General features: G+C 46.0%; 59 protein-coding genes (2 of these 59 only partly in view). 46 read left to right on the top strand and 13 right to left on the bottom strand.

Features of this window, described 5'->3' with window-relative positions:
- Positions 1-1,470, bottom strand: partial view of an ABC transporter ATP-binding protein gene (locus tag FLM48_RS13430; RefSeq protein WP_179024972.1) — the 5' portion only. It extends 360 nt beyond the left edge of the window; only the first 1,470 of its 1,830 coding nucleotides appear in the window; its start codon is at positions 1,468-1,470; the stop codon falls past the left edge of the window.
- A gap of 178 nt (positions 1,471-1,648) precedes the next feature.
- On the opposite strand from FLM48_RS13430, the gene FLM48_RS13425 reads away from it, so the two are divergent.
- The 6 genes from FLM48_RS13425 to sstT all read left to right on the top strand — a co-directional run bounded on the left by FLM48_RS13425 (position 1,649) and on the right by sstT (position 8,067).
- Positions 1,649-2,131, top strand: a complete 483-nt coding sequence (locus FLM48_RS13425) for a methylated-DNA--[protein]-cysteine S-methyltransferase (protein ID WP_179024971.1) — start codon at positions 1,649-1,651, stop codon at positions 2,129-2,131.
- A 97-nt stretch (positions 2,132-2,228) separates the two neighbouring features.
- The gene (locus FLM48_RS13420) at positions 2,229-3,536 is read left to right on the top strand and encodes a DEAD/DEAH box helicase (protein ID WP_179026372.1); all 1,308 of its coding nucleotides are present in this window, start codon (positions 2,229-2,231) and stop codon (positions 3,534-3,536) included.
- A gap of 38 nt (positions 3,537-3,574) precedes the next feature.
- Complete coding sequence (locus FLM48_RS13415; protein ID WP_179024970.1) at positions 3,575-4,045, top strand: dual specificity protein phosphatase family protein; 471 nt, start codon at positions 3,575-3,577, stop codon at positions 4,043-4,045.
- Between the two features lie 48 nt (positions 4,046-4,093).
- Positions 4,094-5,599, top strand: a complete 1,506-nt coding sequence (locus tag FLM48_RS13410; protein ID WP_256870938.1) for a phospholipase D family protein — start codon at positions 4,094-4,096, stop codon at positions 5,597-5,599.
- 82 nt (positions 5,600-5,681) lie between these two features.
- Positions 5,682-6,569 (top strand): chemotaxis protein CheV, encoded by an 888-nt coding sequence (locus FLM48_RS13405; protein WP_028773085.1) that lies wholly within the window; start codon positions 5,682-5,684, stop codon positions 6,567-6,569.
- Positions 6,570-6,849: 280 nt separating this feature from the next.
- The gene (gene sstT, locus FLM48_RS13400; RefSeq protein ID WP_028773084.1) at positions 6,850-8,067 is read left to right on the top strand and encodes a serine/threonine transporter SstT; all 1,218 of its coding nucleotides are present in this window, start codon (positions 6,850-6,852) and stop codon (positions 8,065-8,067) included.
- 54 nt (positions 8,068-8,121) lie between these two features.
- Here sstT and FLM48_RS13395 read toward each other — a convergent pair whose 3' ends face one another.
- A complete protein-coding gene (locus FLM48_RS13395; RefSeq protein WP_179024968.1) occupies positions 8,122-9,489 on the bottom strand; it encodes a Gfo/Idh/MocA family protein in 1,368 nt (455 codons plus the stop codon).
- Between the two features lie 311 nt (positions 9,490-9,800).
- On the opposite strand from FLM48_RS13395, the gene FLM48_RS13390 reads away from it, so the two are divergent.
- A complete protein-coding gene (locus FLM48_RS13390; protein WP_051484547.1) occupies positions 9,801-10,208 on the top strand; it encodes a hypothetical protein in 408 nt (135 codons plus the stop codon).
- A gap of 27 nt (positions 10,209-10,235) precedes the next feature.
- Here FLM48_RS13390 and FLM48_RS13385 read toward each other — a convergent pair whose 3' ends face one another.
- Positions 10,236-10,889 carry an RluA family pseudouridine synthase gene (locus FLM48_RS13385; RefSeq protein ID WP_179024967.1) on the bottom strand — a complete coding sequence of 218 codons (654 nt, stop codon included), beginning with the start codon at positions 10,887-10,889 and terminating at the stop codon, positions 10,236-10,238.
- Between the two features lie 78 nt (positions 10,890-10,967).
- Positions 10,968-11,561: an ACP phosphodiesterase gene (locus FLM48_RS13380; protein ID WP_179024966.1), complete on the bottom strand. Its 594-nt coding sequence runs from the start codon at positions 11,559-11,561 to the stop codon at positions 10,968-10,970.
- Positions 11,562-11,704: 143 nt separating this feature from the next.
- Here FLM48_RS13380 and FLM48_RS13375 point away from each other — a divergent pair, with 143 nt between their 5' ends.
- From FLM48_RS13375 to FLM48_RS13330, 10 genes are all read left to right on the top strand, one after another.
- A complete protein-coding gene (locus FLM48_RS13375; RefSeq protein ID WP_169732698.1) occupies positions 11,705-11,869 on the top strand; it encodes a hypothetical protein in 165 nt (54 codons plus the stop codon).
- A 193-nt stretch (positions 11,870-12,062) separates the two neighbouring features.
- Positions 12,063-13,100, top strand: coding sequence for a tRNA preQ1(34) S-adenosylmethionine ribosyltransferase-isomerase QueA (gene queA / locus FLM48_RS13370; RefSeq protein WP_179024965.1), 1,038 nt, complete (start codon positions 12,063-12,065; stop codon positions 13,098-13,100).
- A gap of 173 nt (positions 13,101-13,273) precedes the next feature.
- Complete coding sequence (gene tgt / locus FLM48_RS13365; RefSeq protein WP_028773078.1) at positions 13,274-14,398, top strand: tRNA guanosine(34) transglycosylase Tgt; 1,125 nt, start codon at positions 13,274-13,276, stop codon at positions 14,396-14,398.
- A 27-nt stretch (positions 14,399-14,425) separates the two neighbouring features.
- Complete coding sequence (yajC, locus tag FLM48_RS13360) at positions 14,426-14,758, top strand: preprotein translocase subunit YajC (RefSeq protein ID WP_028773077.1); 333 nt, start codon at positions 14,426-14,428, stop codon at positions 14,756-14,758.
- Positions 14,759-14,775: 17 nt separating this feature from the next.
- A complete protein-coding gene (gene secD, locus FLM48_RS13355; RefSeq protein ID WP_028773076.1) occupies positions 14,776-16,626 on the top strand; it encodes a protein translocase subunit SecD in 1,851 nt (616 codons plus the stop codon).
- Between the two features lie 13 nt (positions 16,627-16,639).
- Positions 16,640-17,587 carry a protein translocase subunit SecF gene (gene secF, locus FLM48_RS13350; RefSeq protein ID WP_179024964.1) on the top strand — a complete coding sequence of 316 codons (948 nt, stop codon included), beginning with the start codon at positions 16,640-16,642 and terminating at the stop codon, positions 17,585-17,587.
- A 194-nt stretch (positions 17,588-17,781) separates the two neighbouring features.
- Positions 17,782-18,099 (top strand): DUF2007 domain-containing protein, encoded by a 318-nt coding sequence (locus FLM48_RS13345; protein ID WP_179024963.1) that lies wholly within the window; start codon positions 17,782-17,784, stop codon positions 18,097-18,099.
- A 159-nt stretch (positions 18,100-18,258) separates the two neighbouring features.
- Positions 18,259-19,173 (top strand): bifunctional precorrin-2 dehydrogenase/sirohydrochlorin ferrochelatase, encoded by a 915-nt coding sequence (locus FLM48_RS13340; protein ID WP_179024962.1) that lies wholly within the window; start codon positions 18,259-18,261, stop codon positions 19,171-19,173.
- 80 nt (positions 19,174-19,253) lie between these two features.
- Positions 19,254-19,790, top strand: coding sequence for a YaeQ family protein (locus tag FLM48_RS13335; RefSeq protein ID WP_179024961.1), 537 nt, complete (start codon positions 19,254-19,256; stop codon positions 19,788-19,790).
- Between the two features lie 146 nt (positions 19,791-19,936).
- Complete coding sequence (locus FLM48_RS13330; RefSeq protein ID WP_179024960.1) at positions 19,937-20,179, top strand: YecH family metal-binding protein; 243 nt, start codon at positions 19,937-19,939, stop codon at positions 20,177-20,179.
- 43 nt (positions 20,180-20,222) lie between these two features.
- On the opposite strand, the gene FLM48_RS13325 is transcribed toward FLM48_RS13330, so the two are convergent.
- The 5 genes from FLM48_RS13325 to suhB form a co-directional block, all read right to left on the bottom strand.
- Positions 20,223-20,570, bottom strand: a complete 348-nt coding sequence (locus tag FLM48_RS13325) for a hypothetical protein (RefSeq protein ID WP_028773070.1) — start codon at positions 20,568-20,570, stop codon at positions 20,223-20,225.
- Positions 20,557-21,225: an AAA family ATPase gene (locus FLM48_RS13320; RefSeq protein WP_028773069.1), complete on the bottom strand. Its 669-nt coding sequence runs from the start codon at positions 21,223-21,225 to the stop codon at positions 20,557-20,559. Before FLM48_RS13320 ends, FLM48_RS13325 begins: the two co-directional genes overlap by 14 nt.
- 102 nt (positions 21,226-21,327) lie before the next feature.
- Complete coding sequence (locus tag FLM48_RS13315; protein ID WP_028773068.1) at positions 21,328-21,630, bottom strand: PilZ domain-containing protein; 303 nt, start codon at positions 21,628-21,630, stop codon at positions 21,328-21,330.
- Positions 21,631-21,772: 142 nt separating this feature from the next.
- The gene (locus FLM48_RS13310) at positions 21,773-22,171 is read right to left on the bottom strand and encodes a phosphate-starvation-inducible protein PsiE (RefSeq protein WP_179024959.1); all 399 of its coding nucleotides are present in this window, start codon (positions 22,169-22,171) and stop codon (positions 21,773-21,775) included.
- Between the two features lie 261 nt (positions 22,172-22,432).
- Positions 22,433-23,236: an inositol-1-monophosphatase gene (suhB, locus tag FLM48_RS13305; protein WP_028773066.1), complete on the bottom strand. Its 804-nt coding sequence runs from the start codon at positions 23,234-23,236 to the stop codon at positions 22,433-22,435.
- A gap of 155 nt (positions 23,237-23,391) precedes the next feature.
- On the opposite strand from suhB, the gene trmJ reads away from it, so the two are divergent.
- From trmJ to purF, 19 genes are all read left to right on the top strand, one after another.
- On the top strand, positions 23,392-24,138 hold the full coding sequence (gene trmJ, locus FLM48_RS13300) for a tRNA (cytosine(32)/uridine(32)-2'-O)-methyltransferase TrmJ (RefSeq protein ID WP_179024958.1): 747 nt from the start codon (positions 23,392-23,394) through the stop codon (positions 24,136-24,138).
- A 27-nt stretch (positions 24,139-24,165) separates the two neighbouring features.
- On the top strand, positions 24,166-24,987 hold the full coding sequence (cysE, locus tag FLM48_RS13295; protein ID WP_179024957.1) for a serine O-acetyltransferase: 822 nt from the start codon (positions 24,166-24,168) through the stop codon (positions 24,985-24,987).
- 220 nt (positions 24,988-25,207) lie between these two features.
- Positions 25,208-25,669, top strand: a complete 462-nt coding sequence (gene iscR, locus FLM48_RS13290) for a Fe-S cluster assembly transcriptional regulator IscR (RefSeq protein WP_028773063.1) — start codon at positions 25,208-25,210, stop codon at positions 25,667-25,669.
- 80 nt (positions 25,670-25,749) lie between these two features.
- Positions 25,750-26,964 (top strand): IscS subfamily cysteine desulfurase, encoded by a 1,215-nt coding sequence (locus FLM48_RS13285; RefSeq protein WP_028773062.1) that lies wholly within the window; start codon positions 25,750-25,752, stop codon positions 26,962-26,964.
- Positions 26,965-27,003: 39 nt separating this feature from the next.
- The gene (gene iscU / locus FLM48_RS13280) at positions 27,004-27,387 is read left to right on the top strand and encodes a Fe-S cluster assembly scaffold IscU (protein ID WP_028773061.1); all 384 of its coding nucleotides are present in this window, start codon (positions 27,004-27,006) and stop codon (positions 27,385-27,387) included.
- Positions 27,388-27,400: 13 nt separating this feature from the next.
- Positions 27,401-27,724, top strand: coding sequence for an iron-sulfur cluster assembly protein IscA (gene iscA / locus FLM48_RS13275; RefSeq protein ID WP_028773060.1), 324 nt, complete (start codon positions 27,401-27,403; stop codon positions 27,722-27,724).
- 18 nt (positions 27,725-27,742) lie between these two features.
- On the top strand, positions 27,743-28,264 hold the full coding sequence (gene hscB / locus FLM48_RS13270) for a co-chaperone HscB (protein WP_179024956.1): 522 nt from the start codon (positions 27,743-27,745) through the stop codon (positions 28,262-28,264).
- Positions 28,265-28,328: 64 nt separating this feature from the next.
- Positions 28,329-30,191: a Fe-S protein assembly chaperone HscA gene (gene hscA, locus FLM48_RS13265; protein WP_179024955.1), complete on the top strand. Its 1,863-nt coding sequence runs from the start codon at positions 28,329-28,331 to the stop codon at positions 30,189-30,191.
- A gap of 8 nt (positions 30,192-30,199) precedes the next feature.
- Positions 30,200-30,541 (top strand): ISC system 2Fe-2S type ferredoxin, encoded by a 342-nt coding sequence (gene fdx / locus FLM48_RS13260; protein WP_028773057.1) that lies wholly within the window; start codon positions 30,200-30,202, stop codon positions 30,539-30,541.
- Between the two features lie 130 nt (positions 30,542-30,671).
- Positions 30,672-30,872 (top strand): Fe-S cluster assembly protein IscX, encoded by a 201-nt coding sequence (gene iscX / locus FLM48_RS13255; protein WP_028773056.1) that lies wholly within the window; start codon positions 30,672-30,674, stop codon positions 30,870-30,872.
- 175 nt (positions 30,873-31,047) lie between these two features.
- Positions 31,048-31,479 carry a nucleoside-diphosphate kinase gene (ndk, locus tag FLM48_RS13250; RefSeq protein ID WP_028773055.1) on the top strand — a complete coding sequence of 144 codons (432 nt, stop codon included), beginning with the start codon at positions 31,048-31,050 and terminating at the stop codon, positions 31,477-31,479.
- Positions 31,480-31,589: 110 nt separating this feature from the next.
- Positions 31,590-32,720, top strand: a complete 1,131-nt coding sequence (locus FLM48_RS13245) for a 4-phosphoerythronate dehydrogenase (RefSeq protein WP_179024954.1) — start codon at positions 31,590-31,592, stop codon at positions 32,718-32,720.
- 2 nt (positions 32,721-32,722) lie between these two features.
- Positions 32,723-33,739 (top strand): aspartate-semialdehyde dehydrogenase, encoded by a 1,017-nt coding sequence (locus FLM48_RS13240; RefSeq protein WP_028773053.1) that lies wholly within the window; start codon positions 32,723-32,725, stop codon positions 33,737-33,739.
- 192 nt (positions 33,740-33,931) lie between these two features.
- On the top strand, positions 33,932-36,955 hold the full coding sequence (locus tag FLM48_RS13235; RefSeq protein ID WP_179024953.1) for a FimV/HubP family polar landmark protein: 3,024 nt from the start codon (positions 33,932-33,934) through the stop codon (positions 36,953-36,955).
- Between the two features lie 163 nt (positions 36,956-37,118).
- Entirely contained in the window at positions 37,119-37,904 is a 786-nt protein-coding gene (gene truA, locus FLM48_RS13230; protein ID WP_179024952.1) for a tRNA pseudouridine(38-40) synthase TruA, read from the top strand.
- A 54-nt stretch (positions 37,905-37,958) separates the two neighbouring features.
- Positions 37,959-39,218, top strand: a complete 1,260-nt coding sequence (gene folC / locus FLM48_RS13225) for a bifunctional tetrahydrofolate synthase/dihydrofolate synthase (protein WP_179024951.1) — start codon at positions 37,959-37,961, stop codon at positions 39,216-39,218.
- Between the two features lie 11 nt (positions 39,219-39,229).
- Positions 39,230-39,883: a cell division protein DedD gene (gene dedD / locus FLM48_RS13220; protein WP_179024950.1), complete on the top strand. Its 654-nt coding sequence runs from the start codon at positions 39,230-39,232 to the stop codon at positions 39,881-39,883.
- Between the two features lie 217 nt (positions 39,884-40,100).
- Positions 40,101-40,589, top strand: a complete 489-nt coding sequence (locus tag FLM48_RS13215; protein WP_179024949.1) for a CvpA family protein — start codon at positions 40,101-40,103, stop codon at positions 40,587-40,589.
- Between the two features lie 102 nt (positions 40,590-40,691).
- Entirely contained in the window at positions 40,692-42,206 is a 1,515-nt protein-coding gene (gene purF / locus FLM48_RS13210) for an amidophosphoribosyltransferase (RefSeq protein WP_179024948.1), read from the top strand.
- Between the two features lie 89 nt (positions 42,207-42,295).
- On the opposite strand, the gene FLM48_RS13205 is transcribed toward purF, so the two are convergent.
- Entirely contained in the window at positions 42,296-42,562 is a 267-nt protein-coding gene (locus FLM48_RS13205; RefSeq protein ID WP_179024947.1) for a hypothetical protein, read from the bottom strand.
- 215 nt (positions 42,563-42,777) lie between these two features.
- On the opposite strand from FLM48_RS13205, the gene FLM48_RS13200 reads away from it, so the two are divergent.
- From FLM48_RS13200 to FLM48_RS13190, 3 genes are all read left to right on the top strand, one after another.
- Entirely contained in the window at positions 42,778-44,778 is a 2,001-nt protein-coding gene (locus FLM48_RS13200) for a DNA topoisomerase III (protein ID WP_179024946.1), read from the top strand.
- Between the two features lie 156 nt (positions 44,779-44,934).
- Positions 44,935-45,669: a hypothetical protein gene (locus FLM48_RS13195; RefSeq protein WP_179024945.1), complete on the top strand. Its 735-nt coding sequence runs from the start codon at positions 44,935-44,937 to the stop codon at positions 45,667-45,669.
- Positions 45,666-46,409, top strand: a complete 744-nt coding sequence (locus FLM48_RS13190) for a type 1 glutamine amidotransferase (protein WP_179024944.1) — start codon at positions 45,666-45,668, stop codon at positions 46,407-46,409. Before FLM48_RS13195 ends, FLM48_RS13190 begins: the two co-directional genes overlap by 4 nt.
- On the opposite strand, the gene FLM48_RS13185 is transcribed toward FLM48_RS13190, so the two are convergent.
- Positions 46,378-47,661 (bottom strand): alpha/beta fold hydrolase, encoded by a 1,284-nt coding sequence (locus tag FLM48_RS13185; protein WP_179024943.1) that lies wholly within the window; start codon positions 47,659-47,661, stop codon positions 46,378-46,380. The genes FLM48_RS13190 and FLM48_RS13185 overlap by 32 nt on opposite strands.
- A gap of 162 nt (positions 47,662-47,823) precedes the next feature.
- Here FLM48_RS13185 and FLM48_RS13180 point away from each other — a divergent pair, with 162 nt between their 5' ends.
- The 7 genes from FLM48_RS13180 (at position 47,824) to FLM48_RS13150 (ending at position 55,426) form a co-directional block, all read left to right on the top strand.
- Positions 47,824-48,468 (top strand): MBL fold metallo-hydrolase, encoded by a 645-nt coding sequence (locus tag FLM48_RS13180; RefSeq protein ID WP_179024942.1) that lies wholly within the window; start codon positions 47,824-47,826, stop codon positions 48,466-48,468.
- Between the two features lie 123 nt (positions 48,469-48,591).
- Positions 48,592-49,641, top strand: coding sequence for an XdhC family protein (locus FLM48_RS13175; RefSeq protein WP_179024941.1), 1,050 nt, complete (start codon positions 48,592-48,594; stop codon positions 49,639-49,641).
- 13 nt (positions 49,642-49,654) lie between these two features.
- Positions 49,655-50,275, top strand: coding sequence for an NTP transferase domain-containing protein (locus FLM48_RS13170; protein WP_179024940.1), 621 nt, complete (start codon positions 49,655-49,657; stop codon positions 50,273-50,275).
- A 69-nt stretch (positions 50,276-50,344) separates the two neighbouring features.
- Complete coding sequence (locus FLM48_RS13165; RefSeq protein WP_051484545.1) at positions 50,345-50,842, top strand: (2Fe-2S)-binding protein; 498 nt, start codon at positions 50,345-50,347, stop codon at positions 50,840-50,842.
- Positions 50,839-53,082 (top strand): xanthine dehydrogenase family protein molybdopterin-binding subunit, encoded by a 2,244-nt coding sequence (locus FLM48_RS13160; RefSeq protein WP_179024939.1) that lies wholly within the window; start codon positions 50,839-50,841, stop codon positions 53,080-53,082. The genes FLM48_RS13165 and FLM48_RS13160 overlap by 4 nt, the downstream gene beginning before the upstream one ends.
- A gap of 325 nt (positions 53,083-53,407) precedes the next feature.
- Positions 53,408-53,905 (top strand): DUF1097 domain-containing protein, encoded by a 498-nt coding sequence (locus tag FLM48_RS13155; protein WP_179024938.1) that lies wholly within the window; start codon positions 53,408-53,410, stop codon positions 53,903-53,905.
- 63 nt (positions 53,906-53,968) lie between these two features.
- A complete protein-coding gene (locus tag FLM48_RS13150; protein WP_179024937.1) occupies positions 53,969-55,426 on the top strand; it encodes a methyl-accepting chemotaxis protein in 1,458 nt (485 codons plus the stop codon).
- 77 nt (positions 55,427-55,503) lie between these two features.
- On the opposite strand, the gene xthA is transcribed toward FLM48_RS13150, so the two are convergent.
- Positions 55,504-56,310 (bottom strand): exodeoxyribonuclease III, encoded by an 807-nt coding sequence (xthA, locus tag FLM48_RS13145; RefSeq protein ID WP_179024936.1) that lies wholly within the window; start codon positions 56,308-56,310, stop codon positions 55,504-55,506.
- Between the two features lie 30 nt (positions 56,311-56,340).
- Positions 56,341-56,563, bottom strand: the 3' portion of a protein-coding gene (locus tag FLM48_RS13140; protein ID WP_179024935.1) for a YciI family protein. 77 nt of this gene lie beyond the right edge of the window; the window shows 223 of its 300 coding nt (coding positions 78-300); its start codon lies beyond the right edge, outside the window; the stop codon is at positions 56,341-56,343.

Here is a 56,563-nt window from a genome sequence, read left to right as displayed (position 1 = left end):
CTGGTTACCATCAGGATCGCTAAGCTGCTCAATAAAGTCATACGCTTGCGCTTTTTTCATCGCGTTGATCAACTCTTCATCTGTGGCATCGGGTTTGCCGTAGCGAATGTTTTCTCTAATTGAGCGATGCAACAAGGAAGTATCTTGGGTAACCATACCAATTTGGGCGCGCAATGACTCTTGGGTCACCTTGGTTATAGGCTGACCATCAATGACAATTTCGCCTGATTCTACATCATGAAAGCGCATCAATAAGTTGACTAGTGTGGATTTACCGGCGCCCGAACGACCGACTAAACCGACTTTCTCACCCGCTTTAATCGCCAGTTGTAGCTGTTCAATTACGCCGGACTTTTCACCGTAGTGAAAGGTAATGTGATTAAAATCGATTTGACCATGGCTAACCGTTAACGCCGGCGCATTGGGTTGGTCATTGATGTTGGTAGGCTTAGCAATGGTGGACATACCATCAGCCACCGTACCAATGTTTTCAAATAAAGAACTAATCTCCCACATTATCCATTGTGACATGCCGTTAAGGCGCAGCGATAAGCTAATGGCGACTGCAATGGCACCAATAGTGATAGCGTTTGCTTGCCATAACCATATCGCGATGGCTGCAATGCTAAAAGCGAGGACATAGTTAATCACTTGCACGCTGACGTTAACCCCGGTTACTAGGCGCATTTGTTTATGCACAGTATCGAGGAACAACTGCATGCTGTTTTTAGCGTAGCTGGCTTCCTGGCTGGTATGTGAGAACAACTTCACTGTGGTGATATTGGTGTAACTGTCCACAATTCGGCCTGTCATTAATGAGCGAGCATCGGCTTGTTCAGTGGAGATTTTTTTCAACTTGGGAATAAAGTGCAGTTGCAAACCCACGTATGCCGCGAGCCAAACTAGCATAGGTAACATTAGCCGCAGGTCTGCATCGGCAATGATGACTAACATCGATGTGAAGTAAACGAGAATGTATACCATAACATCAAGCAGCTTAGTGACCGTCTCACGCACTGCAAGCGAGGTCTGCATTACTTTAGTGGCAATACGTCCTGCGAAATCGTTTTGATAAAATGAGACACTTTGTTTAAGTAAGTAGCGGTGGGCTAACCAACGTATCGACATAGGGTAATTACCCAATAATCCTTGATAAACCACAAGCGCGTGCAACAACACGACAATGGGGATAACAACCAGAGTCAGTACCGTCATTGTAAGGAGTTCGGTGCTATGCTGCTCAAACAAGTTTTGTGGTGTACTATTGGCCAGCAGATCCACAAGATCGCCCATGAATGCAAATAGGTATACTTCTAAAATGGCTAGCGTTGCAGTTAACACTGACATGATTATCAGTGGCACTTCAAATCCACGGGTGTAGTGGCGACAAAAAGCTAATAGCCCGGTAGGAGGCTGACTGGGATCACTGTCAGGTAACGGTTGTACCCATGACTCAAATAACTTAAACATCCAATTCCTTATGCGTTTTTAAAGATATTATTGGCTCAGTAGTCACTCTACTATAGCTAGTATGATTTAACCGCACACAACGGGTAAATTTTGCAATTTTACTATTGTGTCTAACCGAGCTTGTTTCACGTTACCGACTGCGATATAAAAGTGCGACTGTCTAATTGTAAGGAATCCTATGCAGCGCGTAATTTCAAGTCCGATTGGGCCTATTGGTATCCAGGCCAGCAAAAGCGGATTGACACATTTATGGTTTATTGACCAAGATAATCAGCAGCGTGAATCTAGCTTGGGTCCTTGTTCACAATCAGCAAAAATCTTAGATCAAACAGAGCAGCAACTCAGTGCTTTTTTCGCCGGTAAGCTCGCACAATTTTCACTGCCATTAGCACCCAAGGGCACAGAGTTTCAGTGTCAGGTGTGGCAGGCGTTAACCGAGATTCCATTTAGCCAGACGGTAAGTTATAGCGATATTGCCAACGCAATCGCGCGCCCAAAGTCGGTGAGGGCGGTTGGTGCTGCTAATGGCGCTAACCCGATTCCAATCATCATTCCTTGTCATCGAGTGATTGGTAAAAACGGTAAATTGACTGGTTATGCTTATGGTTTGGCGTTGAAACAAACCTTACTTGATATTGAAGCACGATCGAGCTCGGAATAATTAGATATTTTGTCCTGCATCTGTGACTTGTTTGAGCAATTGTGCTTGAGGTGCGGTACAATTAGCTTCTGATTTTTAGGTTATCACCGTGGCTTCTATGTCTACCTCGTTAAATAGTAATTCCGCACAAAGTGAAGGTTTTGAGCAACTTCAACTGTTGCCGTCGATCACCGAGCGCTTGTCTGAGCTAGGTTATCAAAAACCCACTGCGATTCAATCGCAGGCCATCCCATCTGTTTTAGCGGGTAAAGATGTGTTAGCCGGTGCGAATACCGGCTCAGGGAAAACTGCAGCGTTTGCATTACCGCTACTGCAGGTTTTATCGCAGGGAACAGCCGCACCGAAAGGGGCTAACTACATTCGCACACTTGTATTGGTGCCAACTCGAGAACTCGCTGCTCAGGTCGCCGATGCGTTTCAGTCTTATGCGAGCCTTGTTAAACCAAAGCCGAAAATTATGGCGGTGTTTGGTGGTGTATCGATTAACAGTCAAATGTTAAGCCTGCGTGGTGGTGCCGACGTGTTAGTTGCAACGCCTGGCCGCTTACTTGACCTACAGCAAAGTAATGCCGTTAATCTATCGAAAGTGACTAGCTTGGTATTGGATGAAGCTGACAGAATGCTTAGTTTGGGCTTTGCAGAGGAGTTATCCGCCTTACTGAACTTGGTGCCCAAACAACGTCAAACTTTGATGTTTTCAGCGACCTTTCCTGACGAAGTAAAAGCGATTACCGCGCAACATTTACAACATCCTGTTGAGATTGAGATCCAAAGTGTTGCGACTAATACTGTTCAACAGCAGGTCTATACGGTAAATAAAAACCGCAAAACAGCCTTATTGAGCGAGTTGATCAAGCAAAATAATTGGCAACAAGTATTGGTTTTTGCCAGCGCCAAAAATAGCTGCAATCGCGTGGCACAAAAACTTGAAAAAGCAGGTATTGCTGCCCAAGTATTTCATAGTGATAAAGCCCAAGGCGCAAGAAGCCGGGTGCTAGAGGGATTTAAACAAGGTGATATTTCAGTATTAGTTGCCACCGACATTGCAGCGCGGGGTATTGATATTGCTAAGCTGCCGGTGGTAATCAACTATGAATTGCCCCGTAGTCCGAGTGATTATATGCACCGCATTGGCCGTAGTGGACGCGCAGGTGAGCTAGGATTAGCGATAAGCCTTATTTCCCATGATGAATATCATCACTTTAAAGTGATAGAGAAGCGTAACAAAATACGCTTGCCGCGCGAGCAATATCAAGGCTTTGAGGCCGATGAAGAAGCACCGTTGGATTGCCCTTCGAGACAGGAAAAGCCACAAGCTAAACCTGCAGGAACGGGTAAAAAGCAGCGTAAGAAAGCGCAACAAGCAAATCAAGCTGTTTGGCAACAGTTAAAACCCAAATCATAGCTCGACATGTAGTAGTGAAGCAGTAACAAAGGTGAACTATGCAAGAAGTTTTTTGGCTTGAAGAAGGGGCATTAGCAGGACGCTGTGGGCCTAACAAAGTGGATTGGGATTTAGCGCAGTTAAAACAAGCTGGCATTGGTGCTATTTTGTCGGTCAATGGTGGAGAAGCCGTTGATGTTGATGAACTTAGTACGATGGGCATTGACTATGCCTGTTATCCATTTTCAGCCAATATTCCCCCACAACTAGGCGATTTAGAAATTTGTGTTGCGCAAGTGCCGAAAGCGCTGGCTTTTATTCATGCTTGTCAGCAACAGGGCAAAGCGGTGTTGGTTCATTGCCGCTCAGGAAAGGACAGAACCGGCTTGTTAATGGCATACTATTTGATGGAGCGTGGCGCAGCGCCAGTCCATGCCGTTAGTCAGGTGAGAGTGGCCCGTGAGATAGCATTTAGTGCTGATGGCTGGGATCAATTTGCATTTGATGTGCTTTATGCGTTACAAGAGTAGACTTAGTTAATAAAATCAAGGGATAGCATGTTCGCAAAAGGACATTGTATGCGACTGTTAATATTGCTTTGCTGCTTGTGCATCGGTGCTTGCAGCAGTGTCCCTGTATTACCAGAAAAAACTCCTAGTTATAAAGTTAGTCCACCCCACGATACTAATTTGGGCGAGTTTATCGCCTCGAGTTTGCAACAGCATGCCGGTGAAACTGGGGTCCTTCCTTTGATGTCAGGAGTCGATGCTTACATAGCACGCTTAGCCATTGTCAAAGGTGCCACTAAAAGCATTGATATGCAGTATTACATTTATCGTAATGATGATACTGGCAAGTTGCTGTTATGGCAGCTTATCGATGCGGCAGATCGTGGTGTCAGGGTGCGCATTCTGCTCGATGATCTAACTACGAAAAACCAAGATGAAAACCTGCTTTTACTCGCAAGGCATCCTAACATCGACGTAAGGTTGTTCAATCCCGCATTTGAACGACGTTTTCGTGGCTGGGCGATGATTGCCGATTTCGGTCGCCTAAATAACCGCATGCACAACAAGTCGCTGACAGTTGATAATCAAATCTCCATTGTTGGGGGCCGCAATATAGGCAATGAGTATTTTTCTAATAATGATGATGTCGATTTTGGTGATTTTGACTTACTCAGTGTTGGTAAAGCCGTTGATGAGATATCAGAACAGTTTGATCAATACTGGAATGCGCCCATTGCAGTCGAGATTGCAGAGTTAAGTGACCCTAAGTTTGATCAACTTGCCATTACCAGTGCGACAGAAGCTGTTGAATTACAAAAAGAAGCGTTTAAAAACAACCCATATCTTGAAAAGTTAAAAATGAGTGAATTGCTAGCGGCCATTCAAAACCAGTCTTTGGGGTGGTATTGGGGGGATGCACAAGTGATTTACGACCCGCCAGAAAAAGTACTTGGCGAGCAGCAAGAGCATTGGTTGTTATCTGATCTGTCATCGTTTTTATCACAAGCCAAGCAGCAGGTGGTTATCGTGTCACCCTATTTTGTGCCGACCAGCAGCGGAACGGATGAATTGGTCCGCGCGGCACGTTCGGGGATCGATATCACAGTGATCACTAATAGTTTAGCTGCCACTGACGTGTTAGCAGTGCATTCAGGATACCAACGCTACAGAGAGCGTCTGCTGCGTGGCGGGGTAAAAATCTTTGAAGTAAAAGCTGATGCCGAAGATAAACCCAGCGGTTGGAAGGGCAGCTCTAAAACCAGCTTACATGCTAAAACTTTTATCATAGATAGCCAATCCATCTTTGTTGGATCGTTTAATTTTGATCCGCGTTCAGCCTATATAAACACCGAAATGGGCGTCATTTTTGATGCCCAGGATCTTGCCAGCGAATTGCAACAAGGGGTGATGGCTTCGCTAAACAAAACGGCCTATGAAGTAAAGTTGGTTGATGATGAATTGGTTTGGCTAGATAAGGCAACAGGGCAGTATAAATATGCTGAACCGAGCGCCGGATTTTGGCGAAAATTTATGGCGGATTTGTTGTCGCTGTTGCCGATTGAGTCACAACTATAATCGACACAAGTTTGATTGTCGTCATCACCCTCACGCTATGATAGGTTTAAGCTGATAGCGAATAATAATGATAGAGGTGCCCATGAAAAGTAAAGCGAGCCAGTCCCAAGGACTGTTGCTATTTAAGTTGTCGCAAACACAGCTCTTTGCTCTTGGCACACTAAAAATTCGCGAGTTGGTACCTTATACGCCGTTAAGTGCGATACCTCAGTCCCATCCAACTATTATTGGCGCAGCAACCGTTCGAGGCCATACCATTCCGGTAATTGATATGGCTGCTGCGGTGGGTTATCAGCCAATATCCAAGCAAGAATACAGTAAGAGCTACATTATCATCACCGATTGTCAGCGAATGGTGATTGGTTTTCTTGTGCGGGCGATAGATAAGATTATCGAGTGTAACTGGCGAGATATTGAATCTCCACCAAACAACTTGGGAAAGAATGCCTATTTGACCGGTGTGACACGGTTTAATGAGCAATTGGTACAACTATTAGATGTAGAGCTGCTAATGGCTAAGGTTTTTCCTACTAGTCCAGAGATGGCCAGAGCGATTTTAACCGACGTACAGCGTGAGAAGCTCAAACCACTGCATATTTTACTGGTTGATGACTCTAAGGTTGCACGCAAGCAGTTATCCGATGCGCTCGACAGTATTAATATTCCGTATCAAGTGACTGCCGATGGTCGAGAGGCTCTGGCAATTATGGAGAATGCGGTCAGTGACGGCCGGCCAGTTGATCTACTCGTGAGTGATATTGAGATGCCGGGGCTTGATGGTTATGAGTTGGCTTTTGAAGTGAAAAACTCGCCCAGTTTAGCAAGTGCTTACATTATCTTGCATACCTCATTATCAAGCGAAATTAGCGTTAGCCAAGCTCATCAGGTTGGGGCAAACGAAGCGTTAACCAAATTCGATGCCCATGAGTTGATTGATGCCATGTTACGCGGCGCCGACCAAAATGCCTGATTGGTCAGTCCTCTTGACCAGATGATTTGACGCTAGGCAGCATGGTAAGGGGCTTTTACGACCAAGCTCATAGTTTTTACCCCAATATTTAGCACGATGTTATGTTTATGCTGCTATGGGGTAATATCCTCCCTTAATTTGCTGTTAAAGCTAGACATTGCCTATACATTTCTATACAAAAACAAATGAAGGAAGTTTAATCTTATGAATGTACATTCCAATAAGAGAATGACAGTGCCATAAGACTGCTTATCATAATTATATAAAAACAGGTCAATCAATGAACCAAAGCAAATCTCTATTTGCAAAGCTTGCAAATGGCAGCCTAGTGCTGCAAATTCTCGTCGGTATTATCGCCGGTATTCTCTTAGCCTCGTTGTCGCCATCATCTGCACAAAGTGTGTCGTTTTTAGGTGGTTTATTTGTCGGGGCGTTACAAGCCATTGCCCCCATTTTGGTGTTCATCTTGGTTGCATCATCAATTGCAAACCAAAAGAAAAACACCCATACCAATATGCGCCCCATTGTCGTGCTTTATCTCATTGGTACCTTTATGGCTGCGCTGACCGCCGTGACCATGAGCTTCCTGTTTCCAACAACCTTAGTATTGGTGACAGGCGCTGAAGGTGCTACGCCGCCAGAGGGGATTGGTGAAGTATTACATACCTTGCTATTCAAACTTGTTGATAACCCAGTAAACGCGCTAATGACGGGTAACTACATCGGTATTTTGGCCTGGGGTGTGGGTTTAGGTATTGCGCTGCACCATGCAAGTGAGTCAACCAAGCAAGTATTTGCTGATGTAAGCCAAGGCGTCTCGACTATGGTTCGCTTTGTTATTCGTCTTGCACCTATCGGTATCTTCGGCCTAGTGGCGGTCACCTTTGCAGAAACGGGTTTCACTGCGATTGCTGGCTATGCACAGTTGCTGGCTGTGTTACTCGGTGCGATGCTATTTATCGCCTTGGTGGTTAATCCTATTATTGTTTGGATTAAAATTCGTCGTAACCCATACCCGCTAGTATTAACTTGCCTGCGTGAAAGCGGTGTCACGGCGTTCTTTACTCGTTCAAGTGCGGCGAACATTCCAGTAAATATGGCATTGTGTGACAAGCTCAATCTGCATAAAGATACCTATTCTGTGTCTATCCCATTGGGGGCGACCATTAACATGGGCGGAGCAGCAATCACGATTACAGTACTGACATTGGCTGCAGTGAATACCTTAGGTATTCAAGTTGATATCTTAACGGCTATCTTACTGAGTGTTGTGGCGGCAGTTTCTGCTTGTGGCGCTTCGGGTGTGGCCGGTGGTTCATTACTGTTGATTCCGTTGGCATGTAGCTTATTTGGTATCTCCAATGACGTTGCTATGCAAGTGGTGGCAGTGGGCTTTATCATTGGTGTGATTCAAGACTCGGCGGAAACCGGTCTAAATAGTTCTACCGATGTGGTGTTTACTGCGGCGGCTTGTGAAGCGGCGGAGCGCAAAGGCTAGGCAATCACTGATAAAAAAGGGAGCCTTATGGCTCCCTTTTTTATTTATCAGCTATCAAGCACCAACAATGCCAAGGGGTTTAGCATTGGCCCACATGCCGCGGGTAAAATCGGGTACATCTACTGAGTTGCTGCGATTTTGCAGTGATTGCTCACTTAAAATATTGATGACAGACCACGCTGCGCCGTCATAAACATCTTGATCAAGTGCCTCTCCGTTACGTAAGCAGTAAACCATGCGCCATAACATCAGAAAATCCATGCCGCCATGGCCACCATTGCGTTCAGCTTCCTTACCCATGCGTTGCCATAGTGGATGGTCATATTTGGCGTACCATGTAGTCATGTCGGTATCCCACTTATGGAAATCGCCGCTGCCACCTTGCTCCAGGGCAATACGATTTGGAAAGCCGGCAAAGACACCATTAGTGCCTTGGATTAAGTTATGACGGCTATATGGACGTGGCGTTGTTGTATCATGTTGTACCATGATGGTTCGGCCGAGTTTGGTTTTGATTAAGGTGGTGTTGATGTCGCCATTAATGTAGTTCAACTGATTACGAGGGTGGTCTGCTGCAAACTCTCGTTGTGCATACAGCTGTCGGCCTAATGCTGGCGAGCTCATCGAGGTTAAGTAGTCGAAACGATCACCGCGATTGATATTCATGTACTGAGATACGGGACCGAGGCCATGGGTGGGGTATAAGTTACCATTGCGCTTGGTATGCCAATGGGTGCGCCATGAGCCTGTTTTCGACTCGAGCTCTTTCATTTGCCAGCGTAGTTCATGGATATAAGCGGCTTCACCGTGCAGTAATTCACCAAATACACCTTGGCGTACCATGTTGAGAACCATTAGCTCGTCACGGCCGTAATTGACGTTCTCCATCATCATGCAGTTCTTTTGAGTACGTTCAGCCGTGTCGACAATCTGCCAACACTCTTCGACACTGAGTGCCAACGGCACTTCAACAAAAGCATGTTTGCCACTTTCCATGGTGTCAATTGCCATGGGTGCATGCCATTTCCACGGAGTAGAGATGATAACGATGTCTATATCGTCACGCGCTAACATGTCTCGGTAGGCGTAATCGCTGCCTGTATAGGTTTCAGGCACAGGTAAATTTGCCTCTTTCACTGCAGAGACCGCGCGATTAAGCACTTTATCATCGGTATCGCATATGGCTGTGATTGCCACACCATCAAGGTGACAAAAATGCTTAACATGGCCAATACCCCGCTGGCCGACACCAATAAAACCAACCCGAACAATATCCATTTTAGGTGTGACCAGGCCAATAACGCTAGCGCCTTGGCTAGGTGATACGGGGGCTGCGCTGTGAGCGAGAACATTACCTGATAGTGCGCTGGCGGTTGCGATTCCTGCGGTTTTAAGAAATTTACGTCGGTTAAAATCTGTCATTGAAATCCCTGCTTTGCTGCTTATTTTTATTGGTGCTGACTGATGCCAGTTTTGTAAAAGCTTAGTGACTCATTTTTATATTAAAAGCGTTGGGAAAGATAGTGGATTAACGCTGATCGGATGGGTTGAGGAAATTTCATTAGAATTTGCTACACTAATGAATGAATAGTGACTTAGATCGCGTTTTTATTTGCTTTATCTAATACAATTATATACAAAGGGTAAAGATAAGATCTTTAACTATTAAATGCTTACACTACCTTAAGGTAACATTTTATTAACATTGTTGTGGTTTTAGGGGTTAACTAAATATGAAGTCTGAGTTTAAAGTTATGTTGGATAAGGTACCACAAGACCAGCAAGAATCTTTACTTCAGTTAATAGAATTATCCGTTGTTGAAAAACGCAAACGCCTCAGTTGGCAGAGGGCTGATATGTCAGAAAAACATGTTTTAGGCCGATGGGTAGATGAACGTCCATCTTTAGGCGACAAAATTACTTTGTATCGTCAGGGCGACAAGCTATTTCTAGAAACTTGGTACAACGACGGCTGCCACAGTTTAGATGAGATGGAAGTCACCGAAGTTGAAGGCGGCGTGAAACTGGAAGACAAAGGTGGCAACTTGTTTGGTGAGTACTTTATGCTCAGCGAAGGCAACAAATTACAGTTCTGCAATTCTGAGGAATGCTACTACACAGCTAAACAGCAAGCTGCGTAGTCAACAAATCGGCAGACAGCCAACAGACTAAAACGGATGTTGGCTGGTAAAGGTCAATGGTTTGTTACTGTAAGGGTGAGTAAAACTGAGGCTCTGTGCGTGTAAATTTAGCCGAGGTGATGCCGCGATAACGGTGTCATTACCGTAGAAGTCATCACCGATAATAGTATGACCTAAGGCCTTCATATGTAATCGCAGTTGGTGAGTTCTACCGGTGATCGGTTTTAGCTTCACTAAGGTTGTGTTGACTCGTCTTTCCAGTACTTGGTAATAGGTTTTAGCTGCTTTACCAGACTCATCGAGTCGCTGTAGCGGTGGGTTGGCTTTGTCGGCCATCATGCCCAATTCAATCACCCCTTCATCTTGGCTAACTTGGCCAATGACTTCCGCAACATAATATTTTTCGGTGAGTCGATTTTGAAACTGAGTCTTAATATTTGATTCTGCTTTTTTATTGAGTGCAAATACCATAATGCCTGATGTTGCGCAGTCTAGTCTGTGTACCAAAATCGCATCTGGTGCATAGTTCAATAATCGATTGATTGCACAGTCGTAGGTGTTTTCAGCGCGGCCTGGATTGCTCAATAGCCCTGATGGCTTATTGAGGACAACAATATCACGGTCTTGATAGCGAATATCTAACCATGGGATTTGTGGGGGCTGATAAGTAAACAATTTCATTGCATCTCCTTTCAGCCGCGGATCCTATCAGAAATTTCCCTGCGACCAAAAGCGATATCAATAAAATTACCGCTGCGTTTATAGATATTGGGCAGGGGTCTTACGGCTCCATATTTTGCTATAAGCCATCAGTTGTGGGTAGAAAGTACGAAAGGCGGTTTCAATTTCAATATCTAGCTTTTTAACTGTGGCGGTGGCGCCATTAAATATTTCTGGTTTTGAGACCCGTCGACTGACCGACTCAATGGCTTGGTTTAGCCCTTTGCGATGTTGGTAGGCGATAAGCCAGTTTTCTCGCTGCATACGTTTACTGACATCCACCAAGGCTTCAGGTAGCGTCTCGCATTGCTCTAGTGCTTGGTAAGCCTTTTGGGCAAACTCTTCTAATGGTTGGTGATGGTACTCGTCCCAATATTTAGCTAAGTAATAATCAAAGCTTAAATCGATCAAAATGGGCGCAGCACGCTGTAGTGCCGATGGAAACAGGCTCTTAAGTTCACGGATGAGCTCATGGCTGTCGGTAAGTTTGTCTATTTCTCGATGTAACCATATCCCTTGTTGTAACGCTTTCGGGTGGTTATCAATACTGCCTTTGGCAAAATCGCCCGCTAGATTAGCGGCCAAGCTAGTGCGACTGATATCGGCAAGGTGAAGATGAGCAAGAAAATTCATTAGATTGGGTATTTTTTGTTTATTCGCGAATTTCACGGTATCATGTGCGCTAGCGCTAAGAAACCATTAATTCAAATAAAAACGATTTCTTAAGGATGTGCGCTAAAAATCATCATAATATATCGGTTTAAGGGTCATGGACGATGTGGAACTGGTTCTCCAAGCTTGTTAATAAAAAAACGCAGCCTCAGCGTAAGCGGGTCGACGTAGAAATTCCTTTTGAGCAGCATAGCTACCGCAAAGAAGACTTTGAAGTCGAGCAGTCGCGCGCTGAATTAGAAGAAGATAAATCATCGACACCGTTTTAAATTTTTTATCCCCGCTTAATTGATTATTTCTGCCTAGTACCGATTAAGGACTGCAGGGTGCCGTGTTACGTCTTGGCTGCACTTCAATGCCGGTTTTAGCGTTTTTCGTTACCTCAAATACGACTCTTTCTTGATCTTCTGTTAACGGGGCAATAGACTAGCCGCCGATTTTATCTTTAGTTGAGACGGTGTCATGCGCGTAGCAGATTTTACTTTTGATTTACCCGATGAGCTGATTGCTCGTTATCCTACCGCTGAGCGTACAGCGTCCAGACTGCTGACCCTCGATGGTGAGACAGGAAAGACAGCAGACCAGCAGTTTACTGACATACTTGATCTCGTTAAACCTGGTGATTTGATGGTGTTTAATAACACTCGGGTTATTCCTGCACGTTTGTTTGGTCAAAAGCAGACAGGTGGCAAGCTAGAGATATTGGTTGAGCGCATGCTAGATGATAAACGCATATTAGCCCACGTGCGCAGCTCTAAGTCACCTAAGGCAGATGCAATTATCTGTCTTGATGGTGGTTATCAAATGACGATGATAGGCCGCCATGATGCGTTATTTGAGCTTGAACTTAACGATGACAAAACCATACTTGAAGTGCTAGAGGAAGTTGGCCACATGCCGCTGCCTCCGTACATCGACCGTCCAGATGAAGACGCAGATAAAGAGCGTTATCAAACGGTATATAATCAAACTCCGGGTGCAGTTGCTGCGCCAACCGCAGGTCTGCATTTTGACGATAAGATTTTGGCTGCGTTAGCAGATAAAGGTGTCGAAACGACCTTTGTTACTCTGCATGTAGGTGCAGGAACCTTTCAGCCTGTAAGAGTTGATAATATTTTAGAGCACAAGATGCATTCTGAATGGGCGCAGGTGCCCGCAGATGTGGTTGAAAAAATTAAAGCAACCAAGGCCGCAGGCGGTCGAGTGATAGCTGTTGGTACCACCTCGGTGCGTTCACTGGAAAGTGCAGCGACCGCCAACCAAGGTGAAATTGCCCCATTTAGCTCCGATACCGATATTTTCATTTATCCTGGATATGAGTTTAAAGTGGTGGATGCCATGGTGACCAACTTTCATCTACCGGAATCAACATTGATCATGTTAATTAGCGCTTTTGCGGGATTTGATGAGGTTAAAAATGCCTATCAACATGCGATTGAGCAAAAATACCGCTTCTTTAGCTATGGCGATGCCATGTTTGTGACTAAAAAGTCGAACTAAAGTCTATTTTTGTTTTAAAATACCCACCCCATCTAGGCGGTGGGTATTTTTTTTGTGCAATTGGTAGGGTTAAGGGTTGATACTGAATAGTTTGGCCTTATCTCTACAGATAACCTGGCGTAGCGTAAGTGAACGCCCCAGTCTGTCAGACTGTTTCTCTGGCGAGGTGGAAAATGAAATTTGAATTAGATACAACCGATGGCCGCGCACGTCGTGGCCGATTGGTTTTTGAGCGCGGTACAGTAGAAACTCCAGCATTTATGCCTGTGGGTACCTATGGCACCGTAAAAGGCATGACACCCGAAGAGGTGCGTGCAACGGGTGCCGATATCCTGCTAGGCAACACGTTTCATTTGTGGTTACGCCCAGGTGAAGAGATCATGCGCAAGCATGGTGACCTTCACGATTTTATGAATTGGCAGCGTCCTATTTTGACCGATTCGGGTGGGTTCCAAGTGTTCAGCTTAGGGGATATCCGTAAAATCACTGAAGAAGGCGTACATTTCCGTTCACCCATTAACGGTGAGAAAATCTTTTTAGATCCGGAAAAGTCGATGCAGATCCAGGATTCACTAGGCAGTGACGTGGTGATGATTTTTGACGAGTGCACGCCTTATCCTGCGACAGAAGATGAAGCGCGCAAGTCAATGCAAATGTCTTTGCGTTGGGCGCAGCGTTCACGTGACGAGTTCGATCGCCTTGAAAACCCGAATGCGTTGTTCGGTATTATCCAAGGTGGTGTATACGAAGACTTACGTGACGAGAGTTTAAATGGCTTAGTTGATATAGGTTTTGATGGCTATGCTGTGGGTGGTTTGGCTGTGGGTGAACCTAAGGAAGATATGCACCGCATTTTGGAGCATGTATGTCCTCAAATTCCAGCAGACAAGCCGCGCTATTTGATGGGGGTCGGTAAACCAGAAGATCTTGTTGAAGGTGTGCGCCGTGGTGTCGACATGTTTGATTGTGTGATGCCTACACGTAATGCTCGCAACGGTCATCTATTTACCAGTGAAGGCGTCATTAAGATACGTAATGCACGTCATCGTGATGATACTTCACCGCTTGATGCTAAGTGTGATTGCTACACCTGTAAGAATTATTCTCGGGCGTATCTTTACCATTTAGATCGTTGTAATGAAATTTTGGGAGCGCGTTTAAACACCATTCACAACTTGAGGTATTACCAAATGTTGATGGAAGGTTTGCGCGGCGCGATTGAGACAGGTACATTAGACGCCTTTGTTGAGGAATTCTATACCAGTCAAGGGCGCGAAGTTCCTGAGTTATCCAATTAAATTTACTGCTAATAAAAAGAGAGAACTATGTTCATTTCAAACGCATATGCAAATGCAGCTGGCGCACCAGCAGGTGGCGGCACCATGGAATTAATCTTCATGTTGGTCATTTTCGGCCTGATTTTTTACTTCATGATTTTCCGTCCACAATCAAAGCGCGTTAAAGAGCATAAAAACTTAATGAGCTCGTTGAGCAAAGGTGACGAAGTACTCACCAGTGGCGGTATCTTAGGTAAAATCGCCAAGATTAGTGATGAGAATGACTATGTTTTGCTAACTATTAACGAAACATCTGAAATCACAATCAAGAAGGATTACATAGCGGCTGTATTGCCTAAAGGCTCTATTAAGTCACTTTAAGCCAAGAGGGCGATGGTGTGTTAAATAAATACCCAATGTGGAAAAATATCATGGTGGCGTTAATCATCACCGTTGGTACTTTCTACGCAATTCCCAACCTGTTTGGTGAAGACCATGCGGTTCAGGTTGTAGCAACACGTGGTGCTGAGATCACAACCTCAACACAAACCCGTGTTAACGATATTTTAGCGAGCAATGATATTGCCGTTAAACGCTCAGAGCTTGAAGGCGGTCAATTGCTGGTTCGTGTGAATAATGCAGAACAGCAATTAGCGGCTAAAGAAGCCATTTCTGAAGCGCTTGGCAACAAGTATATCGTGGCGTTAAATTTAGCGCCGGCTACACCAAAATGGCTAGAAGCATTAGGCGGAAGCCCAATGAAGCTGGGTCTAGATTTACGTGGTGGTGTGCACTTCTTGATGGAAGTGGATATGAGCGAAGCCATCCGTAAAATGACCGAAGGTAAAATTTCTGACTTCAGAACTGACCTACGTGGCGAGAAAATTCGTTATGCAGGGATTCGTAACACGCCAAGTGGAATCGAAATTAAGTTCCGAGATGCTGAAAACCTTGCCAAAGCGGAGCGATTCCTAAAAACACGCGGTAACGATATGGTTTTCAACGATATCTCATCAGGTGGAAACTACTTCCTGCGTGCAACTATGAGTGAAAACTACCTGCGACAAATTCGTGAAGAAGCGTTGCAGCAAAACATCACTACGCTACGAAATCGTGTTAACGAGTTGGGTGTTGCTGAGCCAGTAGTACAGCGTCAAGGCGCTGAACGCATCATCGTCGAATTACCTGGTGTACAAGATACTGCACGTGCTAAAGACATTCTAGGCGCGACAGCGTCGATTGAGTTTCGCATGGTTGACCAGAAAGCTGATGCCTCGGCGATTGCGAGTGGCCGTATCTCTGCCAGTTCAGAAATTTTTGAGCGTCGCGGCGGTGGTCAGGTTGCACTAGAGAAGCAGGTGATGCTAACCGGTGATCATATCCAAGGTGCGCAACCTAGCTTTGATGAATATAGTCGTCCGCAAGTGTCTATTAACTTAGATGCAAAAGGCGGCACGATATTCTCTAATGTGACTAAAGACAATATCGGCAACCCGATGGCGACACTGTTTATCGAATATAAAGATAATGGTGCTAAAAACCCTGACGGTAGCGTCAAGATGGACAAGATTGAAGAAGTTATTTCAGTTGCGACCATTCAAGCGCGTTTAGGCCGAAACTTTGTTATCACAGGCTTAGAGCATGCTGAAGCTCAAAACCTCGCGTTACTACTTCGTGCTGGTGCCTTGATTGCGCCTGTATCGATTGTGGAAGAGCGCACTATTGGTCCAAGCCTAGGTCAAGAGAACATTGATAACGGTTTGCAGGCAATGATATGGGGCATGGCGGTTGTATTGATCTTTATGCTGGTTTATTACCGCTCATTTGGATTGATTGCTAACTTAGCACTATCGGCGAACCTAATCATGGTTGTCGGCGTTATGTCGATGATTCCGGGCGCTGTTTTAACCCTACCAGGTATTGCCGGAATGGTATTGACCGTCGGTATGGCGGTTGATGGCAACGTGCTTATTTATGAGCGTATTCGTGAAGAGCTTCGTAACGGTCGTAGTGTCCAGCAAGCGATTCATGAAGGCTATGGCAATGCGTTTTCAACCATTGCTGATGCGAACATTACTACCTTTATGACAGCATTGATTTTGTTTGCCGTAGGTACGGGCGCAGTGAAAGGTTTCGCTGTGACGTTAATGATCGGTATTGCAACGTCAATGTTCACTTCTATCGTGGGTACCCGCTCAATTGTGAATGCAGTTTGGGGTGGTAAGCGCGTGAAGAAGCTGTCTATTTAAGGAGAAGTTGACTATGTTCCAGATTTTATCAATTAAAGGCACCATCGACTTCTTAAAGCATGCGGTTCCGGTTAGCATCTTGTCGCTAATACTCGTGATTGGTTCAATTACGTCATTAGCGACCAAAGGCATTAACTGGGGTTTGGATTTCACTGGTGGTACAGTTGTTGAGTTAGAATTTACTAACCCAGTTGATTTAAACGGGTTACGTGAAAAACTGACCTCGGAAGAGACGGCCGGTGCCGTGGTGCAGAACTTTGGTTCTACTCGCGATGTACTTATCCGTCTACCAGTTAAAGAAGATGTCAAAAGTGACGTACAAGTTTCGCATGTAATGCAAGCAGTACAAGTGATTGATGACAGCGCGATTCAAAAGCGTGTTGAGTTTATTGGTCCACAGGTAGGTAAAGAGCTCGCTGAGCAGGGCGGCTTGGCCGTACTTGTTGCACTTATCTGTATTCTTATTTACGTTTCTTTCCGTTTTGAGTGGCGTTTAGCGCTCGGTTCAGTTGCGGCTCTTGGGCACGATGTGATTATCACCTTAGGTGTGTTCTCTATCTTGCAACTTGAATTCGACCTAACGGTGTTAGCCGGTTTGCTCACGGTTGTCGGTTACTCACTTAACGATACCATTGTGGTGTTTGACCGTATTCGTGAAAACTTCCTTAAGATCCGTAAAGGCACGCCAGTTGAGATTGTTAATACCTCAATCACCCAAACCATGAGCCGTACCATTATCACAACCGGTACCACGTTGGTGGTTGTGGTTGCTTTGTTCCTTAAGGGCGGCACCATGATCCATGGTTTTGCTACTGCACTACTGATGGGTATTTTTGTCGGTACATTCTCTTCTATCTATGTGGCAAGTTTCTTAGCGATTAAACTTGGTATTAATCGTGAGCATATGATGCCAGTAGAGATTGAAAAAGAAGGTGCTGATCAAGACGCGTTAATGCCATAAGGCTAGCTTGATACTTAAAAAGCCACATTTATGTGGCTTTTTTTATGGATAATTATTGCCTTTTACTGAATAAACTCGACATTAACCTCGATTTAACAGTAGGATGTTGGTCGGTTATTAAGTCACCAATGGTTTAATTAGTCGCAACATCCTAATAATTTGCCAGAAGAGCAAGAGCAGTAGGGGAATAATAGATGGAACAACGCAATCGTATGGTCGCAGGTGGTAACTTGTTACAAGCCCATACTTGGAAAGGCCTTTTGGAATCGAGTGGCATATCAGTAGAACTCAAAGGTGAAGCCTTATTGGGCGGAATTGGTGAGTTACCAGTGGATTTACAAAACGTTGAGCTCTGGGTACCTGAAGAGCAATATGAACAAGCTAAAACGAATTTAGCGGCTTTAGATACCGACAGTCCCAAATGGCAATGTGTACAGTGCCATGAAACCAACGAAGGTAGTTTTGAGCTATGTTGGCATTGCAGTAGCGAGCGTAGCGAAAGTCATAACTAGCAGTGATCACTCATCGATAAGTGATGTGACGATCTTGCACAAAAAAACTGCCATTGACTCACGTCTCGCTTTAGCATGTAAAGCATCAATCGACTTGTCGTCATCTTAGCCATACAATAGCGCTAAGATGCACTTCTCATTTTTATATCTCAGGTAGTTATGCAATATTTCCCGTTGTTTGTTGATACGCAGTCGCTAAAAGTCGTTATTGTCGGCGCGGGTGACGTCGCCAGCCGTAAGCTGGATTTGTTATGCCGCACTGAAGCGGTTATTACTGTGGTGGCTCCTGAGGTCAGTGATGAAGTGTTAGCCTATGCCAAGCAAGGCAGGATAGCGTTAGAACAACGTCCAGTTGAAGCTGAGGATATTGAAGGCATTAGTCTGTTATACATGGCAACGGCTGATGAACAACTTAATCAACACTATGCCGAGGTTGCGAGCAGTAAAGGCGTGTGGGTAAACGTGGTTGATTCGCCAGAGCTGTGCCGCTTTATCACGCCATCCATTGTTGACCGTGGCCGGTTAATCGTGGCTATCAGTACCGCAGGTGCGGCGCCGGTGTTCGCTCGTGATCTACGCGCTAAGCTTGAGAGCTTGCTATCACCCAGTATTGCGCCGCTGTTTGACTTTATCGCCAGTAAACGTGCTGAAGTCCAGTCTCGTTTACCGGTATTTAAACAAAGAAAACTGTTCTGGGAGCGCTTTTTCACCGTCAATGGTGAGCAGTTCGATACACAAACTAGCGCACTATATGAGCAATGCTTCAGTGAATTGGATGCTGCTGGAGAACTGTTGTTGCTTGATGAGCAAGCCGATGCACAACTGTTGCCCATCGCTATTTTACCGGTACTACAGAAAATTGATGCGATATACAGTACTCAAGCACTCAAGCCATCATTACTGGAATTACTGCGCCGAGATGCGCAGCGATGTAAGTATCAAAGCATAGATGAGTTAACCCCATTACTTGATACGGGCGAAAAGATATTGGTTGTGGCGCCAAATGCGACACTGACTAACTTGAAAACCGTGTATCAGCAAGCCAAACAGATCCAGGTTGGCCATATTGCTTAAACCTATGTCTGCAGCAACTGAGGTATACTTGCACGCTGCTAGTTAACTTCCCCACTAAATATAGATAAAGACAAAAACCTATGGCACCTAAGGCAACCGTTTATAAAGTCAATTTGCAAATCGCCGACATGGACCGCGGCTATTATCAAGATCATGCGCTGACACTGGCGCAGCACCCATCAGAAACCGACGCGCGGATGATGGTTCGATTGTTAGCATTTGTGCTAAATGCCAGCGACACTCTCACATTTAGCAAAGGACTTTGCGTCGATGACGAGCCAGAGTTATGGCAAAAATCGTTGGCAGACGAGATTGAGCTTTGGGTCGAGTTTGGTCAAAGTGATGAGAAATGGCTACGTAAAGCCTGTGGCCGTGCAAAACAAGTGAAGCTTTATGCTTATGGCGGCCGTGCGGTACCTATTTGGTGGCAGCAAAATCAACAGGCTTTTGAGCGCTATCAAAATTTGCAAGTGTGGAACATTGCAGAGCAAGCAGTACAAGAGATGGCAGAGCTTGTGAGCCGAAACATGACCTTACAGTACAACATCAGTGATGGTGAAGTGTGGTTGTCTGGTGACTTGGGCAGTGTCCAAATCGTGCCAGAGCAATTGAAGTAGCCATAGAGTCATTTGTGGATATGGTTAACTTGATTATTCACTTAGTCGGTAAATAACTTGTACTGGGTGCGAGCTAGATCAAAGTAACTTCAGCCGATTGCGGTTATAACATACATATTATTTAAATGTTATTTGGAGCTTTTATCATGTCAGATTCAATTCACGGTCATCAAGTGATGCAACTCATGTTATCGCTGGGTAAAGCGGTCACTAAAACTGAGCTGAAAAGTTTAATGGCGGAAAATTTTGGCGAGGATGCGCGTTTTCATACATGCTCGGCCAGTGAGATGGATGCTGAACAGTTAATTGCATTTTTGGATGCTAAAGGTAAATTCATCGCTTCTAATGAAGGCATAGAAACCGCCGCTGACCGTATTTGTAATCACTAATTAGTTTCGAATGGTCCCTTATTTGTATTGACGCTTTAAGGGACTACTCTTCACTTTGCTGCATAATAGCTTCAAGCTCTTTAGCAGACTTTTGACTAAATTCTGCTATCATAATTCTGATCAGCTTTGATTTGGCTAGTGTGGTATGACTGGCTAAGGCATTGAGCTGGGTGATGCTTGTTTCAGTCAGGGTGAAAGTCGCATGGCGGTATATTTTGCTGGTGCGCTTTTTGGAGTTAACCGAACTTGCAGTTTTGGTTTTTTTCTTGGTTAACCCCATAGTGCTGGGTTGGCCAAAAGCGTAGTTATTGGCATCTTCAATAAACTCTTCCACCGACATTTTCGCGCGCGGTGTTTTATTTTTACGCTTCTTAAGATCAGTTAAGCTCATAGGAATTTTCTGGTGGTATAGCGAATAGTTCATCTGCTATCGCATGAATTTCTAACGCGGCTTTACCTTCAGGCTCTATCTCAATAACCGAGGAGCCTTGCTCTTCACTGTCATCATAGATATTTCGATTAAAAGTAACGGCATCCAATACGCGTAAGCCAAATGATTGCACGACTTCTTTGGCTTCTAAAATTCGTTTGAACTGGCTAGGAAGAGAAGGGCATTGCGTCATCACGACAGCAGCGACCATTTTGGGGTTGACCATCTTACAGGTGCTCAACATATCTTCCATATGTGGCAAAGTTTTTAAATCGCGCCGTTTTGGACGTAGCGGTAACACAACATAAGTGGCGACTGACATGGCGGCACGCATTGCCAAATTATCTTGGCCACCGCAGTCAACGATGACATAGTCAAAACGCTGATCTAAGCCTAACAAATCGTTACGTATTTTACCGTAGAGTTGAATACAGTTGATAGCCGGGAGTGAAGGGTCTTCATTTCTTGCCTGAATCCAATCTGAGGTCGTGCGTTGGGGATCGCAGTCAACCATGAGTACGTTAGCTTGAAATTTCTGCGTAATATGGACAGCGATATTCTGCGCCATACAGCTTTTGCCCGCACCGCCTTTTTCTCCACCCACCAACAGTATCATTACGCTTTCTCCCATTGCTTAATATGGCATCGCATCTTGGATGCCATAAAAAGTATAGAACAGCGCTGTCGAGCCTGCCGAATTATGGAGCTATAAATTAAATTAAATCAGTTGAATGGCAATATGATAGCCGAGATCGTTGCACTTAATACAACGGCAGACTTGTCCCTTTATGCTGTTTTGTTTATCGCTGCCAGCGTTGAAAGTGACAACTAATAATGCACCAAGAGCAAATTCTTGTTTGTATTCAATTAGGGCGCCGCGTCTGGCTAAATCGATGCAGATGGCTTCATCAGTATGGTTATTGCCATCATTGTCATCCCAGTTGAGGATAATTCGCTCAGCTTCCATATCGACACGCAGTGATTGGCGACGCTCTTCATGTTCATTGGGGCTATCAACCATTGGACTCATCCTTTTGCATAGGGTGGTTAATTTTCAATCGTTTATAGAGTAAACCTAGCACAAAAAATGCGTAATGTAATGAGTGGACAGTTAAGCGAGTGATGGCTGCTTAGTGCAGCCATCTAGGAGCAGTGGGTTTGAGTTAATCTTCTTTGCGCGGATAGGGAAGTTTGAGTTGGCCCCAGCGTATAACAATCACAGTGGCTGCGAGTACCAAGGTTGATACTGAAATGGCCACAATTCGCCAGTCATCCATGCCTTTCATATCGAGAATTAAATACCGCGCGAGTGCAACAATGGCAATGTAGAGTGGCATCCGTACCGGCAATTTGCCAGATTCAGCGTAGTTGGCCACCATCGCGAGTACTTCAAGATAGATAAATAACAACAATAGATCGGCTAAAGCTACTGCACCGACATTTACGATGTGTGCGATTTCTTGGCCAATGGCGATGATTGTCGCCAAAGCAATAATAATCAGTACAAAGTGCTCAACGGCTTTAAGGCTTTTGGAGCCGTACTTGCTATAGAGGGGTCCCATTCAGATCTCCAAATTGTTATTTTTATTGATGGTAACAACATTTTGGTGCGGCGCTAAATAATTGATCGTGATGCTTATCACAGAACAATACAGTGATACCTATTTGCTTGGTTGCGCCCCTATCAGTTTAGGCTGATCAGCACAATAGGGTAATTGTAGGTCAATTATTGACCTGACATTACATGGGTGTTGTGTAACCGCTATTTTCTTTTGGCGAAAAAAAACCGCCCTTTGGGCGGTTTTAACATTCGGGGGATAAGCTTATCGCTTGAGACCATCACTCAGTAGGGGTCTGAAGTTCTTAACCAAAGCAACGGTCGCTTTAGGGGCGCCAGCGATAATGTTGCCTGAGTTGAAATAACCGTGGTTACCAGTAAAGTCGGTTACTGTACCGCCGGCTTCACGAACGATAAGTTCGCCAGCAGCGATGTCCCAAGGCTTAAGACCAATTTCAAAAAAGCCATCCATACGACCGGCTGCAACGTATGCAAGGTCTAACGCAGCAGAGCCAGCACGACGTAGATCGGCACAGCGGCTGAAGGTATCCGCTAATAGCTTCATGTAGGTTTCGCTATGTTGCTTAGCTTTAAATGGGAAACCTGTAGCTAGAATGGTGTCGTTAAGGTCTTTAGCACTGCTAACACGTACACGGAAATCGTTTAGTTTTGCGCCTTTACCGCGCACAGCAGTGAATAGCTCGTCACGAATAGGATCGTATACGACTGCAACTTCGGTTTTGCCTTTATGTTGAACTGCGATAGAAACCGCAAAGTGTGGGATGCCTCTAACAAAGTTGTTAGTGCCATCCAAGGGATCGACAATCCAAACGAAATCTTTATTTTCGCCTTTGTTCTCACCACCTTCTTCGCCCACAATCGTGTGGTCAGGGTATGATTTACGGATCTGGTATGTAATAGCAGCTTCAGCTTCTTTATCTACGTTGGTAACAAAATCGTTGATACCTTTGGCGCTAACTTCTACACGATCTAATTCGGTAAAAGCACGGATAATCGTTTGGCCGGCGGCGCGAGCGGCACGCACAGCAATAGTCTGCATCGGATGCATTACTAATCCCCTGGATGTTAAAGAACAGATATAAATAATCGGCGCGCATTATACCTGTTTTATTGGTTATATCAAATATTCATTTTTCTATAAACGATTTTGCAACCCTGTGATACCATCGCAGATTCTGTTTTATAGATTAAAAAAGTCATTTCATGCTCAGCAATATTCGTGTCGTTCTTGTAGGTACATCTCACCCTGGTAATATCGGTTCAACAGCCCGTGCAATGAAAACCATGGGGCTATCCACTCTGTATTTGGCAGAACCCAAAGTGGAGCCTGATGGGCACTCTGTTGCATTAGCAGCAGGCGCGTCGGATATTTTGAAACACGCAGTGACTGTAGATAGTTTAGCCGATGCGATTGCAGATTGTAGTTTAGTTATCGCAACCAGTGCACGTAGCCGAACTTTAGATTGGCCAATGTTGGACCCACGCCAAGCAGGCGAGAAATTGGTGGGTGCGGCATTAGAAGGACCGGTAGCTATTGTGTTTGGGCGAGAAAATAACGGCCTGACCAACGAAGAGTTGCAAAAGTGCAACTACCACGTGGCGATTCCAGCGAACCCTGAATACACCTCGTTGAATTTAGCTCAAGCTGTGCAAATTATTTGTTACGAAGCGCGCGTTGCACATCTCAATCTGACACCTGAAACGGTCGAAACGACCGAATACCCGCTTGCGAAAGAGCAGGAGAACTTCTTTGGTCATTTAGAGCGTACCTTGTTGTCTACCGGCTTCATTGTTAAACAGCACCCAGGTCAGGTGATGACTAAGTTACGACGTTTATTTAGCCGTGCACGTATTGAGAGCGCCGAGATGAACATCTTACGTGGCATCTTAACCTCAGTGGACAAGAAAGTGGCCATTGCTGACAAGCAAAATGAGCAAGACAAGTCATAGTATTATCTAAAAAGGACGAGTAGAAGTATGGGCGTGATAGCGAGATTAAAGGACGATATTAGTTCCATTTATCACCGTGACCCAGCGGCAAATGGCACCATAGAGATCCTGTTAAATTATCCAGGCATGCAGGCCATTTGGATCCATCGCATAAGCAACAAACTATGGCGACGCAAGTGGTGTTTATCGGCTCGAATTTTGTCTACTTTTTCTCGATGGTTAACCGGCGTTGAAATTCATCCTGGTGCTACCATTGGTGATCGCTTTTTCATTGACCATGGTATGGGCGTAGTGATTGGTGAAACTGCAGAGATAGGTAACGATTGTACTTTGTATCACGGTGTCACCTTAGGTGGCACAACCTGGCAAGCAGGCAAGCGTCACCCGACTTTAGGCAATAACGTTGTTATTGGAGCTGGGGCGCAAATCTTGGGGCCAATCACCATGCACGATGGTGCCAGAGTCGGGTCCAACTCTGTGGTGGTTAAAGAAGTACCAAAAGATACAACAGTCGTGGGTATTCCTGCCCGTGTGGTTGCTAAGCCGACAGAAGAGTCTAAAGAGCACACTAAGCGTCGCACTGAAATGGCAAAAAAGTATGGCTTCGATGCCTATGCGGTTTCGCCAGATAACCCCGACCCGGTTGCTAATGCGATAGGGCAAATGCTTGACCATATGCACCTGATGGATTCTAAGGTGCAAGAGGTATGTCAAGCTGTGCAAACCTTAGGTGGTAGCGTTTGTACAGAGAAACTGCCTGAGCTTGAGGTGGATGAATTTAGCGATGCTGAGTTGGCCGCGGCGAAGAAGCGTCAACATGCAATTGATGAGTTTGATCCCATTATCTAATAAATCGCAGCACTATTTGATGCTAGCCATTGAATCTTGCTGCGGAAACAGGTTAAATACCCCAGCGAAATAGCAGGGTATTCCTGTTGGTGTATCGCATCAACAATTTAATACCCACTGCCAGTAGAAATACCTGACTAAATTACTAGGTTAAATACTTGACTAAAATACTAGGTTATGTTTCAATTCAGCCTAAGCATTCTTTAGAGCAGTGGTAACTATGAAACTTACTTCCAAAGGTCGTTACGCAGTCACAGCAATGTTAGATGTTGCTATGCACTCAACAGCGGGACCCGTTCCACTTGCTGACATCTCTGAGCGTCAGGGCATTTCGCTTTCCTATCTAGAACAACTCTTCGCTAAACTCCGCAAGCACGGATTAGTCTCAAGCGTACGTGGCCCTGGTGGCGGGTACCGTTTGGGTTCCGATGCACAAGAAATCTCGGTGGGCATGGTTGTTCGCGCTGTCGATGAGTCGGTTGATGCCACTCGCTGTCAGGGTTTAGGAAATTGTCAAAGTGGAACACGCTGCCTCACACATTCGTTGTGGGGGGATTTAAGTAAACAGATTTCAGATTTTTTAAACGGGATAAGTCTTGCCGGATTGATGAACAAGCGTGATGTGCAGTTCATTTCGATCAAACAAGATAAGATTCAACAGGAACAAAGAGTGTCGCACTAGGCCTTTTTGTTATTATATAAAAATTAATATTTGTACGTGGTATGTGACCAGCGGTTTGGTCACTGAGTACGGAGTGTGAGATGAAGCTTCCTATTTATTTAGATTATGCTGCAACGACGCCAGTTGACCCTCGTGTTGCAGAAAAAATGATGCAGTGCATGACAATGGATGGCAACTTTGGTAATCCAGCGTCACGTTCGCACCGTTACGGTTGGCAAGCTGAAGAGGCTGTCGACATTGCAAGAAACCAGATTGCCGAGCTGATTAATGCCGATCCTCGTGAAATCGTTTTCACATCGGGTGCAACAGAATCAGACAACCTAGCGATTAAAGGTGTTGCTCACTTTTATCATAAAAAAGGTAAGCACATCATCACCAGTAAAACTGAACACAAAGCCGTACTCGATACGTGCCGTCAGTTAGAGCGTGAAGGTTATGAAGTCACCTATTTAGAACCTGCTGCTAACGGAATTATTCCATTAGAGAAAATTGAAAGCGCATTGCGCGAAGACACCATTTTAGTGAGCATCATGCATGTGAACAACGAAATTGGTGTGATTCACGATATCGATGCGATTGGCGAGTTATGCCGTAGCCGCAAAATCATCTTCCATGTTGATGCCGCACAAAGTGTTGGCAAAATCCCAGTTGATGTTCAACAAACTAAAGTTGATTTGTTGTCAATTTCGGCGCACAAAATGTATGGCCCTAAAGGTATTGGCGCTCTATATGTTCGTCGTAAGCCTCGTATTCGCTTAGAAGCAACCATGCATGGCGGTGGTCATGAACGTGGTATGCGTAGTGGTACGCTTGCAACTCACCAGATTGTTGGTATGGGTGAAGCTGCAGCCATTGCTAAAGCTGATATGGAGTCGGACAACGCACGTATTCGTCGTTTACGCGACAGATTGTGGGATGGCATTAAGCACATTGAAGAAACCTATATCAATGGTGATGTAGACCAAAGATATTGCGGTAGCTTGAATGTGAGCTTCAACTTTGTTGAAGGCGAATCATTGATGATGGCACTCAAGGACCTTGCTGTTTCTTCAGGCTCAGCCTGTACTTCAGCCAGCTTAGAGCCTAGCTATGTATTACGTGCACTTGGCCTGAATGATGAAATGGCCCACAGTTCGATTCGTTTCTCGATTGGTCGTTTCACGACTGAAGAAGAGATTGATCATGCAATTGAGACCATTGATAAGTCTATTGGTCAATTAAGAGATATGTCACCGCTTTGGGAGATGTTCAAAGACGGTATCGATCTCGACAAGGTTCAGTGGGCACACCACTAAAACCGACCAGTAAACTAATTATAAAATTGGAGCAATATCATGGCTTATAGCGAAAAAGTAATCGACCATTATGAAAACCCACGTAACGTTGGCTCATTTGAAAAAGATGACCCAAGTGTGGCAACAGGTATGGTAGGCGCACCAGCATGTGGTGACGTCATGAAGCTACAACTTAAAATTGATAACCAAGGTGTTATCGAAGATGCGAAATTTAAAACCTATGGCTGTGGTAGCGCCATTGCATCGAGCTCACTGGTAACTGAGTGGGTTAAAGGGAAGACAATTGATGAAGCTCAGGCAATTAAGAACACTGATATTGCTGAAGAGTTAGCACTGCCACCCGTTAAGATTCACTGCTCGATTTTAGCCGAAGACGCCATTAAAGCGGCGATTGATGACTACAAGGCTAAGAACGAGAAGTAAAACTGGAGTTACGATGGCAATAACAATGACACCAGCCGCGGCCGACCGAGTGAAAAGCTTCCTCGTGGGCCGAGGCAAAGGGGTTGGACTGCGTATAGGGTTAAAAACTTCTGGCTGTTCAGGTATGGCTTACGTACTCGAATTTGTCGATGACCTTAACGCAGACGATGAAGTTTATGACATCGATGGTGTGAATATCATCATCGATGCCAAAAGTTTTATCTATTTACAAGGTATCGAACTCGACTTTGTCAAAGAGGGATTAAACGAAGGTTTTCAGTTTAATAACCCTAATGCCAAAGGCGAGTGCGGATGTGGCGAGAGTTTCACTGTTTAATCATTAAGTCCGATACAAATGAACTATTTTGAGCTGTTTAGTTTAACGCCATCTTACCGGATTGACACCGCCATCCTTGCTGAGCGATATCGCGAGTTGCAAAGAGCGGTTCATCCTGACAAGTTTGCTAACGCAAGCGAACAGGATAAACGCATGGCGGTGCAACGTACTGCACAAGTCAATGACGGTTACAGTACGTTAAAGCACCCAATATCTCGTGCCGAATATATATTGAGTTTACAAGGACTCGATCTCAGTCATGAATCAACCACTGTCAAAGACATGGGGTTTTTAATGCAGCAGATGGAGTGGCGTGAGTCCCTCGAAGAAATTGCATCACACACCGACCCTGATGAATTGATAGATGAGTTACACGACTCATTTGGACGCTATGAAAAACAGATTAGCGTTGAGTTGGCGTCAGTGATTGAAAGCCAAAACAAAAATGATCTCAATACTGCGGCTGATCTTGTGCGTAAACTTAAGTTTATGGCTAAATTGCAAGAAGAGTTGGCTCGCGCAGAAGACGCATTGTTATAACTCGCTTTCACTCTTTACCTAACCCAATGTAGAATTGGGTTTTTATTTTTTAAGTTGGACCATTATGGCACTGTTGCAAATTGCTGAACCCGGCCAAACTGCTGCACCGCATCAACATCGTTTGGCGGTGGGCATTGACCTTGGCACGACCAATTCTTTAGTTGCTGCTGTTCGTAGTGGCGAAGCCAATACACTTGCTGACGCCAATGGCGACCATGCATTACCGTCAGTTGTCCACTATCAAAGTGACGCTGTACAGGCTGGTATTGTTGCCGAGCAAAAGGCAACCCAAGACCCGCACAACACCATTGTTTCAGTTAAGCGTTTTATGGGAAGAAGCCTGGCTGATATCCAAGCGACTTCTCATACATTGCCTTATCAGTTTGAAGCCACCACCAACGGTCTACCTTTATTTGTCACCAAACAAGGCAAGGTCAACCCAATCCAGGTATCGGCGGAAATTTTACGCCCGCTAATCGACCGTGCTGAGCAAACCTTAGGTGGCGATCTGGAAGGTGTGGTGATTACCGTGCCGGCCTATTTTGATGATGCTCAACGTCAAGCGACCAAAGAAGCAGCGGCGCTAATTGGTGTTAAAGTATTACGCTTACTCAATGAGCCCACTGCGGCAGCTATTGCATATGGCCTTGATTCTGGTCAAGAAGGCTTAATTGCCATTTATGATTTAGGTGGCGGCACATTCGATATTTCAATTTTGCGCCTTAACCGAGGTGTGTTTGAAGTGCTGGCAACCGGTGGTGATTCAGCATTGGGCGGAGACGATTTCGACCAAGCTATCTACAACCACTTACAAGCGGCTTGGCAACTTGAAAATTTAGATGCCAGCAATAGCCGTCAGTTACTTGTTGAAGCGCGCCGAATTAAAGAGGCGTTAACCGATAACGATCAAGTAGACGCTAGCGTGAGTTTGACCGATGGCCAGTCACATTCGTTAGTCATTACCAAAGCAGACTTTGAACAGTTAATCAGCAAGCTGGTTCGCAGCACCATTAGCAGCTGTCGTCGCGCACTGCGTGATGCGGGCATTGAAGCTGACGAAGTGCTAGAAACTGTGATGGTAGGTGGCTCTACCCGAGTGCCACTGGTGCGCGAAAAAGTGGCAGAGTTTTTCGGCAAAGCGCCATTAACCTCAATTGATCCTGACCGAGTAGTCGCAATAGGCGCAGCCATTCAGGCAGACATTTTAGTGGGTAACAAACCCGAGTCTGATCTATTGCTGCTTGATGTTTTGCCGTTGTCCTTAGGTGTTGAAACCATGGGCGGCTTGGTAGAAAAAGTAGTATCTCGCAACACCACCATCCCTGTCGCAAGAGCCCAGGAATTTACCACTTTTAAAGATGGTCAAACGGCCATGGCCTTTCATGTGGTACAAGGTGAGCGTGAGTTAGTTGACGATTGTCGCTCGCTAGCACGTTTTACCCTGCAGGGTATACCGCCAATGGCGGCAGGTGCTGCTCACATTCGTGTGACTTACCAAGTGGACGCGGATGGATTACTGAGTGTTACTGCGATGGAGAAATCCACCGGCGTGCAAGCCAGTATTCAAGTAAAACCTTCGTTTGGCTTGACCGATGAAGAAATTGGTTCAATGCTAAAAGATTCAATGGCCAATGCTAAGCAAGACATTGAACGTCGCATGCTAGCCGAGCAACAAGTCGAAGCGGCACGAGTGATTGAAACACTAAGCGCTGCGCTTGCAAAAGATGCTGACTTGCTGGATGACTCTGAGCGACAAGCCATTGAAGCGGGTATGGCCACATTAGCGCAAACCGCAGCTAATGCCGATACCGATGCGATTGAAAAAGCAATTGAAGCACTGGACGAAGCCAGTCAGTCATTTGCAGCAAAACGTATGGATAATTCTATTAAATTGGCTCTTAAGGGCCAATCTGTTGACAATATATAGGTGAGGTTATGCCGCAAATCGTATTTTTACCCCATGATGATCTGTGTCCAGATGGGGCGGTAGTAGAAGCCGAACAGGGCGAAACAGTGTTAGATGTGGCCCTAAGAAACGGCATTCATATCGAACATGCTTGCGAGAAGTCTTGTGCTTGTACCACATGCCATGTTGTCATTCGTGAAGGCTTTGATGAGCTTGAAGAAAGTGATGAACTTGAAGATGATATGTTAGATAAAGCGTGGGGACTTGAGCCTGAAAGTCGCTTATCTTGCCAATCTCGCGTACCTGATAGCGACTTAGTGGTCGATATTCCTAAGTACACCATTAATATGGTGAGCGAAGGCGAACACTAATCAGCCTGTTTTGCTCTCATATGTTGAAGGTCAGCTTAAACGCTGGCCTTTTTTATGCCTAGGCAATTAAGTCGGTAGCAACCTTCTATACTCAGTATGTGTATCGCTGAGCACAAAGTAAGGAGCAGGTATGAGTTTAAAGTGGATTGATACGCTTGAGATTGCATTGAGCCTCATCGAGATTTACCCACAACAAGATCCGCGGCAGTTAAGGTTTACCGACTTACAGCAATGGGTGCTTGCCCTAGCGGAGTTTGATGATGACCCGAACCACTGTAATGAGCGTATTTTAGAGGCTATACAGCAGGCGTGGATAGAAGAGTCTGATTAACGAAGCCAGTTTTAAATAGGTCAAGTTTGCTGCTAAATCGTGCCAATGCCCAGAACCACAGTCGTGAATCTGGTATTAAGTCACATAAGCCGAGTTATAAAGGTAGGATTTTGCGTTTTTATTTCGTATAATCCGCGCGAATTTATAAAACCTGTTTACTTAAAGGAAGCTTGTCATGGCTATCGAACGTACTTTTTCTATCATTAAGCCCGATGCAGTTGCTAAAAACCACATTGGTGCAATCTATAACCGTTTTGAAACTGCTGGCCTGAAAATCATCGCTTCTAAAATGGTTCACCTAAGCAAAGAACAAGCTGAAGGTTTCTACGCTGAGCACAGCGAGCGTCCTTTCTTTGGTGCACTAGTTGCATTTATGACTTCTGGTCCTATCTGTGTTCAAGTACTAGAAGGCGAAAACGCTGTACTAGCTAACCGTGAAATCATGGGCGCTACTAACCCAGCTGAAGCTGCTCGCGGTACTATCCGTAGCGATTTCGCTGACAGCATCGACGAAAATGCAGTTCACGGTTCAGATGCAGTTGCTTCTGCAGAGCGTGAAATCGCATACTTCTTCAGCAACGAAGAACTTTGCCCACGTACTCGTTAATTTCGAGTTTAGGCAAAATAAAAAAGAGCCCAAGTGGCTCTTTTTTTGTAGCCAAAATTTGTATTTAATAGGGCGTCCCCCGCTAGCTGAATAACTTGAGAACCGTATTTATGAAAATTGTTGCTGATGAAAACATGCCCTACGTTGATGAGCTTTTTGGCCAGCTTGGGCAAGTAACTAAAGTAGATGGTCGACATTTAACTGCGCAGCAGTTAGTTGATGTTGACGTGCTATTAGTACGCTCAGTGACTCAAGTTAATCAAGCATTGCTTGAAAGTGCCAACAAACTCACTTTTGTTGGCACCGCAACCATAGGTTTAGACCATCTCGACGAGCGTTATTTGCAGCACAGGCAGCTTGCGTATACCAATGCCCCAGGTTGCAATGCCACTGCAGTGGGGGAGTACGCTTTTATTGCGATGTTAGAGCTTGCTCAGCGCACAGAATCAAGCCTAAAAGGCAAGCGTGTTGGTATCGTGGGGGCAGGTAATACTGGAACGGCCGTGGCCCGATGTTTACAAGCTTACGGTGTAGAGACCCTATTGTGCGACCCGTTATTGGCACAAAGCGGAGATAGTCGTCAATTTGTATCATTAGAGACGCTAATTGAACGCTGCGATGTGATTTCATTGCATGTACCTATTACCAAAACGGGTGAGCACCCCACTTGGTACCTGTTTGATGAGAAGCGGCTGAATCAGCTCAAACCGGATACTTGGTTACTCAACTGCTGCCGTGGTGAGGTAATAGACAATCAAGCGCTAATTCAAGTGAAGCAACATCGCTCTGACTTAAGACTGGTACTTGATGTGTGGGAAGGGGAGCCGCAACCCATGCCTGAATTAGTGCCGTTAGTGGATATCGCGACGCCGCATATTGCGGGTTACAGTGTTGAGGGCAAAGCAAAAGGCACATACATGCTGTATTGCGCCTTATTAAAGCAGTTAGGCCAAGCACCAACAACCGAACTGCATCAGTTGTTACCAGCGCTTTGGGTTGAGCAACTTCAGCTAGCTGGCATCCCCAATGAAAAGGCCCTATTAACCCTGCTAAGGTTCGTTTATGACCTGCGTGATGACGACAGATTATTTAGAGAAAGGTTTCTAAATAACAATGGGTTTGACCTTATGAGAAAAAATCACAAGCACAGGCGTGAATTTAGTGCCTTAAGGGTAGCCAATAGCGGCGGTTCTGATGTAGATTGGATGCTCAAATTAGGTTTTTCAGGAGTCAGTCGGTAATTATGTCGCAAGAATATAACGTAGTCGTATTAGGTGCATCGGGCGCAGTGGGTCAAACAATGATTGAGATCCTTGAAGAGCGCAATTTCCCGGTAGCAAATTTGTATCCTTTAGCCAGCAGCCGTAGCGCCGGTGATACGGTAACGTTCCATGGTAAACAGGTAGAAATTCTTGACGTGGATAAATTTGACTGGTCACAAGCACAAATTGGCTTTTTCTCAGCTGGTGGAGATGTGTCTGCGAAATGGGCACCTATAGCCGCAGAGCATGGCTGTGTGGTTATCGATAATACCTCACATTATCGCTATGATATCGACATTCCGTTGGTCGTGCCCGAAGTTAACCCTGAAGCGATTGCTGATTTCCGTAACCGCAATATCATTGCTAATCCTAACTGTTCAACCATTCAAATGTTAGTGGCATTGAAGCCTATTTACGATGCTTATGGAATTAGTCGTATTAACGTTGCTACCTACCAGTCTGTGTCTGGCTCAGGTAAGCAAGCCATTGAAGAGTTAGCGGGCCAGTGTGCCAAGTTACTCCAAGGTCAGCCTGTTGAGCCAAAGGCATACCCAAAGCAAATTGCGTTTAATGTATTGCCGCAAATCGATAAATTTATGGACAATGGCTACACCAAAGAAGAGATGAAAATGGTGTGGGAAACGCAAAAAATCTTTGGCGATGATAGCATTGTAGTTAACCCAACAGCGGTACGTGTCCCGGTGTTTTATGGCCACTCTGAAGCAGTTCATTTGGAAACGCGTCAACCCGTTGATGCAGAAGATGTCAAAGCCGTGTTACGTGGTGCCCAAGGCATTGAGTTATTCGAGTCTGATGAAGAGTATCCAACTGCAGTGACAGAATCTGCCGGTACAGATCCTGTTTATGTGGGTCGAGTACGCAAAGATATCTCCCACGAGTATGGCATTAACTTATGGGTCGTATCGGATAATATTCGTAAGGGCGCGGCGCTAAATAGCGTTCAGATCGCCGAAGTGTTGATCCGTGACTATTACTAAATATTCACCGATTTAAACGCTAAATTGATTGAAAAGCCTGCACTATGCAGGCTTTTTTGTTGCTATCGGTTGTTTTTGATTTGCGAATAGTAGCAGGGTATTCAATTCTGGTTTATAGTAATCTCAATAAATACAATTGCCTAAAGCTTTGCCGTCATAATTTGTGCAAACGCGCTAGAAAGGGAAGAATGGATGAACTTTCGCACGACGTATCTTGTTGGCCTAATGGCCGCTGGTCTCCTTGTTTTTGCTACTAATTCTCCGGTCGGTTCAGCTATTGCCGCAGAGCCTCTTAAGATCACAGGCCCTGATGGTCAAGTACGTCAATCTTCCAGTCAATATGGTCCTACGCGCTCATCCGATACTTTCTGGAGCATCGCGCAAAAAACACGCCCTGACAGCTCGGTAAGTATTTATCAGGTAATGGCGGCGATATACGACGCCAACCCCCATGCTTTTTCTAGCGACAATTACAACAGTTTAGAACGTGGCATGATTTTGCTCATCCCTTCCAAAGAGGTGATGCTGCAAATACCCGCATCTTTAGCTAAAAAGCGTGCTGAGCGAGATGATAAAGGCTGGCAAGCAGCTCAATCCAATCCTAAGCCGGCAGCACCAGCGGCGACACCAAGTGTAACAACCCCAAGCACGCCCACGGCGGCCGTACCGGCCCAATTGCCAGAAGTGGTTGATAACAGCAGTGAGTTAGCTGAAGTGACTCAGCAGTTAGAGCAGGAGCAGCAAAAAAACCTGCAACTGACTGATGAGCTGGCCAGAGCACAAGATCAACTTGATGTGGGCGGTGCCGATACCCAAGCCCTAAAGGATCAGATTGAACAGCAGGGCGTGAGAATAGAAGAGCTTGAAGAGGCGCTGCAGTTACAAAAAGAGCAACAAGCGTCTTTGGTGACAGAAAATCAAGCCTTGCAACAACAGCTAGATAAATTGCAAGCCCAAGCGGTGAAAGAGCCAGAGAACCTGTGGCGTACGGTAATGAGTAATCCACTGTATCTTATTTTAGGGGCGTTAGTTCCTGGACTACTGTTGCTGTTTTTAATCTGGTTTATGCTTAAGAAGCGCAAAGATAAGGCCGAGTCAACCGAAGAGCAAGACAGTAGCGAATCGACCAGTGCTGCCACTGAAACTCAGTCCGATGCAGCTCCTGAAGCCGCATTAGCCAGCGACAGTGAGGCGACCGATGACTCTGATATGGCGGTGCACCTAGATACCGAAGAAGAGGAGTCGATAGACTCGTTAATGAACGTTGACGACAATATGTTGCAGCCTGAAGCCGATATGGTGGATGCTGACAGCCAAGTTGATATGGCTGAAGAGATGTTTGTCGACAGTGGAGATACCGCTGCTGAAGAAGAAAATGATGAAGGCCAATCGCTAGATGACTTATGGGCTGAAGCGATGGGTGAGCAAGAGGAAGATGAAACGCCAGCGGACACCGCCGCCGAAGAAGATGATTTAGATGCGCTTTTAGCCGACTTAGATACCCCAAGTAGCAGTGAAACCATTGCCGCAACGGATGAAACAGATTTAGCTGAGTTTGATACCGAGTTCCCGCAGACCGAATCTAGTGATGAAGCTGCCCAATCTGAAGATTTAGATGCCTTACTCGCCGAGTTTGATGCGCCAGAAGCCGGCACACCTGCCGATGAGTTAGCCAAAGATCCCGCTGACGATTTATTGGCTGAATCTGATGCGCAATCCGAGCAGGATCTTGATAGTTTGCTCGCCGAGTTTGATGAACCAGAAAGTGATGCGCCAAGTGAAGCGGTGCAAGCGGATGAGGCTGAGCAAAGTGCTGATGATATCGATAATCTGTTAGCTGAGTTTGACGAACCTGCCAGTGATGAGCCAAGCGAAGTGGCGCAAGCGGATGAGAGCGAGCAGAGTGCTGATGATATCGATAACCTGCTCGCTGAGTTTGACGAACCTGCCAGTGATGAGCCAAGCGAAGTGGCGCAAATAGACGGCGAGAGCGAGCAAAGTACAGATGATATCGATAACCTGCTAGCTGAGTTTGACGAACCTGCCAGCGATGAGCCAAGCGAAGCGGCGAAAATAGACGATGACAGCGAGCAAGGTGCTGATGATATCGACAGCTTACTCGCTGAGTTTGATACTGACACGCCAGAGGCAGAAGCCCAAGTAGTAACTACTGATAATGACGATGTAGCAGTAGAGAGTGACAGTGAAGATTTAACCAGTGCCATCGCTGCCGAGCTTGAAGAAGATTTACCTCAAGACTTGCCGCAAGATATTCCAGCAGACAGTGACGCAGAGCTTGATGAGCTGTTGGCAGAGTTCGATAAACCCGCGGCCGAAACACCGCCAGCGCCGGAGCTAGATAAAGAAGTTGGTGATGCCATCGCGGCTGAGCTTGATGGTGAATTAGCCAATGATGATACTGAACTTGATGACTTGCTGGCTGAGTTTGATATTGATGCCGATGCGCTAGAGATTGAAGAATCTGAGCAAGAAGATGACACTACTGAGGTCAATTTTGCTGATTTAGCCAAACCAAGTGCTGAAGCCGCCGCAGATAATGACCTCAGCAATGACTCAGCAGATCCTGCTTTAGATGCGTTATTAGCAGATTTAGAATCTGTTGATCCGCAAAACACTGCAGCAGAGCCAGGCATATTTGATGACTTAAAAGGCGGTAAATCATCCAGCGACAATAGTCTTGATTGGGATGGTGATGCGGGTCTTGATTTCGAATCCTTCTCCAATAGCAAGCAGACAGGAGCGGATGATCTGGCATCGGCAGATGATACAGATATCACTGCACTGAATTTAGATGATGATAAATTAACGGTCGACGAGGCATTAGCGGCTTTAGAAGCCGATAGTGATGCGCCTGAACAAGCGATTTCTGAGCACGATCTCACCTCTTTCCAAAACGATAATGGCTTCATTGATATCGATAAGTTACTTAACGACGCGGACGAGGAAACGGTTGAGGTTGACCAATACAAAGAGCTTGATGTCGATATGGGCGAAATTGATGATTTAATGGGTAACGCGTCAATGGTTGACGTTGATGATGAAGAAAACTCAGTCAATGCTAAGTTAGATTTAGCCCGCGCTTATATTGAGATTGACGATAATGACAGTGCCAAAGCCTTGTTGAAAGAAGTTGAACTGGACGGCAACGAGCGCCAAAAAGAAGAAGCGGCCAAGTTAATTGATGATCTTGGTTAACGCAACACACTAACTCATTAAACGGCGCATTAGCGCCGTTTTTTTATGCAACAAACACGGCATTAGGCGTAATTGCAGATGTCGAACAAAGGTGGTTATGCTAAAATCCGCCGCCTATTTACTCTGCTCTCATTGGGCTGTTCATACACTATAGGAAAATCACATGCGGGTTGCATTAGGCATTGAATATGATGGAAGCGCCTACTTTGGCTGGCAACGCCAAGCCGAGGTCGATTCTGTTCAACAGCAATTGGAGCAAGCGCTGTCCTTTGTCGCCAATGAACCTATTGCAGTGCAATGTGCAGGCCGCACAGATGCCGGAGTGCATGCAACAGGGCAAGTGGTTCATTTTGAAACTAACGCTATTCGTAAGCTCAGTGCCTGGACATTAGGCGTAAACGTTAACTTACCCGATAATATCGCGGTGCGTTGGGCCAAAGAGGTGGATGATGAGTTTCACGCTCGCTTTACCGCCACTGCGCGACGTTATCGCTACATGATTTACAATCACCAGTTACGTCCTGGTATTTTGCGTGCCGGAGTGAGTCATTACCCTGGTGAGATTGATGAAACTCTTATGCATCAGGCAGCGCAATCTTTGCTAGGTGAACAAGACTTTACCAGTTTTCGCGCCATTCAATGCCAATCCAATACGCCATTTAGATGTGTTCATGAGGTCAACGTGACTCGCCAAGGCATGTATATTTGTGTTGATATTAAAGCCAATGCTTTTTTGCATCATATGGTCAGAAATATTGTTGGTTCCTTATTAGAAGTTGGCTACGGTCGCCAACAAGTGGGCTGGATAGCTGAACTCTTGGCGTTAAAAGATCGCAACCAGGCCGCTGCGACAGCGAAACCTAACGGACTCTATTTGGTCGATGTTACTTACCCAGAACAGTATCAATTACCGAAGTTGGCCCTTGGGCCGCTGTTCATGTTGGATTGAGACATAGCGCCAGCTTGTACAAACACATACTAATACCAAGGCGAGAAAGAGTTAATGAAATTATCGCAACAGACTAGCCTAGATGAGTGGCTAGCGTATCTGCTTGAATTACATCCAACTGAAATTGACATGGGCCTAACCCGGGTCAAACAAGTTGCTCGCCAGTTAGGTGTAGTTGACCTTGGTGAGACTAAGGTCATAACGGTCGCAGGTACTAATGGCAAAGGCAGCACCTGCGCCATGCTTGAGAGTATACTGCGTCAACAGCAAATCCGCGTCGGTGTGTATAGCTCTCCGCATATGTTGCGCTACAACGAGCGGGTACGCATTGATGGCCAGGATGCTAATGATCAAGATTTAGTTGATGCATTTTGTGCGATTAATAGCGCTCGTGGTGATATTTCGTTGACCTTTTTTGAATATGCCACCTTAGCAGGCTTATATCTGTTTAAAGCCGCACAATTGGATGTGGTTTTACTTGAAGTGGGTTTAGGTGGACGGCTCGATGCCACCAACATCATTGATGCAGATGTCGCCGTGATCACCAGTATCGATTTAGATCATCAAGAATACCTGGGCGACACCCGAGAATTGGTTGGCCGAGAAAAAGCCGGTGTGTTCAGAACCAATAAGTGCGCTATTGTTGGCGAGGCTGATATGCCCACATCGATTGTGCAATACAGTGAGCAAATACAAGCAAAATTGATTGCGGTCAGTAAACAGTTTAGTTACCAAGAGCAGCATGATAGCTGGTGCTTTACTGGCATGGTTAGCAATCTAACGGCGCTGCCTAAACCAAGTCTACCGCTTGCTAATGCTGCAACCGCGCTGGCGGTGATTGAGCAGTTATGGCCAGATATGCCAGCGACAGCCATAGCCCAAGGGCTGCAGCAAGCTAAGCTTACAGGTCGTTTTGAGCAAGTGAGTACAGAGCCTACAGTGCTGTTAGATGTGGCGCATAATCCCCATGCGGCGCGCTATCTTGCAAAGAAAATGGCAGCGTATCAACCTAAAAAGGTGATTGCGATTTGCGGTATGCTTAAAGATAAAGATTGCAGTAGTGTGTTGAGCATAATGTCGGATGTGGTTGATGAGTGGCATTTGGTCGATTTAGATTGCCCTCGCGGCGCCGGGGCTAACGACTTACAAAATAACTTACCCACTAGCAGTCAAAGTCACACTTACGCCAGTATTGCACTGGCGTGGCAGCATTTAATTCACCGCTTAAGCAAAGATGATGTGGTAATTATTTTTGGCTCATTTTACACTGTGGCTGAGTTTAAAGCGTTGAAAAATGAATTTATACAGAGCTAAAGGGTATTGCATTGTCTAGTCAGTTTCAGAATCGCCTAGTGGGTATCATCGTATTAGTCGCCCTAGGGGTGATATTTTTACCCGATATCTTAGATGGCAAAAAGCAACATCAAGAAGAGCAGTTTGCCGAAATTCCATTGCGCCCAGTGGTTGATGTAGAGTCTTTACCGCAAAGTGAGTTTGAAACAATAGAGTTGGCGCAGCAACAATCCCAACAAAGCCCCGCACAAGCCAGTGGAGAACTCGCAACGGACGAAGCGGGTCAGTGGCAGATAGTAACTGACGACGAGTCGCAAACCGCTGAGGCAAGCAGTGCTAAGCCAAAAGCGCAGACGGATAATGCCAAGCCTGCGACGCAAACTGCGCCCAAAACCGCAGAGCCAAAGCCGGTTCAGCCTAAAGCTACGGTAGCCAAAGCCTCTGCCTATACCATACAGCTAGGTAGTTTTAACAATGCCAATAATGTAAAAGCGTTAGTTAAGCAGCTTAGAGGCAAAGGGTTTACTGCTTACACTATTCCAGAAAAACCGGTTGATGGTCAGCTAACAAAAGTGTTTGTTGGTCCAGACCTTTCGCGGGTTAAACTCGAAAAAGTGCAGAAGCAGGTAGAGCAAGTCACTAAGCTAAAAGGGCGGGTGATCGCCTACAACCCAACCGAAAAATAGCGTTTCGTATACAGAACACTAAAGCCTTTAAGTGAAACACTTTAAAATAAGCCGCAATAAACCTATTGCGGCTTTGTTTTATATAGACTTATTTAGCTGACGCTGCAAAATTAAACCAGCAGACAGCGATCAATTTATCTGTCGCTAGGGGGTGAGAATCTGCTCCGTCTCTGGTAAGATCGCGCCGTCTTAATGTCATGCTGGATCATCAATTTCAATGGTTTGGATCGATTACGCCATTATCGCTGTTATCGGATTGTCGACTTTAATTAGTCTTCTCCGTGGATTTACCAAAGAAGCCATGTCGCTCGTGGTTTGGTTTGCGGCTTTTTTCATTGCGAGTCAATTTTATGAAGACCTCGCCGTCTATCTAACTCAAATGCAAGATGAGTTACTTAGGAATGGCGTGGCAATTACGATTCTTTTTGTCGCGACGCTCATTTTAGGCGCACTGGTTAACTATCTGATTGGTCAGTTAGTTGATAAAACCGGTCTTAGCGGTACAGACCGTGTTTTAGGCTTGTGCTTTGGCGCCTTAAGAGGCGCATTGATTGTCAGTGCAATATTATTTTTCTTAGATGCTTTTACTGGCGCTCCTAGTACCGATTGGTGGGAGAGCTCCGTATTAGTGCCTGAGTTCGGTGTGGTCATACAGTGGTTTTTTGACTATGTAGAAAACACCTCAAGCTTTGTACCCAAATTATAAAACAGGGCAGGTTACCTGCCTCGGCACGGCTAGTGAGTGCCGACCAAAGAACGATTTGAATATTATAATTATCAGAACATCTTACAATGAGGAATCCTACCCATGTGTGGTATTGTCGGAATAGTTGGCCGCAGTTCGGTTAATCAACCTATTTATGATGCACTAACTGTATTACAGCATCGTGGACAGGATGCAGCGGGTATTGTCACCGTAGATGGTAGTGCGTTTAGACTGCGTAAAGCCAATGGTCTGGTAAAAGACGTATTTGAGCCTAAGCATATGCAGCGCCTACAAGGTAATGCGGGTATCGGTCATGTACGTTACCCTACCGCCGGCAGCTCTAGTGCATCAGAAGCGCAGCCTTTTTATGTTAACTCTCCTTTTGGTATTTCACTTGCGCACAACGGTAACCTAACCAATACCGTGGCATTGCATGAACGTCTTGTTCAGCAGCGCCGCCATGTTAATACCACTTCTGATTCTGAAGTCCTGCTTAATCTGCTTGCCGATGAACTACAGCACACAGATAGCCAACAGCTCACGGCGGATGAAGTATTTGACGCTGTCGCCAATGTGCATAACTTAACTCGCGGTGCTTACGCGGTAGCAGCGCTGATAATTGGTCAAGGTTTAGTGGCCTTTAGAGACCCATTTGGTATTCGTCCTCTTGTACTGGGTAAGCATGAAACCGAGCACGGTACTGAGTATATGGTAGCCTCTGAGAGCGTAGCGCTTGACGCAGTAGGTTTTGAAACCATGCGTGATGTGGCCCCAGGTGAAGCGGTTTATATCTCATTAGATGGTCAGCTTTATACCCGTCAATGCGCGCAATCTCCAAGCTATGCACCTTGTATCTTTGAGTATGTCTATTTTGCTCGCCCAGACTCGACCATTGATAATGTCTCTGTTTACGGTAGTCGAGTGAACATGGGCACCCGTTTAGGCGAGAAAATCAAGAAAGAGTGGGACGATCATGATATTGATGTGGTCATTCCAATTCCGGAAACTTCATGTGATATCGCGTTAGAAATTGCCCGCAATTTGGATCTGCCATATCGTCAAGGCTTTGTAAAAAACCGCTATATTGGCCGAACGTTCATCATGCCAGGTCAACAAGAGCGTAAGAAGTCTGTACGCCGTAAACTCAATGCAATTAATGCCGAATTTAAGGGTAAGAATGTATTGTTGGTGGATGATTCAGTCGTACGTGGTACTACCTCTGAGCAAATTATTGAGATGGCTCGTGAAGCTGGCGCGAAGAAAGTGTACTTTGCCTCTGCCGCTCCTGAGATCCGTTTCCCTAATGTTTATGGTATTGATATGCCAACCACAAGCGAGTTGATTGCCCATGGCCGCGACGTGGATGAAATCAGTAAGCTGATTGGCGCTGACGGTATGATTTTCCAAGACATCAGTGACTTGGTTGAAGCAGTACGTCAAGAAAACCCAGATATTAAGCAGTTTGAAACGTCTGTTTTTGATGGTAACTACATTACTAATGATGTTGACCAAGCTTACTTAGACCATCTAACCCAGCTTCGTAACGATGATGCTAAAGCTAATCGTAGCAAAGACATCGGTACCAACTTAGAGCTCCACAACGTATGTCATCCTTAGGGTTGTATCTGCGTTAGCCAAAGAAACCGACCTTAGGGTCGGTTTTTTTATGGCTGGTATTGGTGCAGTCACAGTGACAAGATTGGTTTTTAATTGAGATGCACCAGCCAAACTGTCATCCACAGTGCAAACAAGACGCTAAGCGCTATGCGCTCGATGCGTTGGCCGAAACTGACAGAAATCAGGGTATTGATGCAGGTAAGCACTATCTGCAAGCTCACCAATAACATCAACACAAATGTTTTGTCATGCTCAAACAGCGGCAAAATCAGCAATGATATCGCGGTAAGCAATAAAAAGTGATACAGCAGAATATGGTCTAAGCGATATTGTGCAGTGGGTAATGTGGTAAGCATAATTGTCAGCCAGTGAAATATTTACCAATTATATTACTCAAATGATAATCATTCTCAATTGAATTTACATTGTAGAATGATAAATATTTTACTATCGCTATTTAAACCATGGCCATTTAGCGTTATTGCCGACGCTCGCGGCGGTGACTGAGATTGCGGACTCAATTAATTTGCGATACAGTTACTGTTAATTTATACAGTGTTAATAATAATCGATGATTCTATATATTGCCGAGAAGCCAAGCTTAGGGCGGGCCATTGCCGACGTGCTGCCTAAACCACACAAAAAAGGCGATGGTTTTATCACCGCAGCCAATGGTGATTGTGTCTCATGGTGTATTGGCCATCTACTTGAGCAAGCAGAGCCCGATAGTTATGACGCTGCGTATAAATCGTGGAAGTTTGAACATCTGCCGATTGTGCCTAGCGAATGGAAAATGCGGCCAAAAACTAAGACACGTGGGCAACTGTCGGTATTAAGAAAATTGGTTAAGCAAGCCAGTCAAATTGTTAACGCTGGCGACCCCGATAGAGAAGGGCAGTTGTTGGTTGATGAGGTCATTGCTCATCTTGGCGTAAAAGGCCAAAAGCTTCAGCAAGCACAGCGACTGCTAATTAGCGATCTTAATCCGCAAGCCGTTAAGCGGGCCTTAGGTCAACTGCGGCCTAACAAAGACTTTGTACCGCTGTCGACCTCAGCATTAGCCAGAGCGCGAGCAGATTGGCTCTATGGCATGAATATGACCCGAGCGTATACCTTACAAGGGCGAAAAGTGGGTTATCAAGGTGTGCTTTCCGTTGGCCGGGTGCAAACCCCCTTACTTGGATTAGTGGTCAGGCGCGACAAAGAGATTGCCAGCTTTGTCAGCCGGCCTTTTTATGAAGTATTAGCCCACCTAAGTACCCAAGATAATGATGCCTTTACCGCAAAGTGGCAGCCCAGTGAAGCGTGCCGCCCCTATATGGATGAAGACGGCAGAGTATTAGCGCGGCGGCTTGCAGAAAATGTCGTTGCTCGGATCAGCCAACAGCCCGCCACTGTCGTCGATTTACAAAGCAAGGATAAGCGGCAAGCCGCGCCTTTGCCCTATAATTTATCTTCATTACAAATTGATGCTAGTAAGCGCTTTGGTATGAGTGCTAAGCAGGTGCTTGATACGTGCCAAGCGCTATACGAAAAACACAAACTGCTGACTTATCCTCGTTCAGACAGTCGTTATTTGCCCAAAGATCAATTTGCGCTGGCGCCCAATGTTATTCGTGCCATATTAACTGGCGCCAATGAACTGGTTGAAGGTCAACCGCAGCCCGATCCGAGTATCAAATCGAAAGCGTGGAACGACAGTAAGGTCGATGCACACCACGCCATCATTCCCACCGAAAAGGTCGCTGACTTAGCCAAGCTTAGTCAAGCCGAGCGCCAGCTTTATTTACAAGTGGCACGCCAGTATTTGGCGCAGTTTTATGCCGCTTATCGATATCATGAAACCCAAGTAGAGATTGAAATAGCTAAAGGCTTGTTTCGCACTAAAGCCAAACAGGAACAATCACTTGGATGGAAAGTACTCTGGCCACAAAAACAGTCAAACCGTGAAGCTGACTCTGATAAAGAACAAGAAAACCTGCAATCCTTACCCGCACTGACGGTCGGTCAGTCGCTGCACTCAGGCCAAGCACAATTACTAGAAAAACAGACTCAGCCTCCGAAAGCGTTCACCGATGCCACCTTGCTCAGCGCCATGACGGGAATAGGCCGCTATGTTACCGATCCTGAAATCCGCAAAATTCTTAAAGAGACCGATGGCCTCGGAACAGAAGCAACGCGTGCCGGGATAATTGAATTGCTGTTTAAGCGCCAATTTATCGAACGTAAAGGCAAAACAATTGTAGCTACCGCGGTCGGCATGGGGCTAATAGACAGTTTACCTAGCAGTGCAACCACCCCAGATATGACCGCGTTATGGGAAAGTCATCTCGACGCTATTTGTCGTAAAGAGTCAAAATATCAAAGTTTTATGACGCCATTGGTGGACACTCTCCAGCAGTTGATCACTCAAGCTGGCGCCCAACTGCCCACTGCGCTACAGGGAGTTAAAGCGCCTGCTCGAGCCAATCAACGCCGTTATAGTAAAAAGCGCACTACCACGAAAAAGTCGTCAACAACCGCAAAATCCGCAACTCGGCGTCAACCTAAAGGTAGTCGAAAAGCCAGTTAAAGTCGGTGAAATTGGTTGCTCAGAACTTGGCAAGGCCGTTACATAAGGTTAACATTGTGTTCATGAGGACGACCTCATTTGCTTTGTTGACCTAACAGAGCAACTTTTCATCGGGGACGGCCCCACTTGTTTAATACACAGTGGAGCTAATTTTTGATGTTACCGAAAACCCTTAAGCACGTTGTTTACCTATGTTTGTTACTGCCATGCCTAACAATCGGCCAGAGCGCGCCAGCGTTGGCCAAACCTACCCACATGGGCTTGCATGGCATGTTGATGTTTGGCGGCCAACAGGGTCTGATTGCATCGCATTTACCTATGTATCATGTACCCCACAATGCCCAGGTTTTATTTCAATTTCACTTTGTTGATGCCAAGGTCGACAAGGCGATAAAGCAAGCATTGCAGCCTAACCCTAACCAAGTTACGCCCATTTGGACCATAGTGCCGCAGCCCTTTGATTTAATGACGCTCAGCACCGAGGCTAGTGCGACATCAGTGCGCTTGATTGTGGATATTGTGGAGGGACATTTTGAGCGAGGAGGCGTAACCAAGTATCAGCAACAAGCATTAGTAATAGATAAGTTGCTGCTGTTTGCCTTACTGGATATGGGCCAGGCCACGCAAACTCCCAAGCAGGCCACCTATTGCTTGCTCAATTTAAATCACTCTACTCAGGAGCAATACCTCTACAAGCGATTGGCACAGCGCCCTGAGACCGACCATCTGCTGCGCATTAGTAGCGCCAGCCCTTTGCCTGCACAGTGTCATAGTGTGGACGTAACGCCGGCTAATACCGCTACGATGGATACACTGAGCGAACAGTTCTTAGCTGATGATCTAAGCGGTGAGATATCGGTTATTTATGCTGAGAGTGATGAGCTGCAATGAAGTCGGTAAACCTTAAATCTGCAAAACCGCGTATGGTGGTTTTGCAGCATCATGACGCCGAAGGTGTCGGTCGAATTGGCGATTGGTGCCAAATCCATGGCGTTGAATACGACTGTTATTTTGTGCCGCAGGATTTGCCGTCTACATTGCAAGACTATCAAGGCGTTATTGTGCTAGGTGGCCCAATGGATGTGGCTGACATGCCCAGTTGGATGGCGGACGAATTGCGATTGATCCGCCAAGCGTTAGCGCTGGATTTACCCTTGCTGAGTATCTGCTTGGGCGCGCAGTTACTCGCCCATGCTATTGATGGGCAGGTGGTCGATATGCCAATGCCAGAGCTTGGATGGTGTGATGTTAGCGCGACAAACCATGGCCAACAGCATCCGTTAGTTAAGCGTCTATTGCCCCAGCCTTTTGCCGCTATCGCTGTGCCTCAGTGGCACTACAAGCAGATAGTGCTGCCCGCACATGTGCCAGTGCTAATGACCTCGGCGCAAGTTAAGGTACAAATGTTTGCTTATCAGCGGGCGGTGGGCATTCAATTTCATCCCGAATGGCGTGATGCCGAGTTGCAAACGTTAGTGACTGAATTTGGTACACAATGCCCATTTCACTGTGATAACACTGGCGATAATCTCCAGCCCAGTCGTGATTATCATCACTATGTACTGGACGTCGGATTATCGCAGCTACTCGATGGAATCTTTAGCGCAGTTGTTGACCTCGATTTAAACTAATCAGCTTGTCGAGAATATGCTCACCATCCATGCGAATGCCATTGTGTTCATATTCTGAGGTGAGCCAATAGCTTAAGTTATTTACCTGCTTGGTCGTTTCTAAGCTGTATTGCATTTCGACAAACATATCATTGCTGTAGATGGCTGCGGCAATAGGGACTGTGTTGGTGGCTAAAGCTGATAAATCATACAACTTAGCCCAGTCTTGTTTCTCAGCCAATAGGTGTGCGGCTTGTTTTAATGGCTTGAGTTGAGTGAATTGCTCGAAGAACCAAGGGTAAACCATTTCACCAGTAAAATAGAAAGGTTTATCTGCCCCATACTCGAACTGTTGATATTGCTTTCTTACCCGGTGTGCTGCCCAGTTTGACGCTGACTGTTGGCAATAAATACTTTCATGCAATAACGCAAAAATAGGGTTGGTATTGTAATCGAGCAACTGACAAAAATGCGCTAGAAATAACGGATTTAAAGTCACTCCCTTGTCCGTGTCTATCAAGGCTTGTTCAAGCAGGTAATAGACGGACTCGGGGCCTTGCTCCATGCCGATGTTTATCCCCAGTAGCTGTAACATCTCTACCGTTAGACGCTCACCCGTGGCGATACGTACGTCATGGCGTTGGATGTAGTTGGCGAGCGCTTTGACGAGTTGCTGGGCATCATCAAAGCGATTAAAGAACTCATGGTTTTTGTCTAGAACTCGCTGGTAGGTTGCCTGATAGACTTCATCAGCAGTACGAGTCAATGACGGAATGCCACCGGTGATGAACGCCTCTTCAATACCTTGTGGGGCATCATTAACGTATTTTAAAACGCAAAAACCTCCAAAGCTCTGGCCGAGAATACTCCACTTTTGCTCGGGGCTAAGTTGGGCGCGTATGGCTTCTGCATCACGGATTATATTGTCGGCACGAAAATGACTCAGGTACTGCGCTTGCTCTGTTGAATTAAGGTGTGACAATGACAAGTGATTAACTGGTGTCGACAAACCCGTGCCACGTTGGTCTAGCAATAGTACGCGATACTCCTTTAAGGCTCGCTTTATCCAGCCGCTGTTTTCCACAGGACGAGCCGCGCCAAATCCTGGCCCACCTTGAAAGAACACCAAATACGGTAGGGCTTGCCCTTGGTGTTCAGTGGCGATAATCTCTCTGGCAAATACTTCAATACTGTTGCCGTTGGGGTTTTGATAATCTAGCGGCAATTGAAAACGATGCTTAGTAGCGATTATACCTTTGAGTTTAGCGGTCATGTTAGGCCTTGGTTGGGTTAAGAGGTCGATAGACTCAGATTGTATATAATTAGTTTTATGCTGTAATTAGTTATCCTAGATCAATTTTTTGTAAGAGAAGTTCGAGATATAGATGCAGTTGGCGTAATCTAGTGCTAGGCAGTTAGTCATGGAAAGTGATCAATGAAATATCAAATAGTTCCTGTTACCCCGTTTCAGCAAAATTGCAGCATTATTTGGTGCGAAAAAACCAAACAAGCTGCAGTCATCGACCCCGGTGGCGACAGTGAACGAATTGAGGCGCAATTAGCGCAATTAGGCCTAACATTAGACAAAATCTTGTTGACCCATGGTCATATTGATCACGTTGGTGGTGCAATCGCGTTAAGTCAGCGTAGCCAAGCTAAGATTATTGGCCCCCATAAAAGTGATGAATTTTGGTTAGATAGCTTACCCGACCAAAGTAAACATTTCGGGTTTCCACTGGTTAACGCGTTTGCTCCACACCAATTTCTTAATCACGGTGACAGTGTCGACGTGGGCGAGCAATCGCTACAGGTGCTGCATTGCCCTGGTCATACTCCCGGCCATATTGTGTTTTTCTCTGCCGATGCACAGATAGCTTGGGTAGGGGACGTGATTTTTAGGGGCTCGATAGGCCGTACCGATTTCCCACAGTCTAATCATAACGATCTCATTAACTCTATTACCCAAGTCTTGTGGCCGCTGGGTAGAGAGGTAACCTTTGTACCGGGCCATGGTCCTATTTCTACCTTTGCTGAAGAACGAGAACAGAATCCTTTCGTTGCCGATCAGTTATTTGGTTAGTTTTCCCCTCAGCTGTGCGTTGCGAATGTTTTGAAACGTTTTGCAACGCATTGATGCTTCTTATCGCCATTCATCTCTGTTAGCTTAGTTTTCCAACTACTTAAGTTGATTAGATGGACAGGTATGTCTCACCACATCGAAGATTTAATTCGCCACTGGGCTGCTAAACCGGAAGACGAATGGGTACTGGCTGTGATCACCCACGTCGAGGGTTCTTCCTATCGAAAAAGTGGTGCCATGATGCTGTTTCACCCATTGGGTCATAGTGTGGGATTGATCAGCGGCGGCTGCCTTGAAGCTGACTTAGGTCGCAAAGCGCAGCAAGCCATGCAAAGCCAACAGATTGTTCGCTGCCAATATGATGCCAGTGATGAAAGCGATGCCAGTTATCAACTTGGTTGTGGCGGCATTGTCGATTTGATGTTAGTCCCGCTGACCCACGCGAACCAAGCCGCCAATCTAAGTTCACTACAAAAATTGTTAGCCACTGAGGCGCAGGGTTTCTATCTGCTACCGCTGCTGGAACATGGCGCACCTGCGGCTGATTTTCAGGCGCGAGTGTTCAATCATGTTGCAGCTGAGCAGGTTTTTTCGGTCACAGATTTTAATCGTGCCGGGGAGCTGATATTGCCTGAACCGCAGCAGCTCCATCTTACTGCCTCACAGTCTTATTTAGTGACCCCCGTAGCGAGACGAAAACGCATTGCGGTTTTTGGTGGTGGTATTGATGCCCAGCCACTGGTGAGTATGGCATTACAACTTGGTTGGCAAGTTGATGTGGTTGATCCAAGAACCAGTTACGCCCGTGCCCATGACTTTGCCGGTGCTAACCTGTTTAAATGCCCTATAGATGATCTGCCTGCCCGTTTTTGTGACCAATTGGATGCGGTGGTGGTGATGTCTCATAACCTTGACCTTGATGCACAGGCGCTGCGCTTGGTTTGTCACAGCGAGATTCGTTACTTGGCCTTGTTAGGTCCAGCACATCGACGTGAGCGTGTGTTAAACAAAGCGGAGCTAGCCTATGAGGATATTGACTGCTTTTTCTCCGCGCCCGCAGGGCTGGCTTTAGGCGGTGAACTGCCAAGCTCTATCGCCCTGAGCATTTTGTCACAGTGCCATGGAGTATTACATGACGCGCAATTAGTGGCACTTGATAGGGTAATGAAATGACTAAGGTAATGGCGTGAGCAAGCATCAACTGGCTAACCGTAATGAGTCAAAAACACTTGTTTGCATTCTTGCAGCGGGTGCGAGTCGACGCTTTGGTGCGCCCAAGCAGCTCGCTAAGCTTGCCAGCGGTAACTTATTACAATGTTCAATCAACACGCTAGCACAAGTGGCCAGTCAGGTTAACGGGGATCTTGCGCTGGTACTCGGAGCTAACGAGATGCAGATTAAACCGCATCTCAAAGGGCATTTTATTTTATTGTCCAATTTACATTGGCAATCGGGCATGGCGAGTTCGATTGTTTGTGCTGCTCGCTATGCTGAGCAGCATCACTATACTCATTTACTGATCTGTTTAGCCGATCAGGTTGCGTTGACTGCAACCGACTATTTAACTGTGCTTAACGCTAGCCGATGCCGACGAGCCGCTGCCTATTATCAACACCGTTTAGCTGCGCCTGCACTCTTTTTAGCTGAAGATTATGCCCATCTAGCGGGGCTTACTGGTGATACCGGCGCTAAGCAGTTGCTACGCCGGCATTATAGAAACGGTCAGTTAATTGCGTGTGCGCTGCCCCGTGCAAGCATAGATATTGATACCCAAGATCAACTCATAAGTTGGCAAAACAAGCTGTAGAAATTAATACGTTAATTGGTATTCACTGGCCCAAAGAGATGAAGCGGTAGGGCAAGCAAGGAGCAAGTCATGTCGAACAAAGCCATGAAAATAAATATAAATGGTCAATCCTTTACAGTCGATGCAGACCCCAATATGCCCCTATTATGGGCGTTGCGGGATATGTTGCAGTTAACCGGCACTAAGTATGGCTGTGGTGCCGGGTTATGTGGTGCCTGTACTATCCATGTTGATGGCGAGCCCGCGCGGGCATGCTTAACCAGTCTGAAGCAAGTCGCAGATAAAGCGGTAACCACCATTGAAGGGTTAGAGTTTGAGCAGCTAAAGCAAGCTTGGGCGCAACATAATGTCCCCCAGTGTGGTTTTTGTCAGGCTGGACAATTGATGTCAGCCGCTGCATTGCTGGCAAAACATCCTAAACCTGCTGATGCCCAGATTGATGAAGCCATGTCTGGCAATATCTGCCGTTGTGGTACATACACGCGCATCAAGTCCGCAATTAAAGCCACCACCGGTGGCTATCAGGCTAGCCACAGTGCTGCCGCCTCAATGGAGGTAGAAGCATGAGCCAGTTTAACGCCGTAAAAAACTTCAGCCGTCGTGATGTGCTTAAATTGTTTGGGGCAACAGGGGGCGGACTCGCGCTGGGCGCCAGTGGTCTAACCTGGAGCCCCGCAGTGATGGCGCAATCACAAGAATCTAGGCTGAATCTATTTATCGCTATTGGCGATGATGACAAAGTCTATTTAACTTGTCATCGTTCAGAGATGGGTCAAGGTATCCGCACTGGGATACCACAGGTGCTGGCGGATGAACTCGGTGCCGCTTGGGAGCAAGTCGTTGTTGTTCAGGGTCTTGCTGACAAACGTTATGGCAGTCAAAACACCGATGGTTCGCGCAGTATTCGTAATGGTTTTGACAAAATGCGCGAAATGGGTGCCATTGCCCGAACCATGCTCGAGCAAGCTGCCGCTAATAAGTGGCAAGTCGATGTCGCTGAGGTGAGTACAGACAATGGTAAGGTGGTGCATGTCAGCTCCGGTAAGCAAGCACGCTTTGGTGATTTGGCTCATGCAGCCAGTCAGTTGCCGCTGCCGGATGTCAGTACCTTAACGCTAAAGCCTGCCAAAGATTATACCCATATCGGTGCATCACATCGCATTGTTGATATGCAAGATATGTTGAATGGCCAAGCGCAATATGGCCACGATATTGCGCTGGATAACATGTTACATGCCAGTATTGTGCATCCGCCTGTTGTTGGCAGCGATATTGCGAGTTTAGATGATAGTGCTGCTCGCAAGGTCGCCGGGGTAGTGGATGTGATAGTGATGCCTGTATTTAAAGGGGCACCGTTGTTTCAACCCTTAGGCGGCGTTGCGGTGATTGCGACCAATACCTGGAGTGCGATGCAGGGGCGTAAGGCATTGCAAATAACTTGGAAGGCCAGTGTTAATGATAGTCATGACAGCGACAGTTACTTGAAATCGTTGGTGGATAAAGTCTCTAAACCGGCTAAGGTTGTGCGCCAGCAGGGACCAGAAGTGAATGATTGGCCCAGTGAGCAAACTATTAGCGCTTTGTATACTGCGCCTTACCTTGCCCATGCGCCAATGGAAACGCCTGCAGCTACCGCACATGTAACCGAACAAGGTTGTGAAGTGTGGGCATCAACGCAAACACCACAGCGCGCCCAGCAGGTGATTGCAGCCGCCTTGGGGTTAGCTGAAGAACAAGTGACCGTGCATGTGACCTTGCTTGGGGGCGGCTTTGGCCGGAAGTCCAAACCCGATTACTGCGCCGAAGCGGCGGTGTTGTCGGCGCAACTCAAGCGCCCTGTGAAAGTCTGTTGGACCCGCGAAGATGATATCCAAAATGGTTATCTGCATGCCATTAGTGCGCAGCATTATCAGGCTAAATTCGATGCTCAAGGGAAGCCGGTAGCGATTTTACAGCGTACAGGTTTTCCCAGCATTGGCTCCACATTCCAAGAAGGGGCAGAATATCCCGCGGGCTGGGAGCTCGATTTGGGTTTTGTTGATGTGCCACTGGCGGTAGACAGTTTGCGCTGTGAAGCGGTTTCCGCCACCGCGCATACACGTATTGGTTGGGTGCGTTCGGTCTGTAATATTCAGCACGGCTTTGGGATTGGCAGTTTTGTCGATGAATTGGCTGTTAAGGCCGGTCAAAGTGCGCCGCAAATGTGGAAGCAGTTGTTAGGCCCCTTACGCCAAGAGCAATTTAAAGATCAAGGTTTCCAATATGGTAATTACGGTGAAGATTTAGCTCGTCACCCCGTTGATATTAGCCGCTACCATGGGGTAATTGATGCGGTTGAGCAGGCCATGTTAGCCCATGGTAAACCCAAAGCGAATCAAGGTTGGGGTTTTGCGGTACACCGCAGTTTTGCAGCGTTTGTGGCCACTGCAATATTAGTGGAGGTAGACGCAGGTAAAGTGCAGGTGTTGCAAGCTATTTCAGCCATCGATGCCGGTACCGTTGTTAATCCTGATCGCGCTAAGTCACAAACGGAGGGAGCGATTATGTTTGGCTTAAGCTTAGCTATGATGGGTGAGATCAGTTTTAATCAAGGCAAAGTGCAACAGTCTAACTTTCATGACTATCCAATGTTAAGAATGGCGCAATGTCCGGCTATTGAAACTATCGTCATGGCCTCAAATGCCGCTCCAGGTGGGGTGGGTGAGCCGGGTGTACCGCCAGTTGCTGCGAGTCTAACTAACGCTATTTTTGCTGCCAGTGGACAACGGATTAGAACTTTACCCGTCAATCAGCACTTCAAAGTGTAGAACGTACACTGTGTAACCTGCCGGGTTTAAAAAGAGGCATTGCGCCTCTTTTTTGCTTTCATTACCACATAAAACTTGTTCTTGAGCAAAAAACTAGCAATTAATATTGGTTTTGTTATGAGAACACTGTTTTTTAATTACAGAAAGGAGTAGTTTAACCCTACGCTAATCAACGTAAATTACCGGGTTATCGCGGGTTAACATTGCTGTATATCGGCATGCTGTTACCCATTGAGTCATAGATGATTAATAGAGGAGCATGGAAAGTGCCCGTATTAGCTGAATGACTGCTCGATACTCGAGTCCATAATAGAAGGGGTCATTTATGGAGCACCGATTTCAAGTCGCATTGTCTGCTGGACTACTCGCTGCCTTGTGGGCAGGGCTGGCAGATACATTTCATTTAGTTACCTGGATAGGCTTTCTCGCATGCAGCACCTATTTTGCTCAGCCCAAACCGGGTTTTCAAGGGGTGTTACTGACTTGGTTGACCAACTTGTCCGGGGTGTTTTGGGCATGGTTAGTGATTAGTGGGACGAGTTATTTCGGCTCTGCGTGGGTTGGCTATTTGCTCACGGGTATTGTCACCAGCGCTATGTGCTTGCAAGCAAGCCACAACAAACTATCCTTTATTCCAGGCGCCTTTATTGGTTGCTGTATCACCTTCGCCATGGCGGCAGACATCGCTGCAATAGTGCCTGCGTTAATTTTAGGCGCACTGTTGGGCTACGCCATGACGTTATTGACATCTCAGTTGGTAAGCTTGAGTCAAAAATTGGGCTTAAGTGCCAAAGTCGCCACGGCGGATGAGTCTGGCCAATAGACGGATCTTCAGCAGTATTAAGCACAATAATACTTCTCATAAACCAAGGTATATGGTTGCGATATGAAACAAATAGAATTTAGAAAAATTGATGCGTTGATGATTAAACTCAGCCTCAATGGAAAATTTTTTGTAGTATGTGCCATGGTCAGTGCGATCAGTATTGCCATCGCCATGCTAAATATTTATCAGGTCAAAGAGCAAGCGGCTCAGCAATCTACTCAGCGAGCACAGCAGAGTCTTGATGCATTAGCGCAGGCGGCAGCAAGCTTGCAGTTAAGTGACGCAGATTTGCAGCAGTTTGCCTCTGCCAATAACCTCACTATCAGCAATCGTTCGCAACAAAACCGTACCGAGGACATGGTGACAGTGAGTGCCAATGTTGCCGGACAAGCCGGTGTGTATTTGCAGGCGCGCCATAATGTCGCGAGTTGGGAGCAACCCAATGTCGACCAAGCATGGTTTGTACTGTATTTAGTCTTGTTAGGTTTGCTACCGCTGTTTCAGTTAAGTTATTGGATCTCAACCTCGTTGGGCGGTGGCTTGTGGGATATGTACATTGCCATTAAGCGTCTAGCTGATGGTGATTTATCTTGCCGGTTAAATTTCTTTGGTACCGATGATTTTAGTATGATTGCCAGAGAGATTGATCGCAGCGCCGACAATATGAGTGAGATGGTGAGCGCGATTGGTGACAACGCGACAACACTCACTAAAGCATCCCATGAGTTTAATCAACAGGCGCGGCAAAGTGATGAGCTAACTCAGTTCCAGTATCAATTTCTCGATACCGTCGCGGTGGCGATGGATCAAATGACGGCGGCTATTGAAGAGGTTTCCCACAACGCCGCTAATACCTCGGAAGACACTAAGACCAGTGCCGCGCAGGCTGACCAAAGTAAACAACGTATCGCCGATGCAATGACTCGAATTGCCCAGTTAGTCTCGCAAATTGATTCCGCTTCTGGCTCGGTAGAGCAACTCTCTAGCCATGCTGCCGAAATTGGCGCGGTGGTGACCACGATTAACGGCATTTCAGAGCAAACTAACCTGTTGGCACTCAATGCTGCAATTGAAGCCGCGCGAGCGGGTGAACAGGGCCGAGGCTTTGCCGTGGTGGCCGATGAAGTGCGTACCCTTGCACAGCGAACGCAACAGGCAACAGTTGAGATTCAGTCGATGATTGAAGGGTTACAATCTGGCTCAGGAAAACTGTCGACTATTACTCATGAGATTGTATCGGAAGCAGAGCAGGGAAGAGGTGCAATAGAGCTGGTGGGCAGCGACATTGATAGCATGGCTGATTCAATTAACCATGTATTTGATATGAGCTCACAAATTGCTGCTTCTGCTGAGGAGCAAAGTGTTTCGGCTCGTGATATTGCCGCACAGCTTAATGAAATTCGCACCCAATCTGAAACCATAAAAACCACCTCTGAGCGCTCGGTGGTATTGGCCGATGACTTAAAAGCCTCTTCAGAGCAGCTCGAAGGTATTTTAGAGCAATATAAGTTAGCCTAACGTCTTAACCAATAAAAAAGGTCACATTACTGTGACCTTTTTTGTGCTCAATTTAAGCCAATCGCGCGGCTTTGTCGTTAGCTAAACGTACTCCAAATTGGCGCGTGGTCAGAAGGCTTTTCAATGCCTCTAAGCTCATAATCAACGTCTGATTCAACCAAACGTGCCGCTAATGATGGCGTTGCTAACACCACATCAATACGCAGGCCGCGATTATCCACAAAGCCTTTAGAGCGATAATCAAACCATGAATAGCGCTCGCTGCGTTGCGGGTGCAATTGGCGGAAGGTATCAATGAGACCCCAATCAAGTAGTGTTTTTAACCATTCACGCTCTTCAGGTTGAAAACTACATTTGCCGGTCTTTAGCCAACGCTTGGCGTTTGGCTCGCCAATGCCGATGTCTAGATCAACCGGTGAAATGTTAATGTCACCAATAATGGCGATATCTTCATCCGGGCTGTGGTGTTCATTGAGGTAAGTCATAAGATCTTGATAAAACTTACGCTTAGCGGGGAATTTAGTCTCGTGACTAATATTGTCCCCTTGGGGGAAATAGCCGTTGAGTACCGTTAGTGGTCGGCCATTTTCCTGCTCAAAGGTAGCGATTATCATACGGCGCTGGGCATCATCGGCATCGGTAGGAAAACCCTTTTGGATTTTTAGTGCTGACTTCTTGCATAACATGGCCACACCATAGTGCGCCTTGCCGCCGTGATAATGCACTTCATAGCCCATGGCTTCTACATCAGCAACCGGAAACGCTTCATCATGAACTTTGGTTTCTTGTAGGCCAATGACATCTGGCGAATGACTATCAATGAGTGCCTGCAGTTGGTGTAAGCGAGCACGGATACCATTGATATTAAATGAGACGATTTTCATGAATGATAATACTCCTTCAAGTGCATGAAATTAAGGGAGAACGCGCTTAAATGGTTTGACGGTAACAGCGGCGTATACGCCCGCTTCAATATAGGGGTCGGCGTCAGCCCAGGCTTGTGCCGCTTCAAGTGAAGCAAAGTCGGCCACGACTAGTGAGCCGGTAAAGCCTGCACTGCCGGGATCTTCACTGTCTATCGCTGGGTGGGGGCCTGCGACTAATAAGCGACCTTCGTCAGTTAACGTTTGTAATCTT

This window comes from Shewanella sp. Scap07, assembly GCF_013394145.1.
Lineage (GTDB): Bacteria > Pseudomonadota > Gammaproteobacteria > Enterobacterales > Shewanellaceae > Shewanella > Shewanella waksmanii.
The sequence above is the reverse complement of the archived record's forward strand: the minus strand, read 5'-3'. Positions and strand labels throughout refer to the sequence as shown.

Excerpts from the sequence above, each read along its gene's own strand:
- FLM48_RS13190 (WP_179024944.1), top strand. The coding sequence starts at position 45,666 with ATGAAGTCGGTAAACCTTAAATCTGCAAAACCGCGTATGGTGGTTTTG.
- secF (WP_179024964.1), top strand. The coding sequence starts at position 16,640 with ATGTTCCAGATTTTATCAATTAAAGGCACCATCGACTTCTTAAAGCAT.
- FLM48_RS13325 (WP_028773070.1), bottom strand. The coding sequence starts at position 20,570 with ATGAGCTTAACTGATCTTAAGAAGCGTAAAAATAAAACACCGCGCGCG.
- FLM48_RS13380 (WP_179024966.1), bottom strand. The coding sequence starts at position 11,561 with ATGAATTTTCTTGCTCATCTTCACCTTGCCGATATCAGTCGCACTAGC.
- FLM48_RS13420 (WP_179026372.1), top strand. The coding sequence starts at position 2,229 with ATGTCTACCTCGTTAAATAGTAATTCCGCACAAAGTGAAGGTTTTGAG.
- iscX (WP_028773056.1), top strand. The coding sequence starts at position 30,672 with ATGAGTTTAAAGTGGATTGATACGCTTGAGATTGCATTGAGCCTCATC.
- FLM48_RS13330 (WP_179024960.1), top strand. The coding sequence starts at position 19,937 with ATGTCAGATTCAATTCACGGTCATCAAGTGATGCAACTCATGTTATCG.
- FLM48_RS13345 (WP_179024963.1), top strand. The coding sequence starts at position 17,782 with ATGGAACAACGCAATCGTATGGTCGCAGGTGGTAACTTGTTACAAGCC.
- FLM48_RS13235 (WP_179024953.1), top strand. The coding sequence starts at position 33,932 with ATGAACTTTCGCACGACGTATCTTGTTGGCCTAATGGCCGCTGGTCTC.
- trmJ (WP_179024958.1), top strand. The coding sequence starts at position 23,392 with ATGCTCAGCAATATTCGTGTCGTTCTTGTAGGTACATCTCACCCTGGT.
- FLM48_RS13195 (WP_179024945.1), top strand. The coding sequence starts at position 44,935 with ATGTTACCGAAAACCCTTAAGCACGTTGTTTACCTATGTTTGTTACTG.
- FLM48_RS13285 (WP_028773062.1), top strand. The coding sequence starts at position 25,750 with ATGAAGCTTCCTATTTATTTAGATTATGCTGCAACGACGCCAGTTGAC.
- FLM48_RS13175 (WP_179024941.1), top strand. The coding sequence starts at position 48,592 with ATGTCTCACCACATCGAAGATTTAATTCGCCACTGGGCTGCTAAACCG.
- FLM48_RS13415 (WP_179024970.1), top strand. The coding sequence starts at position 3,575 with ATGCAAGAAGTTTTTTGGCTTGAAGAAGGGGCATTAGCAGGACGCTGT.
- cysE (WP_179024957.1), top strand. The coding sequence starts at position 24,166 with ATGGGCGTGATAGCGAGATTAAAGGACGATATTAGTTCCATTTATCAC.
- FLM48_RS13160 (WP_179024939.1), top strand. The coding sequence starts at position 50,839 with ATGAGCCAGTTTAACGCCGTAAAAAACTTCAGCCGTCGTGATGTGCTT.
- FLM48_RS13310 (WP_179024959.1), bottom strand. The coding sequence starts at position 22,171 with ATGGGACCCCTCTATAGCAAGTACGGCTCCAAAAGCCTTAAAGCCGTT.
- truA (WP_179024952.1), top strand. The coding sequence starts at position 37,119 with ATGCGGGTTGCATTAGGCATTGAATATGATGGAAGCGCCTACTTTGGC.
- FLM48_RS13410 (WP_256870938.1), top strand. The coding sequence starts at position 4,094 with ATGCGACTGTTAATATTGCTTTGCTGCTTGTGCATCGGTGCTTGCAGC.
- hscA (WP_179024955.1), top strand. The coding sequence starts at position 28,329 with ATGGCACTGTTGCAAATTGCTGAACCCGGCCAAACTGCTGCACCGCAT.
- iscR (WP_028773063.1), top strand. The coding sequence starts at position 25,208 with ATGAAACTTACTTCCAAAGGTCGTTACGCAGTCACAGCAATGTTAGAT.
- sstT (WP_028773084.1), top strand. The coding sequence starts at position 6,850 with ATGAACCAAAGCAAATCTCTATTTGCAAAGCTTGCAAATGGCAGCCTA.
- FLM48_RS13335 (WP_179024961.1), top strand. The coding sequence starts at position 19,254 with ATGGCACCTAAGGCAACCGTTTATAAAGTCAATTTGCAAATCGCCGAC.
- FLM48_RS13205 (WP_179024947.1), bottom strand. The coding sequence starts at position 42,562 with ATGCTTACCACATTACCCACTGCACAATATCGCTTAGACCATATTCTG.
- FLM48_RS13425 (WP_179024971.1), top strand. The coding sequence starts at position 1,649 with ATGCAGCGCGTAATTTCAAGTCCGATTGGGCCTATTGGTATCCAGGCC.
- FLM48_RS13405 (WP_028773085.1), top strand. The coding sequence starts at position 5,682 with ATGAAAAGTAAAGCGAGCCAGTCCCAAGGACTGTTGCTATTTAAGTTG.
- ndk (WP_028773055.1), top strand. The coding sequence starts at position 31,048 with ATGGCTATCGAACGTACTTTTTCTATCATTAAGCCCGATGCAGTTGCT.
- queA (WP_179024965.1), top strand. The coding sequence starts at position 12,063 with ATGCGCGTAGCAGATTTTACTTTTGATTTACCCGATGAGCTGATTGCT.
- iscA (WP_028773060.1), top strand. The coding sequence starts at position 27,401 with ATGGCAATAACAATGACACCAGCCGCGGCCGACCGAGTGAAAAGCTTC.
- FLM48_RS13165 (WP_051484545.1), top strand. The coding sequence starts at position 50,345 with ATGTCGAACAAAGCCATGAAAATAAATATAAATGGTCAATCCTTTACA.
- FLM48_RS13245 (WP_179024954.1), top strand. The coding sequence starts at position 31,590 with ATGAAAATTGTTGCTGATGAAAACATGCCCTACGTTGATGAGCTTTTT.
- FLM48_RS13180 (WP_179024942.1), top strand. The coding sequence starts at position 47,824 with ATGAAATATCAAATAGTTCCTGTTACCCCGTTTCAGCAAAATTGCAGC.
- hscB (WP_179024956.1), top strand. The coding sequence starts at position 27,743 with ATGAACTATTTTGAGCTGTTTAGTTTAACGCCATCTTACCGGATTGAC.
- FLM48_RS13240 (WP_028773053.1), top strand. The coding sequence starts at position 32,723 with ATGTCGCAAGAATATAACGTAGTCGTATTAGGTGCATCGGGCGCAGTG.
- purF (WP_179024948.1), top strand. The coding sequence starts at position 40,692 with ATGTGTGGTATTGTCGGAATAGTTGGCCGCAGTTCGGTTAATCAACCT.
- FLM48_RS13340 (WP_179024962.1), top strand. The coding sequence starts at position 18,259 with ATGCAATATTTCCCGTTGTTTGTTGATACGCAGTCGCTAAAAGTCGTT.
- FLM48_RS13200 (WP_179024946.1), top strand. The coding sequence starts at position 42,778 with ATGATTCTATATATTGCCGAGAAGCCAAGCTTAGGGCGGGCCATTGCC.
- FLM48_RS13315 (WP_028773068.1), bottom strand. The coding sequence starts at position 21,630 with ATGGTTGATAGCCCCAATGAACATGAAGAGCGTCGCCAATCACTGCGT.
- FLM48_RS13155 (WP_179024938.1), top strand. The coding sequence starts at position 53,408 with ATGGAGCACCGATTTCAAGTCGCATTGTCTGCTGGACTACTCGCTGCC.
- FLM48_RS13395 (WP_179024968.1), bottom strand. The coding sequence starts at position 9,489 with ATGACAGATTTTAACCGACGTAAATTTCTTAAAACCGCAGGAATCGCA.
- FLM48_RS13150 (WP_179024937.1), top strand. The coding sequence starts at position 53,969 with ATGAAACAAATAGAATTTAGAAAAATTGATGCGTTGATGATTAAACTC.
- xthA (WP_179024936.1), bottom strand. The coding sequence starts at position 56,310 with ATGAAAATCGTCTCATTTAATATCAATGGTATCCGTGCTCGCTTACAC.
- suhB (WP_028773066.1), bottom strand. The coding sequence starts at position 23,236 with ATGCATCCGATGCAGACTATTGCTGTGCGTGCCGCTCGCGCCGCCGGC.
- FLM48_RS13185 (WP_179024943.1), bottom strand. The coding sequence starts at position 47,661 with ATGACCGCTAAACTCAAAGGTATAATCGCTACTAAGCATCGTTTTCAA.
- tgt (WP_028773078.1), top strand. The coding sequence starts at position 13,274 with ATGAAATTTGAATTAGATACAACCGATGGCCGCGCACGTCGTGGCCGA.
- fdx (WP_028773057.1), top strand. The coding sequence starts at position 30,200 with ATGCCGCAAATCGTATTTTTACCCCATGATGATCTGTGTCCAGATGGG.
- FLM48_RS13215 (WP_179024949.1), top strand. The coding sequence starts at position 40,101 with ATGGTTTGGATCGATTACGCCATTATCGCTGTTATCGGATTGTCGACT.
- FLM48_RS13385 (WP_179024967.1), bottom strand. The coding sequence starts at position 10,889 with ATGAAATTGTTTACTTATCAGCCCCCACAAATCCCATGGTTAGATATT.
- folC (WP_179024951.1), top strand. The coding sequence starts at position 37,959 with ATGAAATTATCGCAACAGACTAGCCTAGATGAGTGGCTAGCGTATCTG.
- iscU (WP_028773061.1), top strand. The coding sequence starts at position 27,004 with ATGGCTTATAGCGAAAAAGTAATCGACCATTATGAAAACCCACGTAAC.
- yajC (WP_028773077.1), top strand. The coding sequence starts at position 14,426 with ATGTTCATTTCAAACGCATATGCAAATGCAGCTGGCGCACCAGCAGGT.
- FLM48_RS13375 (WP_169732698.1), top strand. The coding sequence starts at position 11,705 with ATGTGGAACTGGTTCTCCAAGCTTGTTAATAAAAAAACGCAGCCTCAG.
- FLM48_RS13390 (WP_051484547.1), top strand. The coding sequence starts at position 9,801 with ATGAAGTCTGAGTTTAAAGTTATGTTGGATAAGGTACCACAAGACCAG.
- FLM48_RS13320 (WP_028773069.1), bottom strand. The coding sequence starts at position 21,225 with ATGATACTGTTGGTGGGTGGAGAAAAAGGCGGTGCGGGCAAAAGCTGT.